This is a genomic window from Salinisphaera sp. RV14, from assembly GCF_052044135.1.
GTDB lineage: Bacteria > Pseudomonadota > Gammaproteobacteria > Nevskiales > Salinisphaeraceae > Salinisphaera.
The window spans coordinates 57,055-113,691 of the sequence record NZ_JBQDYF010000001.1 but is presented as its reverse complement, the minus strand read 5'-3'; the positions used below and the strand labels follow the sequence as shown (position 1 = coordinate 113,691).

The following is a 56,637-nucleotide window of genomic DNA, read 5'->3' as shown; positions in this document are numbered from 1 at the left end:
GCGAACTGGAAACCCATTTTACCGGCACCTACACACTGGTCGAACGCGCCGGCAGCATCGAGGCCGCCATCGCCACACCCGGGCGCTGGCTGTTCCAGATCGGCGCGGACCTGGCCGACGTGATCGCCGAGCTCCCGGTGTGATCCGTCGATAGCGCGTCGGGCCGGGGCGACATCCGCCGGATGCTGCCCTATCATTGGCCGCGCTCGCTCGCCCCACAGACCGGAGACTGGCCATGCTGCGCAGCTTTGCCATCGACCACGGCCGTATCGTCGAGGACCGTTCGCAGGACACCCCGGTCGCCGAACGGCTCGCCCATGCCCACTGGATTGACGCGCTGGAGGCCGACGAAGCCGAACGCGCCGAACTGACTCGATTCCTCACCGATGAGTTGCCCGAGGACGAGGACGTCGAGGAAATCGAAGCCTCCGCGCGTTACTTCGTCGACCCCGACGGCATCCACGTACATTCGCTGTTCCTCGCGCAGAGCGAGGGCCGGCACGACACCGAAACCGTGGCGTTCATTCTGCAGCCCGAGCGCCTGATCACCCTGCGTGATGACGACCTGGCCGATTTTCGGCTACTGCGCCTGCGCGCCCGCGCCGGCCAGCTCGAGGTCGATTCGCCCGAATCGCTGCTGGTCACCATCTTCGATCAAAAGGTGGAGAACCTGGCCGACACCGTCGAGGACATCCACCTCGATCTGGAAAAAGTCAGCCATACCGTGCTTGAGGACGAGGATGCCGACTACGAGGCCGCCATCGATGCCCTGGCCAAGCTGGAGGACTCTTCGGGCAAGATCCGGCTGTGTCTGATGGACACCCAGCGCTCCATCTCGTTCATACTGCGCCATCTGCCGGCCCGTGCGCCCGAGCGCGAAACCGCCCGCGAAATCCTGTCGGACGTGGAAACACTGATGAGCCACATCGCGTTCCTGTTCGACAAGATCAACTTCCTGATGGACTCCACCGTGAGCTTCATCAACATCGAGCAGAACCAGATCATCAAGATCTTTTCGATCGCCGCGGTGGTGTTCCTGCCGCCCACGCTGGTGGCCAGCATCTACGGCATGAACTTCCAGCACATGCCCGAGCTATCCTGGCATTACGGCTATCCGATGGCGCTCGGGCTCATGGTCGCCGCCGGCATCGCGCCGTATCTGTACTTCAAGCACAAGAACTGGCTCTGACGGGATGGATGGGCGCCGGCGCCTGCCGGCATGCGGTCGACTTCGAGCGGCCCGTCTGATGGCAAACCTTCACAACGGCTACGGTCTCGACGTTGTTTGCGTCGAGCCACGCAATGCAGCGAAGTTCGGTTTCGTACCGTAGCGCGAGTCGCTTGCGTTGGCTTGCCCGAACGAAAGCCGGTGCATGCAGATCGTCCTCCGCATACCGGCTTTAAAACAATGCTTTGGCGGCAGATCGCATCAGCGCGGCACACCTGATCCGACGTGCAATCCGCAAATGCCGGGGCCCGGCTGTCGGATTACGGTGCAAGCACCTAATCCGGCCTACATAATTGCTCAACTTAATTGTAAATAACCCGAAAGCCTGAACGTGTTTCTCTCTCATGCCTTCACGCCGGCGGGTCGTCCTCAGGCAGCAATCATTCGATTTTGCCATGGCATAGCCTTGACCATTTCGTGAAATACCAATCTGACGAGAGTGATATCGTCGGTGTCGATCGTTGGACTAGCAATCAAGATACGGAGCGAGGATGCGTTCGACCCATTCCGTAAAAGCCCGGACGCGCGGCGACAGGTGCCTTCGGTGCGCCACGACGAGCGATGCCGCAAGAGGCTGTGGTCTCAGATCGGGAAGAATTTCAATGATGGCACCGCGTGCGATCTGCGGCGCAAGCGCTGAATAGCCAGCTTGAATCAAACCCAGCCCGGCCAAACCCGCTGCGTGGTAGGCCTGCACGTTATTAACGTGCACCGTGCCGGGCATGGCAAAAGCGGCGTACTCACCGTTGTTTGGATATTCCCAGCCGAAACGGCGGCCGCCGAGCGTAGGCGTGTAATGGATCATGCGATGGGATTGCCCATGCAAGTCGTCCAACGTGTGCGGCGTTCCGAAACGCGCCAGGTAATCGGGACTGGCCGCATTGATCATTCGCAGGCTGCCAAGAGGGCGGGCGACGAGCATGTCGTCGACGATCGGCCCCAAACGAATGACGCAGTCAAAGCCTTCCGCCACGAGATCAACTTGACGGTCGGTGCTCGACAGTTCCAGCTCAAGTTCCGGATGCGCTTGCGTCAGCTCGGGTAACGCAGGTATGACAACGCTTTGTGCCAGCTCGGTCGGCATGTCCACACGCAGCCGGCCGCGCAGCGGCGTACCCTCGGCCGTGAACATCGAGTTCAGGTCGTCGGCATCAGCCAGAAGATCGCGTGCGCGACTGTAAAAGGCGTGGCCATCCGCAGTGAGCTGCACTCGCCGGGTCGTGCGATGCAGCAGAGCTACCCCTATTTCCCGCTCGAGCCGTCGAACCAACGTCGACGCACGGCCTTTCTGTATGCCGAGATGTTGGGCGGCTTGAGTGAAGCTGCGCATTTCGGCCACGCGGACAAATACTGAGAGCGCGTCGAGGTCTTTCATTGTTCACCAAATAGAGAACAGTGCGTTCTGTTTGTGAGTATTTATACCCGCATTCGTGTGGCTTAGGTTGATTGGGCACGCGCTGGATAGCGCCCTACCGCGATCACCGGAATCACCATGACGCAACAAACCTCACCGACAGACATCGTCGTCGTTTACCACTCGGGATACGGCCATACAAAACGGATGGCCCAATCGGTCGCCCAAGGGGCCGGGGCCTTACTTGCGGCGATCGACGATGAAGGCCAGATCGCTGACGCCGACTGGGAAACGCTCGACCATGCCAAGGCTATTCTTTTTGGCTCACCGACCTACATGGGCGGTCCAAGCTGGCAGTTCAAGAAATTCGCAGACGCATCCTCGAAAGCCTGGTTCGAAGGTCGATGGCAAAACAAGATCTTCGGTGGTTTTACCAACAGCGCCAGCATCAACGGCGACAAGCTCAATACGCTCGAATACTTCTTTCTGCTGGCCGGGCAGCACGGCGGAATCTGGGTGAGTATGGATATTAAACCGGCCAACGCTAAGGATTCCAAGCGCGACGACCCCAATCGCATGGGCTCTTACATCGGCGCCATGGCGCAGTCGCCGGCTGATGCAGCCCCCGACGAGATGTCGCCCGGCGATCTTGACACGGCCCGCCGCTATGGCGATCGCGTGGCATCGATTGCAGGACAGTTCCGCCGCTAGCACCGTTCTGTCTCGCATCGTTTCGGCGGACGCAGAGATCAAGCGCCCGCCTCACTTACACCATGCGTATTCGAGGTTTTTTGTGAAATACAACCAATTGGGTCGCACGGGTTTATACGTCTCCGAACTTTGCCTGGGAACCATGACGCTGGGCGGCAACTCTGACGCTGGGCATTGGGCATCGATTGGCACGCTGGGTCGAGAAGAAGCCAATGGCCTGATTGCCTGCGCGCTCGATGCCGGCATCAACTTCATCGACACCGCCGATATCTACTCCTTCGGCGAGTCCGAGCGTCTCGTGGGCCGGGCATTGAAAGATCTCGACGTGCCGCGCAGCAAGATCGTGCTCGCGACAAAAACCGGCGGGGTCATGGGGAGCCAGCCCAATGATCAAGGTGCATCGCGCGGGCATATCATGGATTCGGTGCAGCGCAGCCTGGAGCGGCTGCAGGTGGACCACATCGACCTGTACCAGATTCACGCGAGTGATCCGATCACGCCGATCGAGGAGACGATGCGCGCACTCGACGATCTGACACGCCAAGGGCTGATTCGATATGTCGGCGTATCGAACTGGCATGCCGGCCGGATCGGCAAGGCGCTCGGGCTGAGCGCGGCGCAACACGCCGCCCGCTTTGAAAGCTTGCAAGCCTATTATTCCATCGCCGGACGTGACATCGAGCGCGAGTTGGTGCCGCTGATCACCGAGGAGCAGATGGGACTTCTCGTCTGGTCGCCCTTGGCCGGCGGCTTGCTTTCCGGCAAGTTCGGGCGCGGCGAATCGACCGGAGACAACGCGCGTCGCAACCACTTCGACTTTCCGCCCGTGGATCAAGACAGAGCCTGGGCATGCGTCGAGCAGATGCGGCCCATGGCCGACCAGCGCGGAGTTTCCGTCGCCCGCATCGCGCTCGCCTGGCTGCTTTCACAGCGTCATGTCACAAGCGTCCTTGTCGGTGCGAAACGCTTAGAACAGCTAGAGGACAACATTAGCGCTGTCGATATTCGCCTGACCGCAGACGAGCTCGCTTGTCTTGAAGAGATCAGCCGGCTGCCGCCCCACTATCCGGGCTGGATGGTCGCCCACCAGGACGCCATGAGGAGACCGGGGTGATCCGATTCATGAGTTCGCTTTGGGTCGTAGTCGGCCCAAAGCCGACTGTTCCCATTCCGGGGCTACTTCCCACGGATCTAGTGCGCGACCTGCAACGCCCGATAGTTCATGTAAACCAGCCGTACCAGCGTGTACTCGAAGGGTGAGCCAGTCTGGTAGTAGCGGAAGTTGGTCTGGTCGCGCTTGTTGATCACGTACATCAGGTTGTAGGCCACACTGGCCGGCACGTTGCCGCTGGTCTGCGTCGGATCGAGCACGTACAACAAGCCCTGGTCAGCGGCCAGCCCGGTCGCGTCGCGCACATCGGAGGGGCCGAAGAACGGCAGCACGAGATAGGGCCCGGTACCCACGCCGTAATGGCCGAGGGTCTGGCCGAAATCCTCGTCGCGCTGTTTGAGTCCAAAATGCGTGGCCGGATCGAACAGCCCGCCGATACCGATCGTGGAATTGATCACGAAACGCGATGCGGTCACGGCCGAACTCTTCGGCTTGAGCTGCAGTACGCTGTTGGTGAAGGTCGTGATCTCGCCGATATTGGAAAAGAAATTGGCCACGCCGGTACGCATGAACCCGGGCGTGTAGCGATCGTAGACGTGCACCACCGGCAGAAGGACGTACTCATCGGTCAGCGCGTTGAAGCGATAGACACGACGATTGAATCCCTGCACCGGGTCCGAGATCGCCAGCGGGTTGGCCGTGGTCTGGCTCACCGGCGTGCTGGCGGGCGTCGAATTGTCGATGGTTTTGGGCGGCGGTGTCGAGGCACAGGCCCCCAGAAACAGGCAGAGGGCCATCACCAGGGGCAACGGCCGGCGGAATCGGGCGTGTTGCAAGGCATTCATTGGGTAAAGTAATCCTGCAGCGCGTGAATCGTCTTCTTGTAGCTCAGGTTACCGAGGTGGCCCCCATGTGGCCTGATCCGCGCACGGCCCTTGAAGGTATGGCGCAGGAACTGGACCTCGTCGGCATTCAGGATCGGATCGTCCGCGTTCGTGAACACTTCAATGTGGTCATCGTTGGCCAGAAACGGCGCGATGCGATGCATATCGCCCTCGGCTATCAACTGCGCCTTGCTCACATGCCGGCCGTCGCGATTCCAGTACGGCACCAACAGCTGGTTGATGTAATTGGAAAACGACATCCGGAAGGAACGACGGAAATAGACCCCGAGCGAAGCATAGGGCCCGAGGTTGACGTTCTTCGGCACGATCACGTCGGAATGCGTCAGCACATCGGCGGCGAACGCCATGTTGGCCAGCGACAGCCGGAATGCCAGGCCCACGATGGCGCCGATATCCTTCTTGTCGAAGGCCCCTTTCTCGTAGGCCTGATAAAGCGCATCTTCATTGAAGCGCAAGGGTTTACCGTGGCCTTCGCTCTGCTGGATGTTGCCCAGGACCTGCGCCAGGAACCGGGGCAGCGCATCGAAGCCACCGGGCAGATTCCGTTGCAACAGGTTGTCCATCCGACCGACCGAGGCCCACAGGCTGACCGCGGGGTTGAGCAGCAATACGTGCTGGAAATGAAAAACCTGGCGCTTCTGATCCAGATGGGCGACGAACGCCGCCTCGGTCGCGCCCAGACTCCAGCCTGTCAACGAATATCCGGTAATATCGATATCCCCGGACACATCGTCGCGCACGGCCTGCATCATCCGATACAGATCGGCCACGTCGGTCTTCATGCGCCCCGGCACCGGGTATTTGGCGGCGCCCAGCATGAATGTCACGCTGGTGGGCGACGGCAGGCAGGCCACGCTGTAACCCACCTGATAGAGGGCGCGCGAGAGCAGCACGCATTTGCTCGACAGCGCCGAATCGCCGGTCCCGGCAATCACGAACGCCAGCGGCGCCGGGTGATTCTGGGCGGCCAGCATATACTTCAGCGGGCGGGCATAGCGCAGCGTGGGCGGCGTTTTACGATCGACCAGCGGCTTGAGCCTGCGAATCGACAAATTCGCTTTCTTCGGCAGCTCGGCTTTCAGCCGGTCCGGCGTACCGAGCACCGTGGCCGTCAGCGGGTTCTTGAACGGATAGGGTTTGACATGGGAACCCTGGGCGGCGGCACGATGCGTGCTCGATGATGCCTCCGCTTTAGCCGTCGCGGGCGGGGGGCCGCCCTGTGTGGCGCACCCGGCCAGGGCGGACAAAAGCAGCAGACCGGCCATGAATCGCCGGCATGAGACTGAAAACACGGGCCTACCTGAACGACCTCAAAATTTGCTTCATCATACCGACAACCGGTTCGCCGGGGGGGATGTTATTTCCGAGTATTGCCCATGACCCAGATTCTGATCGTTGGCGCCGGCGTGGCCGGCATGGCCGCCGCCGAGCACCTGACCGCTGCCGGCTATGCGCCGAAGCTGGTCGACAAGGCGGCACGGCCGGGCGGCCGCTGCGCCACACGGCGGATTGCCGCGGAGCTGGACGCCGACTGGTTCGACTACGGCGCGCAGTATTTCACCGTTCGCGATGAGGGATTTCGCGCGCTGGTCGATGCCGACCTCCAGGCCGGGCGTCTCGCGCACTGGTCGCCGGCCATCGCCAGCGCCGAGCGGGTGGCCGGCACCTGGCTGCTGACGCCCTCGCCCGATGATCGCGAACGCCTGATCGGACCGCGCGGACTCAATGCCTGGGTTCGCCAGCGACTGCAGGCCGCCCGCCTCGAGGTCGCAACCGAGCGCCAGGTTCAGCGGATTATCGCCGAGCGCGGGCGCTGGCGCATCGACTACGCCGACGGCAGCGCCGAGTGGGCCGACGTCGTCGTCTGCACCCCGCCAGCGGTACAAACCGCTGCGCTGCTCGGGCCGCGCGCCGTGGGTATCGATGCGCTGGCGCACCCGGAGGCCGCCCTCGCGGCCTGTCATTCCGTGGTGGTACGTGCGCCGGCCCTGCCCGAACGCCAGGCGATCTTCTTCAAATCGGGCCTGCTGTCCTGGGTGGCCGACAATACACACAAGGCCGGGCGCAGCGGCGAGCGCCATCTCTGGACGCTGCACGCGGATGCACAATTCAGCGAATCCCACATCGAAACACCCACCGCGGAACTGGCAGACGCGCTGATCTCGGAATTCGCGGCCGCGACCGCGCAGCGCGCCAGCGACATGGAAATCGTGCGCACCCATCGCTGGCGTTACGCCCGGCCGGGCCCGGGCGCCCCGGATGCCGACGACCTGTGCTGGACCGATACCGCGGCCGGGCTGGCGATCGCCGGCGACTGGCTCGCCGGCGGCCGCATCGAAGGCGCCTGGCTGTCGGGCCGCGAAGCCGCCCGGCGCTTGATCGCGGCCTACGCGCTCGGCAACTCGCCGGGCCGCGACAAGCCGGGCCCGAATCGGCCCGGATAAACCCACACCGGGTCTCGCTAATGCAGCTTCAGACGAGGTCGAAGCACACTGTTGAGGCCATCCACGACCGCCTTGAGCGTGGTCTTGAAGATGCCGTGGATGGCCCGCTGGTGCATCCGGTACAGCGACACATAGAACATCTTGGCCAGCTTGCCTTCGATGAACAGGCTGCGCCCGGCGGCACGTCCGCGCATCAGGCTGCCCACGGCATCGAAATGCGCCAACGAGATCAACGAGCCGAAATCACGGTATTTGAACGGTTTCGGCGACTTGCCCTCGATCGTGGCCAGCAGATTGTGGTAGACGGTGCTTGCCATCTGATGCGCCGACTGGGCGCGCGGCGGCACCCATTTGTCCTCGCCCATCGGGCAGGCGGCGCAGTCGCCGATGGCAAAGATGCGTTCATCGTCGATACTCACCAGCGTATCGCGCACCCGGATCTGATTATTGGGTCGCGTGGTCAGCCCCAGCTCCGAGAGAACCGAGGCGCCGCGCACCCCGGCGGCCCAGACGGTCAGATCGGCATCGATACGCTCGCCGGCCTTGGTCAGGAAGCCGCTGTCATCGGCCTGGGTGATCATGGTCTCGGTGTGAATCGTCACCCCCAGATTGTCCAGCTGGCCGGCCACCGAGCGGCTGATCCGCTCCGGCAACGCCGGCAGGATCCGCGGCGCCGCCTCGATCAGGTGCACATCGAGTTGCTCGCGATCGATCTTCGAATAGCCGTAGGACGAGAGCATGTCGGTGGCAGACAACAGCTCGGCCGACAATTCCACGCCCGTGGCGCCGCCCCCCACGATCGCGATCGAAAGCTGGGACGCATGCCCGGGCCCGCCGTCGCTATGGCGCAGGAATGTATTGAGCAACGCGCGCCGGAAGGTTTCGGCCTGGCGCGTACTGTCGAGGAAATAACAATGATCGGCCACCCCCGGCGTGCCGAAATCGTTCGACACACTACCGATGGCCAGTACGAGATAATCGTAGGCCAGTTCGCGCTCGGCCAGGATCTGCGTGCCGTCCTCATCGTGAATCGGCGCCAGGCGAACCCGGCGTTCGGCGCGATCGATGCCAGTCATCGCGCCCAGCTGGTAACGGTAGCCGTGGGTGCGCGCATGCGCCGGATAGGACACTTCGTCCAGGCTCTGGTCCAGCGCGCCGGTCGCGACCTCATGCAACAACGGTTTCCAGATATGCGTCGGATTGGCATCGACCAGGGTCACGTCGGCCTTGCCGCGACGGCCGAGCTTGCGCCCCAGCCGCGTGACCAGTTCCAGGCCGCCGGCGCCGCCGCCGACGACAACAATGCGCGGTGTATCGGACATATCGCTGTCGTTCCTCCGGGCCGGCACGATCAAGCACCGACAGAACCAGGCCCGAGCCACTTTCCATGACGCGGTTACTCAAGCGCATCATACTTTAGCCTAATAACCGGCGCCGAACGCCGGTGCCGTCCCGGCAGAGACCCGATCAGTCGCGCACACGCCGCATGGTGGCCCGATACAGCGCAGCGGTGACGATAAAGAACACGACAGTGCCGAGCACCAGCGCGGTCGGCGCAAACCCGGGCCCAACCACGGCCAGCGGAGAATCGGTGCCGCTGCCCGCCACGATGCCGGCGAACACCACACCGAACAGGCTCTCGCCGACAATCATCCCGGTCGCGGTCAGCACGCCCAGCCGCTTGGCGAATTCCGCGTTCTGCCGACGCGCGGCCCAGCGATCGTAGAACCGCCCGATCACCGCGCCGACTACCACCGGCAGCGTCACACTCATCGGCAGATACACGCCGATGCCGATCGCCAGCGGGGGCAAGCGCATACGGCCGGTGCGTTCGAGCACCTCGTCGACCGCCACCGCGAGCACACCGATGCCGGCGCCCAGCCCGATCATGCCCCAGTTGAGATTGCCGCCCAGCACGCCCTTGGCCAGCGATGAAATCAGCGCGGCCTGGGGCGCCGGCAGGGCATTGGCCGTCGCATTCGCCGCCCCGGCGAACCCGAAGGCCGTATTGAGCAGCTCCATCACCGGCGGGATCACGAGCGAACCGAAGGCCACGCCGAACACCAGCGCCACCTGCTGTTTCCACGGCGTCGCCCCGACCAGTTGGCCGGTCTTGAGATCCTGCATATTGTCGTTGGAAATGGTGGCCACGCCGAACACCACGCCGGTCACGATCAGCCCGTAGGCCACCAGCGCCTGCGTGGTCGCCGGCGCGTGATCACGCCCGAACAGACCCACCAGCAACAACGAGGCCGCCACGATCGAGAGAATGCCGATGCCCGAAATCGGGCTGTTCGACGAGCCGATCAGCCCGGCCATATAGCCCGAAACGGCGGCGATGATCAGCCCGGCCACCACCACGAACACGAGCGAGCCCGCGATCAACGGCACGGCGGCCGGGGCCAGCGCGCCGCCGGCGATCAGCACCCAGAACAGCACGCCGATCGGCACCAGCGTGGCCAGCGCGACGGCGCCGACGATGCCGATGGGTATGTCGCGTTCCTCGACCGGGCGTTCGCCGCCGGCACGCACCGCGGACGAGGCCGCCAGGGCCGAACGGATGCCGGCCAGCACCGGGCCGATGATGCGCAGCAGCGTCCAGATCGCAGCCACTCCGATCACCCCGGCGCCGAGGAAACGCACGTCGGCGGAAAATACGGTGTGTGCGATGTGTGCCGGCGAACCGGTAACGGCACTCATGGCGGTGAGCAGCGGCAGCGCCACCCACCAGCCGATGACCAGGCCGACCAGCATGGCCATGCCCACCGACAGCCCCACCAGATGGCCGGCACCGAGCAGCGCGAACGAGAGACTGCCGGAAATGCCGGTGGCGCCGCCGGCGCCGGTGCGGAACCACAGCGACGCCTCGCCGGCCACGAGTTTCATCTGGGCGGCCAGCGCGAACGCCGCCGAGGCCAGGCCGTTGACCGCGATTACCGCCAGCCCGGCCGTGCTCTCGGCCGCGCCTTCGCGCGAGCCGGCGCCGACCCTGAGCACCTCGGCCGCCGCCCGGCCTTCCGGATAGGGCAGATCGGTATCGACCACCAGCGCTCGCCGCAGCGGTACCGAGAACATCACGCCGAGCAGCCCGCCCGTGGCGCAGATCACGGCCGTGGTGACGAAATCGAAGCCCTGCCACCAGCCGATCATCACCAGCCCGGGCAGCACGAAGATGATCGCCGACAGGGTGCCGGCGGCCGAGGCCACCGTCTGGACGATGTTGTTTTCCAGAATCGTCGAATCCGAAAACACCCGCAGCACCGCCATCGAGATCACGGCGGCGGGAATCGAGGTGGCGAACGTCAGACCGACCTTCAAGCCGAGATAGACGTTGGCCGCGGTGAAGAACAAGGTAATCAAGCCGCCCAGGAGAATACCCCGGACGGTCAGCTCGGCCATGCCCGAGCGCTGGCTGGTCGTACGACGCACGCTGCCCCCAAGAGACGTTGTTTCCCTACGCCACGCGGGCGTGATTCGCCCAGTGTAGCGCGTCACGACACCGGTACGATCCGGCTATTCAATCGGGCCAACCGCACCCGCCGGCCGATGCCGGCGCACCTGAAACACGCCAGCCGATACGCGATGGTCACACAGCGCCGGCGTCAGGGCGCCCGTCAGCCCACGGCTAGTCCGACGGCTCCGCCAGATCCATGCCATGCAGGGCCCGGGCGCCACGATCATTACCGGCCGCGCGTTGCTGAGTCTGCAGCGAATAGACCAGCGCGCAGCATTGCGCGAGCGTCAGGCAGACAAGCAACGCAATCCCGACCCGTGTCTGTCGCGACGCATCCCGGCTGGCCTCCTCGTCGGGCAAATCCTGATACGCTTTGGCGTGAAGCACGCGACGCGCCGGCACGATCAGGTTAAGCAGCACAACAGCGACCAGCGGCAAATAAGCGATGGTCGATAACAGCAGCAAGCCCAAAACGCCTCCCCAGCCGATGTGATCCGGGCAAGTAACTAATCAGACTTCGCCGTGCGGGACAACGATCCATCGTTGCAATGGCTGAATCTCCGATCGCGGTATGCTTCAATAAGCGGTCGCCGCCGCGATTTCGGGTAGTCGCCGGCAGGGCCTGGGTGGATTTCTTCTTTTTTTAAAAACCGGAACTTGCGATGCGCCTGATCTGTATTCTCTCGATCGCGCTGGCCGCGATGCTGGGCTCCACGGCCGCGCTGGCCAAAACCTATATCGCCGGCGTGGAACCGTCCTTCCCGCCGTGGGCCGCGGTCGATCACGGTCAGGTGGTCGGCATTGCGCCGGACGCCGTACGGGCCATCGCCAAGCAACAGGGTTTCGACGTCAAGTTTCGCTCGATGTCGTTCTCGTCGCTGATCCCGGCACTCAAGGCCGGCAAGATCGACATGCTGGTCACGGGGCTGACCGTCACGCCCCGGCGCGCGCAGCAGATCGACTTCACCGTGCCCTGGTGGCAGATCAAGCTCGATGTGCTGGTGCCGGCCGACTCCAGACTCACCGCCCAAACGGCGCTGTCGGGCGGCCACACGGTGGGTGTGCAGACCGGCACCACCAACTACGACTATCTGAAGAATCAGATCGTGGACAAGGGCGGCGACATCCATATCAAGACCTATGAACAGGGCACCACCGCCCTGCAGGACTTGCTGATCGGGCGTATCGACGCCCAGTTCCTGGACGACGATACCGCCCGGAAGTTCGTCGCCGACAACCCGGGCAAGGTCAAGATCGCCGGCGAGATCAGCCCCAAGCCGCCGCAGGTGTATGCCATTGGCGTGAAGAAGGGCAACACGGCGCTGTTGAAGAAGCTCAATGCCGGCGAAGTGGCGATCTACAAGTCCGGCGAATGGGCCCGGATCGTCCACAAGTACATGCCGAGCGCGAAGATCACGCCGGTGCCGGGCCCGATGCCGGCCAGCATCCCCTCTTATCACAAGCCGATTCCCGGTTTGTCGCAGTAAGCCTCCAGCCATGAACGGGCCGGCGGTCGCCCACCGCGATCGCCGGCTTTTTTGATTCGATTGCGCGCGCCGTCACGCCGATGATCTATCAGGCCCTCTGGCAAAATCTGCCCTACCTCGCCGAAGGCGCGGCGGTCACGGTTGCCCTGGCCGTGGCGCTGCTCGCGATCGGCGTGGTGGTGGGCACGGCCCTCGGGCTGGCGCAGAGCTATAGCCACTGGACGTTGCGTGTCGGCGCCACGCTCGTCGAGCGCCTGTTCCGCGCGATACCGGCGGTCGTGTTGCTGTTCCTGTTCTACTACGGCATTTCCGGGTTCTACGATATTTCGTCGTTCGCGGCCGCCGCGCTTGCGCTGGGCCTGCGTTCGGCCGCCTATCAATCGCAGATCGTGCGCGGCGCGATCGCCTCGGTGCCATCCGGGCAGATGGCCGCGGCCCGTGCCATAGGGCTGACCCGGCGCGCGGCCATCGTACACATCGTGCTGCCACAGGCGATGCGCCAGGCGCTCGGCCCCTGGACCAACGAGGCGCTGTCGGAACTCAAGGACACCTCGCTGGCCTACACCATCGGCGTGGTCGAGTTGATGCGTCAGGCCGACTACATCGTATCCGCCAACTACGGCCATACACTGGCGGTCTACTCGGCCGCCGCCGCCGTTTATCTCGTGCTCTCGCTCACCGCGACCTGGGGCCTGTCGCGGCTCGATCGCCGTCTGCGCGTGCCCGGTTTCGCCCACTAGCCGTCCGCCATGACTGTATCCGCCACGCACCTGATGCGGGTTTCGCATCTGACCAAACGCTTCGGCGAGCATACCGTGCTCGACGACGTGTCGCTCGACGTCACCGCCGGCGAGGTCAAGGGCGTCATCGGCCCGTCCGGGGCCGGCAAATCGACGCTGATCCGTTGCCTGAACGGCCTGGAACCGATCGATGCGGGCGAGATCTGGCTCGATGACACCGAGCTCACGGCGAGAAAAGCCGACCTGGACGCCCTGCGTTCGCGCATCGGCTTCGTGTTCCAGGACTTCAACCTGTTCACCCACCTGACCGTGGCCGACAATCTCATGCTCGGGCTGCGCCGGGTGCGCGGCTTCAAGCGCGCCGAGGCCGAGACCATCGCCCGGCGCGAGCTCGAGCGCGTCGGCCTGGCCCCGAAATGGCAGGCCTTTCCGGCGGAGCTGTCCGGCGGTCAGCAGCAGCGTGTTTCGATCGCGCGGGCACTGGCCATGCAGCCGGAACTGATGCTGTTCGACGAACCCACCTCCGCACTCGACCCGGAATCGGTGGGCAGCGTGCTGCGGGTGATGCGCGAACTCGTGGCCGAAGGCATGACCATGATCATCGTCTCGCACGAGATGGCCTTCATCGAGGCCGTGGCCGACGACGTGCTGTTCATGGCCGAGGGCCGCGTGGTGGAAGAAGGCCCGGCCCGCCAGATCTTCCACGAAGCGCGCGAACAACGCACCCGCGACTTCATCGACGGCATCGCCGCCGCGCTGGTCGGCGAGGCCGACGACACCGGGCGGGCGCGATGAGTGGCTGGTTCGCCTTCGCCTGGGCGAATCTGCCGGCCTTGCTGCACGGCACCGGCTACACGCTGGCGATCTGGGCGGTGGCGATGATCGGCGGGTTTATCGCCGGCTGGATTCTGGCCGTGGCCCGGGTCTACGGCGACCCGGTCTCGCGCGCGCTGGCCACGGGCTATATCGAACTCATCCGCGGCACGCCGCTGCTGGTGCAGATGTTCATCGTCTATCAGGGGCTGCCGCAGGTGGGGATCGTGTTCGCGCCGCTCACCGCGGCGATGGTCGCGATCGGCATCAACACCGCCGCCTACCAGGCCGAGTATTTCCGCGCCGGCATTCGCGCGGTACGCCCGGGCCAGCTCGCCGCCGGACGCGCGATCGGGCTGACCCGGATGCAAACCATCGGTCACATCGTGTTGCCGCAGGCCTGGCGCATCGCCCTGCCGCAGTGGTCCAACGAAGTCATCATCGAACTGAAATACACTTCGGTGGCATTCGCCATCAGCGTGCCCGAACTCATGGGCCAGGCGAAGATGATCGGGGCCGACAGCTTCAAGTATTTCCAGATCTTTCTGGTCGCCGCGCTGATCTATCTGGTACTGGTCAGCGCGATCACGCTGGTACTCGATCAGGTCGAGCGGCGCTACGCGCTGCGGCAATGAACCGACCGTGAATACAGACGCCGGTCGCTTCGGCGACCGGCGTTCGCCAGGTCACATGGTCGCGAAGATGGTCAGCACACCGCGCTCACGACTGGCCGAGCCATTGCTTCACTGTATCGGCATGCTGCGCGATGAAGCGCTTGGCCGCCGCCTCGTAGGACGTCTTGTTGGCATCGGCCAGCAAGGCATTGGTGGTGTCCAGATCAAAATGCATCCGCGACAGGAAGGCCGCGATCTGCGGCTTGTTCTTCTTGATCGACGGATTGGCGATGGTCACGACGTGCTCCTCGCCGCCCAGCGCTTTTTTCGGATCCTTGAGATAGCGCAGGTGGAAGCGTTCCCATATCCAGTGCGGGCTCCAGGCCGTCACCACGATCCAACGGTGATTGTCGATCGCACGCTTGAGCGCCGCGGTCATGGCCGGGCTGCTGGCCGTGATCAGGCGCATGTTGTCCAGCCCGTATGTCTTCAGGGCCTGGTGCGATAGCCGCATTTCCCCGGCGCCCGCCGAAATACCCTGGATTCGGCCACCCAACTTCTTGGCGACTGCCGGCTTCTTGAGATCGTTAATGCTGTTCAGCTGATCTTTGGGCACATAGCTCGGCACCGCCCAGCCGAGACGAGCCCCATTGTAGAGAACGCCGAGCGTATCGACCCGGTCCTTGACGCGCTTCATGTAGGCGGCGTGCGTCTTGGGCAGCCAGGCGGCGAGGAACACGCTGTTCTTGTTGCGCGCGGTCCCCAGAAACGACACCCCAACCGACACCTGCTTCAGCTCGACCGTGGTGTTGTAATGCTCCTGGATCAGATCACGCGCGATACGGCTCATCGCCTCGTCGGCAGCGTAATTGTCGGTATAGATCGTGATCGGCGCATGGGCCGCCAGCGCGGTGCCACTGGCCGTCAAGGTCACGAGCAAAGCCACGGCGAGGCCGCGGAGGCGGCGCATTTTAACGTGCATTCGTTGGTACTCCCCTTATCAAACGAGCTTCAAGCATGGCCAGAACACGCGCCGCCTGCAACGCGGCCGGGTCGCCCCCTTCCGCGTTGCGGACCGACAGCGCAATTCGCGGCGGATTCGGCGAAACCCCCGGTCCGCGTTAAACTGATGCACTAAACGACTCAACCCGACGACGATCGAGGTAATACAATGTTGAAAGTCGGTTTCGTGGGCTGGCGCGGCATGGTGGGCTCGGTCCTCATGCAACGCATGCTGGCCGACAACGACTACGAGGGGCTGGAACCAGTCTTCTTTTCCACCTCTCAGGCCGGCCAGCCCGGCCCGGATATCGGCCGCGACGTACCGGCCCTGGCCGACGCCAAAGACATCGCTGCCTTGGCCGAGATGGACGTGATCGTGACCTGCCAGGGCGGCGATTACACCGGCGAGGTGTACGGCCCGCTGCGCGATTCCGGTTGGAACGGCTACTGGATCGATGCCGCCAGCAAGCTGCGCATGGCCGACGATTCGACCATCGTGCTCGATCCGGTCAACCGCGACGTGATCGATGCCGAGCTGGAAAAAGGCACCAAAACCTTCTGCGGTGGCAATTGCACGGTCAGCCTGATGCTCATGAGCCTGGGCGGGCTGTTCGAGCGCGACCTGATCGAGTGGATGTCAGCGATGACCTATCAGGCCGCCTCCGGCTCGGGGGCGACCCACATGCGCGAGCTGCTCAACCAGATGGGCGCGCTGCACGACGCGGTCAAGCCCCAGCTCGACACGCCGTCCTCCGCGATTCTCGACATCGACCGCGACGTCACCGCCACCATGCGCGGCGCAGATTTCCCGGTCGAACAGTTTGGATATCCGCTGGCCGGCTCGGCCCTGCCCTGGATCGACGCGCCGATGGAATCCGGCCAGTCCAAAGAGGAATGGAAGGCCGGGGCCGAATCCAACAAGATTCTCGGTCGCCAGGATCAGCCGATCCCGATGGACGGCCTGTGCGTGCGCATCGGCTCCATGCGCTGCCATGCCCAGGCGTTCACCATCAAGCTCAAGCGCGACATCCCCACGGCCGAGATCGAGCAGATGCTGGCCGACCACAACGAATGGGTGAAGGTCGTGCCCAACGACAAGGACGCCACGCTCGAGCATCTCACCGCGGCGGCCGTGTCCGGCACACTGACCGTACCGGTCGGACGCATCCGCAAACTGGCCATGGGCGGCGAATATCTCACCGCCTACACCGTGGGCGACCAACTGCTCTGGGGCGCAGCCGAGCCGCTCAAGCGCATGCTGGCCATCATTCGCGGCCAGATCTGATCGCGACGACGCCATCGCCGATGCCGGGCACAGCCGGCATCGCACCGTCATGCAACGCCGCCCGCGAGGCGGCGTTTTTGCATGGTTTTCCCGGGGGCAGTGATCGTGGCATAGGCACACGCGGCCACGGCGTCAGTGACGCTGCACGGCACACGGCAACGCAGGGCCGGCCGCAGGCACGCAACAAACCTCGGCGCGCCCCAGAGTAATGCGGGTGTAAGATGCGCAACACAGTCTGAACGCGCGGCCCTGCCATCGCCGTCACAGTCGCACGATGCCTGCTTGCCATCGAAGACAACGGCCGGCACGGACGCCTCACGAAGCAACCGTGCCGTCTTGCGATACGCGGCTGAAGCGCCCAGGAACCGAGGTTTGCGCATGTCCACAACCAAGACCGCTACAACGTTGGCCGAAGACGACGCCGGCATGCCCCGTTTTCTGGCCAGCGACAACACATCCGGGATCTGTCCCGAGGCGATGGATTATCTGCATCGTGCCAATGCGGCCGACGATCTGGCCTATGGCAACGACCGCTGGACCGCCGAAGCCAGCGATGCATTTCGCGATCTGTTCGAGACCGATTGCGAAGTGTTCTTCGTGTTCAACGGCACGGCGGCGAATTCGCTGGTGCTGGCGTCGCTGTGCCAGTCGTATCACAGCGTGATCTGTCACCAGCTGGCGCATATCGAGACCGATGAATGCGGCGGCCCCGAGTTCTTCTCCAACGGTTCCAAGCTGCTGACCGTACCGGGCGACTCCGGTCGCATCACGCCCGGCGGCATCGAAACCACCGTGACCAGGCGCGGCGACATTCACTACCCGCGCCCGCGGGTGGTCTCGCTGACGCAGGCCACTGAGGTCGGCACCGTCTACGACCTGGAACAACTGCGCGCGATCCGCGAGGTCGCCGACCACCACGACCTGCGCGTGCACATGGATGGCGCCCGGTTTGCCAACGCCTGCGCCGGGCTGGATGTCTCGCCGGCCGAGCTGACCTGGCGCGCCGGTGTCGATGTCTTGTGCTTCTCCGGCACCAAGAACGGCCTGGCCTTCGGCGAGGCCGTGATCTTCTTCGACAAGCGCCTCGCGCTGGATTTCGAATACCGCTGCAAGCAGGCCGGCCAGCTGGCCTCGAAGATGCGTTACCTGGCCGCCCCCTGGCTTGGCCTGCTGGAAACCGGCGCCTGGCTGTCCAACGCGCGCCACGCCAACGCCATGGCCCGGCGCCTGGCCGACGGCGTGGCCGATCTGGCGGACGTGAAGCTGATGTTCGATGTCCAGGCCAACAGCGTGTTCCTGGAGATGCCGGCGGCCTTGCAGAACGCGCTGCGGGCCCGCCACTGGACGTTCTATACCTTCATCGGCGAGGGCGGCGTGCGTTTCGTCTGCAGCTGGAATACCACGCCCGAGCTGATCGATTCGCTGGTCGACGATATCCATCAGGCCGTCGCGGCGGCCTGATGCGCACCCGAGCCCGGGGGCTATTGCCGCCCCTCGATGGCGGCCAGCAGCACGGCCATGGCGATCGTCAGACGCCGGTCGACCGCGCCGCTCTCGCCCGGCGACAGGTCGATGTCGAGCTTGTAGATGAACGGATTGAAGTGCTGGCGAAAATGCGCGACGGGCCGGTCGTGCCGGGTCAGCGCGTAGTGCTGCGGAAAGAAGTAGCCGAGCAGCCCCACCAGTGGTATTTCGCCGGCGAACTCGATCAGCCGGCGCAACAGCGACTTGCCGAGCGAATCCTCGGTCAGCTCCGCCAGGGGCTGGCCGGCGGCATCCAGCATCTGCCAATGATCGCGCACGAAGGTCGAGCGCAGACCCGAGCGGCGCAGGGTGCCGATACGCGCCTGCGCGCGGCTGTCCTCGATGTCGTAGGCGCCGGAGAAATCAAAGATGCTATCGATCCGGATACGCAGGACTTCGTCGCGCCGGCCGGCATCGGCATAGACCCGAATATCCTCCTTCAACCGGAAGCGCTTCATCTCGGCGTACAGGCACAGGTGGCCCCGGCTGTCTTGCAGTTCGTAAGCGCCGCCGAACAACCGGAAGAAGCGGCTTCGCAGAACATAGCGCGTGGCCTGCAGGGGATCGGCCGTGGCGACGGCTGAACGGGGCTCGGCATGGCGCATACAGGCTCCGGAACGAGTCGGGCCTGCAATTGTGCCCGAACCCGGGCGGTCGCCGGTGCGCCTGGTGCGCTGCGCGGCGTTGCGGGAAACAGGGTTAACTTTTATTTGACGCCAAGGCACTACCATGGCGATCAGATTACTGCTGAGGTTGAGACGTGGGGCCAGATTTCGATTCGGACTTCCTCCCGTTCTCCCGCCCTTCGATCGGCGAGCGGGAGATCGAGGCCGCGAGTACCGTACTGCGCTCGGGCTGGATTACCACCGGGGCCAGGAATCAGGAACTGGAAGCGCTTTTCTGCCAGCGATTCGGCAGCCGCCATGCGGTCGCGGTGTCGTCGGCGACCGCCGGCATGCACGTCACACTGGCGGCGTTGAACATCGGCCCGGGCGATGAAGTCATCACCCCGTCGCAGACCTGGGTATCGACGATCAATCTCATCTGCCTGCTGGGCGCGCGCCCGGTTTTCGTGGACGTCGATCGCGATACGTTGATGCTCGATGCCGAGCGTGTGGAAGCCGCGATCACCCCGCGCACCAAGGCCGTGGTGCCGGTCCATTACGCCGGCGCGGCGGTCGATATCGATCCGATTCGCCAACGGGCCGAACGCCACGGCATCGCCGTGATCGAGGACGCGGCACACGCGCTGGGCACCCGCTATGCCGGCCGCTGGATCGGCGAGACCGGAACGGCCATCTTTTCCCTGCATGCGATCAAGAACGCGACCTGCGCCGAGGGCGGGGTCGTCGTGACCGACGACGCCACACTCGCCGACCGGGTGCGCAGCCTGAAATTTCATGGCCTGGGCGTGGATGCCTACGACAGGCAGAGCCACGGCCGCAAAGCGCAGGCGGAAGTCATCGAGCCCGGCTACAAGTACAATCTGGCGGACATCAACGCGGCCATCGCCATCGTGCAGCTCGATCGGCTTGCCGATATGAATGCGCGCCGCGCCGCGCTCGCCGCACATTACGCGGCGTGGTTGGCGCGAACGCCGCTGCAGCCGCTGGCCGTGCCCGCCCATACCGAAACGCACGCCTGGCACCTGTTGATCGTGCGTGTGGACGAAAACAGCTGCGGCATCGATCGCGCCGGCTTGATGGGGCAACTGCAGGAACAGGGCATCGGCACCGGCATCCACTTCAAGGCCGTGCACCGACAGAAATATTACCGGGAACGCTTCAGCGGCCTGAGCCTGCCGAATACGGAATGGAATTCGGAACGCCTGGTGAGCCTGCCCCTGTTCCCGGACATGACCCACACCGACGTCGACCGCGTGGGCGCGGCGTTGCACCACATTCTGGATATCGATCGTGCGTAGCCGTCATCCCATCGCCTGTGTTTCGGTCGTCATTCCGGTGTTCAACGAGCGCCCGGGGCTGGAAGAACTCCTGCGCCGTACCCTGGCGGCCTGCGAGGCGCTGGGCCGGTGCTACGAGATCATCCTGGTGGACGATGGCAGTCGCGACGGTTCGCCCGGCGTGCTGGCCGAAGCCGCCCGCGAGCATGCCCAAGTCATCGCGGTGATACTCAACCGCAACTACGGCCAGCATGCCGCGATCATGGCCGGATTCGAACAGGCCCGGGGCGATCTCGTGGTCACGCTCGATGCCGACCTGCAGAATCCGCCCGAGGAGATCGGCCGACTGGTCGAGGCCGCCGATCGCGGCTACGACGTCGTCGGCACAGTACGCGTGGATCGCCAGGACTCCCGGGCGCGGCGCTGGGCTTCCCGGCTGATCAACTACGCGGCCAAACGTTCGACCGGCGTGGACATGCACGATTACGGCTGCATGCTGCGCGCATACCGTCGGCATATCGTCGAAGCCATGCTGGGTTGCCACGAGCGCAGCACCTTCATCCCGATCCTGGCCAACAGCTTCGCGCGCGATACCACGGAAATCGAGGTCAACCACGAAGAACGCGGCTACGGCGAGTCCAAGTACACGCCGCTGCGCTTGATCCATCTCATGTTCGATCTGGTCACCTCCATGACCACGGCGCCGCTTCGTTTGCTGAGCATCCTGGGCGGTGTGATCGCCTTCTGTGGTTTTCTGCTCGCCGCATTACTGATCGTGACCCGTATTCTGTTCGGCGCCGCCTGGTCCGGGAATGGTGTTTTCACCTTGTTCGCCATTCTGTTCGGCTTCGTCGGTGCCCAGTTCATCGCCATGGGCCTGCTCGGCGAGTACATCGGACGCATGTACCACGACGTCCGGGCCCGGCCCCGTTATTTCGTCCAGGAAGTCGTGCGTAGCAACGCGCCGGCCAGCCCGTCAGAGGGAGAAGAATCGTGAAGGTCGTCGTATTCGCTTATCACGATATCGGTTGTACCGGTATTCGCGCGCTGGTCGAGGCGGGCTTCGATATCGCGGCCGTGTTCACCCATGCCGACGCCCCCGGCGAGGTGCCGTTCTTCGAATCCGTGGCACGCCTGTGTGCGCGGCTCGACATTCCGGTGCATGCGCCGGAAGACGTCAACGGCCCGTTCTGGGTCGAGCATATTCGCGCGCTCGCGCCGGACTACATTTTTTCCTTCTACTACCGAAACCTGCTCAGCGCCGATATTCTGGCGATTCCGGGCGAGGGCGCCTACAACCTGCACGGTTCATTGCTGCCGGCCTATCGCGGCCGGGCCCCGGCCAACTGGGTCCTGGTCAACGGCGAGCCGCGCACCGGGGTAACGCTGCACCAGATGATCAAGCGCCCGGATGCCGGCCCGATCGCCGCCCAGCGCGAGGTCGCCATCGATGCCGACGAAACCGCGCTGTCGCTGCACCGCAAGCTCAACGCCGCGGCCCAGGCACTCCTCGCGGACTGCCTTGCCGATTTTCGCGCCGGCCGCGTGACGCTCGCGCCGCAGGACGAGACCACGGCCAGTTATTTCGGCCGCCGCACACCCGCCGACGGCGAACTCGACTGGCAGCTGCCCGCCGATCGGCTCGAGCGACTCGTACGCGCGGTGACCGCACCCTACCCGGGGGCGTTTTCCTTTGCCGGCGATCGCAAGCTGTGGGTCTGGGAGGCGGCGGTTGTCGAGACCACGGACCAGCAAGCCCCGGCCCCGGGAACGGTCGTATCGGCGAGCCCGCTGCGTATCGCCTGCGGCGAAAACCTGCTGGAAATCCGGTCCGGCCAGGCCAGTGGCGGGCTGCCGGTCGGCGGCGCCCAGCTCGCGCGTGAAATGGGGCTGGTCGCCGGCATGCAGCTCGGTCCGCGCGACAGAACCGTCGTACGGCAAAAGCCACGCACCAAGGTATTGATTCTCGGCGTCAACGGCTTCATCGGCAATCATCTGGTGGAAAGACTGCTCGCCGATGGCGGCTATGAAGTCTATGGCATGGATATCGGCAGCCATACCATCGCCCGTTTCCTGGACCGGCCGCATTTTCATTTCGTCGAAGGCGACATCGGCATTCATCATGAGTGGATCGAATATCACATCAAGAAGTGCGATGTGATTCTGCCGCTGGTCGCCATCGCCACGCCGATCGAGTACGTGCGCAACCCGCTGCGGGTGTTCGAGCTGGATTTCGAGGAAAACCTCCGGATCGTGCGTTACTGCGTGAAATACGGCAAACGCATCGTTTTCCCCTCCACGTCCGAAGTCTACGGCATGTGCGAGGACGACAAATTCGATGAGGAAACATCCAGGCTCGTGGTGGGCCCGATCAACAAGCAGCGCTGGATCTATTCGACCTCCAAACAGCTGCTCGACCGCATCATCTGGGCCTACGGGGAGAAAGAGGGGCTGGCGTTCACGCTGTTCCGCCCGTTCAACTGGATGGGGCCACGGCTGGACAGCCTGGATTCGGCCCGCATCGGCAGTTCGCGCGCGATCACGCAGCTCATCCTCAACCTGGTCAGCGGAACGCCGATTCAGTTGATCGACGGCGGCGCGCAGCAGCGCTGCTTCACCGATATCGAGGACGGCATCGAGGCCCTGTTTCGTATCGTCGAGAACAAGGGCGGGCGCTGCGATGGCCGCATCATCAATATCGGCAACCCCGACAATGAAGCGAGCATCCGCGAACTGGCCGAGCTGCTGGTCGACCGCTTCGACCGGCATCCCCTGCGCGATCGATTTCCGCCGTTCGCCGGCCTTCACGTGACCGAGAGCCAGGCGTACTACGGCAAAGGCTACCAGGACGTCTCGCACCGGCGGCCCAGCATCGACAACGCCCGGCGCCTGCTGGACTGGACGCCCACCATCGCGCTGGAGGAGACCGTCGAGAAAACGCTGGACTTTTTCCTGACCGGGGTCTTCGAAGACCCGAACACGGATGATTGACGCCGGCCTGCGCATCGATGTCGACACCTTTCGCGGCACGCGCGACGGCGTGCCGCAGCTTTTGCGGACGCTGGACAAACACCACCTGCGCGCGACATTTTTCTTCTCGGTCGGGCCCGACAACATGGGCCGTCATGTCTGGCGTCTGTTCAAGCCGGCGTTCCTGCGCAAGATGCTGCGTTCGGATGCGGCCGCGCTGTATGGCTGGCCCATCCTGCTGGCGGGCACGGCCTGGCCGGGGCGCCGGATCGGGCACGGCCTGGCCGACGTCATTCGCAGCGCCGACCGGGCCGGCCACGAGATCGGCCTGCATGCCTGGGATCATCACGGCTGGCAAGTCAACGTGGATCGCCGGCCGGCACGCTGGCTGGACCGGGAAATCGAACGCGGGACACAGGCGCTGGCCGATATCCTCGGCCGGGACGTCGACTGTTCCGCCACCGCCGGCTGGCGGACCACGCCGGCCGTGATCGAAGCCAAGCAGCGCTTCGGTTTTCGCTACAACAGCGATTGCCGGGGCCACTCGATCTTCCGGCCACGACTGACCGACCACAGCCTCGGCGCACCGCAGATCCCGGTGGATCTGCCGACCTACGACGAACGCGCCGGAGGCGATGTGGATGCCGCGGCCTTCAACGACCTCTTACTGGACCGGATCCGCCCGAACCGGCTGAACGTGTATACCGTGCATGCCGAGGTCGAAGGCGGTGTGCTGGCCGATGCGTTCGACCGCTTGCTGGCACGCGCGCACGAACGCGGCATTCGATTCCGCCCGCTCGGCGAGCTGCTCCCGACGGATATGGCGGGCATACCGCCGGGCCGGATCACCCCGGGGCCTATCGAAGGCCGGGAAGGATGGTTGGCACACCAGGCGCCCGAGGACGCAAACAACGATGCGGCTGAATAAATGGAGCGTGGCCCTGTTCTTCGGGCTGTTCTATCTGTTTCCGAGCGCCACCCGTGGGCTCTGGATCCCCGACGAGGCCCGCTATGCGGAAATCAGCCGGGAAATGCTGGCCACCGGTCACTGGATCGTGCCCCACCTGCTGGGTCTGCGTTATTTCGAAAAGCCCGTCCTCGGGTACTGGCTGAATAATCTGTCGCAGCTGATCTTCGGCCACGACAACTTCGCCGTTCGTTTTGCGTCGGTGGCGGCGACCGCGGCAAGCGCGGCCCTGGTGGCCTGGCTGGCGCGCCGTTTCTGGCACTCGGCGCAAACCGCCGTCGCCGCGTCGCTGATCTACCTATCGATGCTGCTGGTCTACGGCGTCGGCACCATGAGCGTGCTCGATGCCATGTTTTCGTTCTGGATGACCGCCGCCATGGCGACGTTCTGCCTGTGCCTGGACGCGCGGACCCCCAGAGCCCGCATCGCGCGCTATATCGTGTTCGGCCTGGCCTGCGGCGCCGGTTTTCTGACCAAGGGGTTCATCGCGCTGGCCCTGCCGGTGGTGGCGATCCTGCCGTACATGATCTATCGGCGACGCTTCGCCGAATTGGTCGTATACGGCCCGGTGGCCGTCATCGCGGCCGCCGTGATCAGCGCGCCATGGGCGATCTGGATTCAACTGCTGGCGCCGGATTACTGGCGCTACTTCTTCTGGGTGCAGCACATCAAGCGCTTCGCCGGCGCCCATGCCCAGCACGCGGGGCCGGTCTGGTATTACCTGCCCCTGCTGCTGGCAGGGAGCCTGCCCTGGCTGGGGGTCGCCCCCGTCACCTGGTGGCACGCCTGGCGCGAACGGCGCGAAGCGCCCGAATTCATTTATCTGCTGTGCTGGCTGCTGTTCCCGCTGCTGTTTTTCAGCGCGGCCAAGGGCAAGCTGCCGACCTATATCCTGCCCTGCTTCGCGCCCCTGGCCCTGCTTGCCGGCCACGGCGTGATGGCGGCGGTGGACCGCGCCGCGACCCGGGTGCTGCGGGTCAACGGTGCCATCAATATCGTTTTCGGCCTCATCGGTGTGGGCGCGGTGTACTGGCTATCGCGGCCCGATCAACATATCTACGGCGCCGGCGACACCGGGGCGCTCGCGCTCGGCCTGGTCAGCTTCGCCGGCTGGAGCCTGTTCGGCCTCGTGCAGCTGCGCTGGCCGTTGCGCGGATGGGCGGCAGCCGCACTCTGCCCGGGCGTGCTCGCGCTTTTGCTGGCCTGGGCCCTGCCGCAGTCGGTTATCGATGCCAAGCAGCCAGGCTGGTTCATCAACGCGCACGCGCCGGCGTTCACGCAGGCGGTCGATGTGCTCACCAACGACGACGGGGTCGCCTACAGTCTGGCCTGGGCGCTGGATCGCAGCGACATCAAGCTGCTGGATAATCGCGGCGAACTGGCCTACGGCCTGGATTACCCGGATGTCCCCACCGACAAGAACATCGCCCGCGATGCCTTCCCCGGCTGGCTGAGAAAGACGCGCCATAAAGGCAAGGTCGTCCTCCTGCTCAAGTTTCATCGCCGGAGGACAACGCCGGCGCAATATACCCGCGACTTCCCGCCCGGCTATAAACTCACCGCCGCGGGCGATTTCATTCTGCTCGTCTACCCGCCGACGACGACCTGAATCATGACCTATGTCCTGATCGTGAGCGTGCTGGTATGCGCCGGCCAGCTTTGTCAGAAGCAGGCGGTGGAAGGCTGGCGGGACCGGGCGATCCCGCTGTCGATCAAGCTCCGTTCACCATGGCTGTGGGCCGCACTGGTCTTTCTGGGCCTGGGCATGATGATATGGCTGCTCGCGCTCCGAGTCCTGCCGGTGGGCGTGGCCTATCCCATGCTCAGCCTTAATTTCGTCTGGGTCACGCTGGCCGCGCGTTTCCTGTTCAACGAACCGGTGGGTTGGCAGCATGGGGCCGGCATCGCGTTGATCATCGCAGGTATCTCATGTCTCGCGCCGGCGTTGTAACAGGCTTCCAGTTGGCCGGCGCCAGCATCGCCCTGGTCACCTATGCCCAACTGGCGCAGAAATGGGGCATGGCGCACCTGCCGCCGCTGCACTATGCCGCCTGGGTCGGGGCGGACGGCGCGGCATGGGCCGAGGCGCTGTTTTTCGTGGCGTCCGGCCTGCTGGCCTACCTGCTGTCCATGGCCTGCTGGATGGGGGCGCTGGCGTACCTGCCCCTCAATCGGGCCTATCCGCTGCTGGGCCTGAGTTATGCACTGGTTTATCTGGCCAGTACAGCGCTGCCCTGGTACCCGGATTCGATCTCGGCGCGGGGCATACTCGGCGTGGGGCTGATCGGCGCGGGGGTCGTGTTGATCAATCTGCGTCGCTCGCCGCGTGATATGCCTTGAGAAATCGGCGGGCCGCCCACTCGAAACAGAACCCGTGATTTCAACGACGCACCGCGGCCAACAGGCTCGGATCCGCGCCCGGGCGACGCATGCCCGCCAGTTGCATGGCTTCGACCAGTTCCTCGCCGAGGGCATTCAGCTCGCACACCACCCGCTCGCGCCCGCCGGCCGCCAGCGCCCATAACGGCGGGCGCCCCAGGAACACGGCGCGCGCCCCCATGGCCAGCGCTGTCAGCACATGGCGCCCGGAGCGGATCCCGCCGTCGACATAGACCTCGGCGCGCTCGCCGACCGCCGCGACCACATCGGGCAGGCAATCCGCGGTGGCCGCCGCGCCGTCGAGCTGACGCCCGCCATGATTGGAGACCCAGATCGCCGCCGCCCCGGCCGCGATACAACGCTCGGCGTCATCCGTGCGCAGAATGCCCTTGACCACCACCGGCAGCCCGGTGCGCTCACGTAACCAGGCGATATCCGCCGGGCCGAGATCACGCGCCTTGGCGTGCCCCGGCCGGCTGCCGTAACCGGGCTCGAAATTGACCTGCAGCCAATCGTCGGCGGCGATCTCCCAGATCGTCTCGGCGCCGTCGTCGTCCTTGTGCGCCACCACCGGCGTATCCGCGGTCAGCACGATCGCGCCGGCGCCAGCGGCCACCGCCCGTTCCAGCAGCGGCAGCGCGGCCTGCCGATCGGCCGGCAGATACGCCTGCAGCCACCAGGCGACCCCGGTTTCGGCGATTGCTTCGAAGCGGGTGCCGGCGTTGCTCGAGACCGTCAGCAGACTGCCGACATCGGCGACCGCCGCGGCCATGGCCCGTTCGCCATCGGGATCCGCCGCCCGCTGGAAGGTGCTCGGGGCCACGGCGATCGGCGTGCGAACGGGGGTGCCCAGCAAGGTCGTGCCGGTGTCGATCCGCGACACATCGGTCAGCGCGCGCGGCAGCAGACGCCGGGCCTCCCAGGCGGTCACTGCCTCGGCCGCGGACACCGATGCACCGGAGCCCTGACGGAAGTAGCGGGCAACGGCAACCGGCAGCCGGGCTTCGGCTTCTTCGGCCAGCGCCTGTATGCGACGAATACTGATCACGGCCTCCGGCATGACATGGACGGCGAACTCGATAATCCATGCCCGCCACGAGACGTGCAATATGGAAGCGCCACGGCGCGGGCTGCGCCGCGCCGTGGCGCGATCCCTCTACTGATAGAGATTCTTCTGAATCTTAGGCTGATCCATATTGGATTTGTCGTACCAGTAGAAACCGGTATCGATGGTCTTGGGCACGCTCTTGCCGTGGATGACCTTGAGTGCGGTGTCGACCATGTCGCGGCCCATGCCGACCGGGTTCTGGGTGATCGAACCGGTCAACACGCCGTTCTTGATCGCATCGATCTGGGCCTTGCCCGAGTCGAAACCGATCGCGACGATGTTTTTGCGGCCGCTTTCCTTGAGCCCGAGCGCCATGCCTTCGGCCGAGGCCTCGTTGGACGCGAACATGCCATCGAGATGCGGGTGCGACGAAAGGATCGCCTTGGTGATGTCCGCGGCCTTGGACATGTCGCTGTTGCTGTATTGCGGGCGCAGCATCTTGATGTTCGGCGCGTTCTTCTTCATCCAGTTCATGAAGCCGTCGCGTCGATCCGTGCCCGACACGCTGGTCTGGTCGTGGATGATCAGCCCCACCGTGCCCTTGTCGTGCAGCAGCTTCGCCATGTGCCTGGCGGCTTCCGCACCGGCGGCCTTGTTGTTCGTGGCCACGGTGGATACCGGCACATTGCTCTTCACGCCGGAGTCGAAGGCGATCACGGGAATGCCCTGGCTCTTGGCCTGCATCATCATCGGCGCGGCCGCCTGGCTGTCGAGCGCGGCGAAGCCGATGGCATCCGGATGCTTGTTGAGCACGGCGCTGAGCTGATTCATCTGGATAGCGACATCCGACTCGGTCGGCGGGCCTTCGAAAGTGATGCGCGCGCCTTTTTTCTGCGCCTCTTGCTCGGCCCCGTGCTTCACGGCCTGCCAGTACTGCTGCGAAAAGCCTTTCGAGACGATCGCGATATAAGGTTTGCCGCTGTCGGCGAGCGCCGGCGCCGCGGCACCGACCGACAGGGCAAGCCCGGCGGCTGCGGCGAGCAGCGCGGATCGAATAGGGGTCATGATCTCCTCCGTTTCGTTCTTGTGGACGTTCTGGTCTGGCGCGGACGCGGCTCAGGCCGCGGCGTTGCGCCGGAAATTATCGAGATAGACAGCCGCCAGAATGACGACACCGAGGATCACCGTCTGCCATTCCTGCGGCACCGAGATGATCTGCAGACCATTGGTGAGCACGGACATGATCAGCGCGCCGATGACCGTGCCGAGGATCGAGCCCACACCGCCAAACAGCGAGGTGCCGCCGATCACCACCGCGGCGATGGCTTTCAGCTCGTAGCCCATGCCGAGCGCCGGCTGGGCCGAATTCAGCCGGGCCGAGATCAACACCCCGGCCAGGCCGATGAACAGCCCGCCGAAGCTGTAGATCAGGATCTTCCAGCGCCGCGTGTTGATGCCCGATAGCGCGGTGGCGTCCTCGTTGCTGCCGATGGCATAGGTATAGCGCCCGAACACGCTCTTGTTGAGGATGATCGCCGCGATAATCGCGACCGCCGCCCACAACAGTACGGCGTTGGGGATGGCCAGACCCGGGATGATGCTGCCGTTGGACAGCATGTAATAGCTCGGCGTGTTGCTGAAGTAGATCGGCGCGCTGCCCGAGATCACCAGCGCCAGCCCTTCGGCGACCAGCATCATGGCCAGCGTGGCGATGAACGGCGGGATCTTGAGCACGGTCACGTTGAAGCCGTTGACGAAGCCGATCAGGCCGCCGAAGAGTACCGTCAGTACCACCCCGAGCGGCATGGGCAGGCCCCAGTGGGTGATGAACACACCGGACATGACCGCGCACAGCGACATGCCGGTGCCCAGCGACAGATCGATACCGGCCGAGATGATCACGAACGTGGTGCCGATCGCCAGCGTCCCGATGACCACGGTGGCCAACAGGATCGACATCACGTTGGCGAAGGTCAGGAAATTCGGGCTGGCAAAGGAAAAGAAGGCAAAGATCAGGATCAGCCCGGCAAAAGCCAGAAACTGCTGGAACTTGCCGCGCAGCCCGGGCGGCAATCGCCCGGCACCCGCCGGTGTGTCCTTTTCTGCCATAGACGTGTTTCCCCTGGCGGTACTCATCATCCCTCCTCAGGCGGTCTCGGCCGCAGGCGACGACGACAACGTGGCGTAGTGCATGACTTTTTCCTGATCGGCATCGTCGGCATCGAGCACCGCGGTCAGCCGGCCTTCGCACATCACGGCGATCCGGTGCGACATGCGCAGCACCTCCGGCAGCTCCGACGAGATCATGATGATCGACTTGCCGTCGGCCACCAGATCGTTCATCAGCCGGTAGATCTCTTCCTTGGCGCCGACATCGATGCCGCGGGTCGGCTCGTCGAAGATCAGAATGTCGCAGCCCTTGAGCAGCCACTTGGCGATGACGACCTTCTGCTGGTTACCGCCCGACAGATTCTTCACCGGCTGGCGGATCGACGGGGTCTTGATGCGCAGCGATTCCACCAGTTGCCGCGAACGCTCGGCCATCGGCCGGTCGCGCACCATGCCGCCGGCGGAAAACAGGTCGGTCACGGTGCCGAGCGTGATATTGAATTTCACATCCTGCTCGAGCAGCAGGCCGAGCCGCTTGCGATCCTCCGACAGATAGCCGATCCGATGCTTGGCCGCCTCTGCCGGACTGCCGATACGAATGCTTTGCCCACGCAGGAAAATCGTGCCGGACTCGATCCGGTCGGCGCCGATCAACGCGCGCGCCACTTCGGTACGCCCGGCGCCCATCAGGCCGGCAAAGCCGAGAATCTCGCCCTCGCGCAGGTCGAAGGATACGTCCCGCAGCAAGCCGCGCGTCGACAGCCCTTGCACCCGCAGCAATTCGGCGCGGTCCGGCCGCACATGCTCCGGCCGGTGTTCGCCTGAAACCGAGCGCCCCACCATCATGGCGATGATCTCGTCCATGTCAGTGGTCGCCACCGCGCGCACCCCAACGTTCGCGCCGTCGCGGATCACCGAAACCCGGTTGGCGATCACCTTCAGTTCTTCCATGCGGTGCGAGATATAGATCACGCCCATGTCCGGCGTCATGAAATGCCGGATCAGCGCGTGCAGCAGCGAGACCTCGTTGTCGTTCAGGGCGGCCGTCGGCTCGTCCATGATCAGGACTTTGGGTTTTTGCATCAGCGCCTTGGCGATCTCGACCATCTGTTGATGCGCGACCGTCAAGTCACCCACGATCTGGCGCGCCCCCAGCGGCAGCTGCAGTTCGTCGAGATGGGCCTGGGCGCGGCGATTCAGCGCGCGGTGATCGAGCCAGCCCCAGCGCCGCGGCTCGCGGCCGATGAACAGGTTCTGGGCCACGGTCAGATGCGGAATCAGGTTGAATTCCTGATGGATGATGCCGATACCGCGCGCCTGGGCATCGGCCGGGCCGGTGAGATGCAGCGTCTCGCCTTCGAGCACGATCTCGCCGGCATCCGCGGTGTGGATACCGCTGAGCAGCTTCATCAGCGTCGACTTGCCGGCCCCGTTCTCGCCGGCCAGCGCCAGGACCTCGCCCGGATAGAGCTCGAGATCGACGCCGGACAAGGCCTGCACGCCGGGGAAACCCTTGCTGACACCGCGCATCGACAGCAGCGGCATGGCACCCGCCGTATGCGCTGCATTCGATGACGTCATGTCTACTCCCTGTCTAGCGCGGCTTGTCTGGAACGGCGTATCCGGCCCTGGCGACTTCCGTGTCGATGACATTGCGGGCCGGCCGACGCGTCTGTGCGTCAGTTGCCGTGCGGAACGCCCCTGTCTTCGATTGAAGCAAACGTCCAATGGCCTGACCTTTATACGTTAGTGGCACGTCCCGTCCTCGACTCGCGGTTTTGCCGCGCACGGGGCAGCCGCCGTGCTTGTCCCCGGACAAGCCGGCACCGGCGGCGCCTCATTCGGAAAAGAACACCCCGAGCACGTGATCCAGATGTTTCTCCATCGCCTGGCGGGCGCCGGCTTCGTCGCCCGCCGCGATGGCCGACACGATCCGCTCGTGATCCGTCTGCGAGCGGTTCCACATCCGGTTTTCCATGTAGTAGGCCTGCAGCCGGCGGAACATCACGCCGTATTGATGGCCCAGCAGATGCTTGATGAGCAGGGCATAGGCGGCGTTGTTCGAGGCCTCGGCGATGCGGATATGCAACAGCCGGTCGCCGACGAAGCGATTGCCGCCGGGTTCGCGGTTGTCCTCGATGTTGCGATCCAGCGCGTCGCGCAAGGCCGCCAGATCGTCGGCATCGGCGTTCACGGCCGCGAGCGCGGCGGTTTCCGGTTCGATGTGGCGCCGCGCCCGAAGCAACGCGAACGGCGGGATCTCCTCGTCGAGGTTGAGCTCGACCTCGCTGGCGAATTCCGGATCGATCCGCCACGGCTCGCTCCGGGCCGCCGCCCGCATCACCGGCTCGGCCGAGGCATGGCTCGAATCCAGCACCACCACGCCGTGGCCGACACGAACCTCCACGTCGCCGACCACTTCCAGCGCGATCAGCGCCTCGCGTACCGAAGCCCGGCTCACGCCGAGCTGCTGCGACAGCTCACGCTCCGGCGGCAATCGGGTGCCGGGCGGGAACTCGCCGTCGCGGATCAGTCGCTGCAGCTGATCGGCGATCTGGCGGTACAGACGGGTTGAACGGACAGCGGCGATGGGCACGTGACGGCTCCGGACACGGAATCAGACAAAAGTTCGAGCCCAAACCGGCATCGCGAAGATTGCCAGCGGGCCACGGTCACTCTACGCTTGGCTCATTGGCCTGACCAATAGGCCGTTGGATGTAGAGCAACTGCCGGGAGAGGTGCAATGCAGCGACTGGAAAACAAGACGGCGCTCATTACCGCCGCCGCCCAGGGTATCGGCCGGGCCACGGTAGAGCGCTTTCGCGCCGAGGGCGCGCGGGTGATCGCCACCGATATCGACATCGGCCCGCTGGCCGGCGAAACCGACATCGAGACCTACCCGCTCGATGTCACCGACCCGGAGGCGATCACCGACCTGGCCTCGGTGCTGCCGCCGCTGGACGTGCTGTTCAACTGTGCCGGCATGGTGCCGAGCGGCGACATCCTGCATTGCGGGCGCTCCACCTGGCAGCGCACCTTCGATCTGAACGTCACCTCGATGTTCGACATGATCCGCGCCTTCATCGGTTACATGCCACCCGGCAGCAGCATCATCAACATGGCCTCGCTGGCCTCCAGCGTGAAAGGGGTACGCGAGCGCTGCGCCTACGGCGCCAGCAAGGCCGCGGTGATCGGTCTGACCAAGTCGGTGGCCGCCGATTTCATGACCGCCGAGATCCGCTGCAACGCCATCTGCCCGGGCACAGTCGATTCGCCGTCGCTGCGCGAACGCATCGCCGCCCAGGCCGCCGCCGAAGGCCGCAGCGAGGCTCTGGTGCGCAATGAGTTCATTGCCCGTCAGCCCATGGCCCGGCTCGGCACCCCGGACGAAATCGCCGCGCTGGCCGCATTTCTGGCTTCCGACGAATCCGCCTTCATCACCGGCACCGCCCAGCTCATCGACGGGGGCTGGGCGAACTAGCCGGACCTTTTCTCTGATTCAAGGAGCGCTTTGTGAAACTGCTCAGATACGGCCCACCGGGCCAGGAAAAACCCGGTGTGATCGATGCCGCCGGCACGATCCGCGATATTTCCTCGCTGGTGGACGATATCGCCGGTGACATGCTCGCCCCGGACTCGCTCGACCGGCTGCGCCGGCACGATCTGACGAGCCTGCCGGCCGTCGACCCGGACACCCGCCTCGGCCCCTGTGTGGGGCGGGTCGGAAAATTCATCTGCATCGGCCTGAACTATTCCGACCATGCCGCCGAAACCGGCGCCGAGGTACCGCCCGAGCCGGTGATTTTCAATAAATGGACCAGCGCGATCTGCGGACCCAACGACGATATCGAGATCCCGCGCAATTCGCACAAGACCGACTGGGAAGTCGAACTCGGCGTGATCATCGGCCGCGGCGGGCGTTATATCGAACCCGAGGCGGCGATGGATCACGTCGCCGGCTATTGCGTGGTCAACGATGTCTCCGAGCGTGAATTCCAGCTCGAACGCAGCGGCACCTGGGACAAGGGCAAGGGTTGCGACACTTTTGGCCCGATCGGCCCCTGGCTGGTCACGCGCGACGAGATCGCCGATCCACAGCAGCTCGACATGTGGCTGTCGGTGGACGGCAAGACCTACCAGAACGGCAGTACCTCTACGATGGTTTATGAGGTCGCCTACCTGGTGTCCTACCTGTCCCGCTTCATGAGCCTGCAGCCCGGCGACATCATCTCGACCGGCACCCCGCCAGGCGTCGGCGCCGGCCAATCGCCGCAGGTCTTCCTGCGCGCCGGCCAGCAACTCCGGCTCGGCATCGAAGGCCTGGGCGAGCAATCCCAGCATACGGTGGACGCATGACCCGAATCGTCGACATGCGCGTGATCGACGTGCGCTTTCCCACCTCCGAGCAACTCGACGGCTCGGATGCCATGAACCCGGACCCGGACTATTCCGCGGCTTATTGCATCCTGGAAACCGATACCGCAGGTCTGGAAGGCCATGGACTGACCTTCACTATCGGCCGCGGCAACGAGCTGGCCTGTGCCGCGATCGAATCGATGCGGCATCTGGTGATCGGCCTCGATCTGGCGGATATCGCCGCCGACATGGGCGCGTTCTGGCGCCGTGTGACCGGCGATAGCCAGCTGCGCTGGATCGGCCCGGAGAAAGGCGCGATCCATCTGGCGACCGCCGGGGTGGTCAATGCGGTCTGGGATCTCTGGGCCAAGTCCGAAGGCAAGCCGGTGTGGCGGCTGGTGGCCGAGATGTCGCCGGAAGAGATCGTGCGTTGCATCGATTTCCGCTACATGACCGACTGCATTACACGCGACGAAGCGCTCAAGCTGCTGTGCGAACGCGAACAGGGCAAGGCCGAGCGCATCGCCGCGCTCGAAGCCCATGGCTACCCCTGCTACACCACCTCCGCCGGCTGGCTCGGCTACAGCGAGGACAAACTGCGCCGGTTGTGCCAGGAAGCGGTCGACGAAGGCTACAACCACGTCAAACTCAAGTGCGGCGGCAATCTCGAGGACGACAAGCGCCGGGTGACCATCGCCCGCGAAGTGATCGGCGAGGATCGCGCGCTGATGATCGATGCCAACCAGATGTGGGAAGTCGACGAGGCCATCGACTGGGTCAACGCACTGGCCTTTGCCCGCCCGTGGTTCATCGAGGAACCGACCAGCCCGGACGACGTCGAGGCCCATCGCGCGATCAGGCGAGGCGTGGCCCCGGTCAAGGTCGCCACCGGCGAGATGTGCCAGAACCGTGTGCTCTTCAAGCAGTTCATGATGCGCGAGGCGATCGACGTGGTGCAGCTCGATGCCTGCCGTCTCGGCGGCGTCAACGAAGTGCTGGCGGTGCTGCTGATGGCCGCCAAATACGAATTGCCGGTCTGCCCGCATGCCGGCGGCGTCGGCCTGTGCGAATATGTCCAGCATCTGTCGATGATCGATTATCTGTGTTTCTCCGGCACCACCGAAGGCCGCGTGACCGAATACGTCGATCATCTGCACGAGCATTTCGTCGACCCCTGCGTGGTGCGCAATGCGGCCTATAGGCCACCCAGCGCGCCCGGCTATTCCGGCGAGATGAAAGCGGAGTCGCTCGAGCAGTATCGCTTCAAGGGCCACTGAGCACCCCTCATGATCATCGACGCGCATCAGCACTTCTGGCGTTACGACCCGATCCGGCTGGACTGGATCGGCCCCGGCATGGAAGAGCTGATGCACGACTGGTTGCCGGTCGATCTGGCCAGTCCGATGGCCGAAACCGGGATTGATCGCACAGTCGCCGTACAGGCCACGGGCGACGAAGCGGAAACCGCCTTCCTGATGGAACAGGCCGAGGCCGAGGACTGGATCGCCGGCGTGGTCGGCTGGGTCGATCTCGCGACGGCGGACGCCGACGAACGCATCGCCGACTGGCAACAGGCCGGCCCGCTGGTCGGCCTGCGCCACCAGATCGAAGGCGACCCGGCGCGCCTGGACGACCGGGCCTTCGATGCCGGCGTGGACGCCGTGCAGCGCCGCGGGCTGGTCTATGACGTGCTGGTCAATCACCGCCAGCTCGGTGATGCCGTCACCTTCTGTGCCCACCACGATCGACACACGCTGGTACTCGATCATCTGGCCAAACCGGCGATCCCCGGGGCAGAAGCCGACTTTGCCGCCTGGCGGCGCGCAATGGCCGAACTGGCTGCGATGCCCCATGTCGCGGTCAAGATCTCGGGGCTGGCGACCGAGGCCCAGGCCGCGCCGGGCGAACCGCCGGATATCGACGGCATTCATCGGCATCTGGATACGGCGCTGGCACTTTTCGGCGAGGATCGGCTCATCTTTGGCTCCGACTGGCCGGTCTGCCAGTTGGCGATGACCTACGGCGACTGGTTCGCGCTGATCGATGCCTGGGCCCGCGCCCAGGGCGCCGATTGCCACGCCAGGCTGTTCGGCACCAATGCTGCGTCGATCTATTCGCTGAAGCTATAGGAAGGCCCCGTGGATCTGGAACTCACCGACAAGGTCGTGATCGTCACCGGCGGGCTGGCCGGCATCGGCGGCGCCATCAGCCGGCGGCTGGCCGCCGAGGGCGCGATTCCGGTGATCGTCGATCGCGGTGAAGATGCCGCCTTCGTCGAGGCACTCCAGGCGACCCAGCCCCGCACCCGGCATATCGCGGCGGATCTGACCGATGAAACCGCCTGTCGCGAGGCCGTCTCGGCGGCCGCCGAAACCGGCCCCGTTTACGGCCTGGTCAACAACGCCGGGGCCAACGACGGCGTCGGCCTGGGCGCCGGTCTGGCCGCATTCCGGCAGTCGCTGGATCGCAACCTGCTGCACTACTACCTGATGGCACATCTGTGCGAGGGCGATCTCAAGGCCAGTCGTGGCGCGATCGTGAACATTGCCTCCAAGACCGCGCTGACCGGCCAGGGCGGCACCAGCGGTTATTGCGCGGCCAAGGGCGCGGCCCTCGCGCTGACCCGCGAATGGGCCGTCTCGCTGGCCGAACACGGCGTGCGCGTGAACGCGGTGGTGCCGGCCGAGGTCGCCACGCCCATGTACGAACGCTGGCTGGAAACCTTCGACGACCCGGCCGCCGCCCGCGAACGCATCACCGCGCGTATCCCGCTCGGCCGCCGCATGACCCGGCCCGAGGAGATCGCCGACAACGCGGTGTTCCTGCTCTCGCCGCGCGCTGCACATACCACCGGGCAATGGGTGGTGGTCGACGGCGGCTATACCCATCTCGATCGGGCGGCCACGTAACCCGGCGAACCGGCCACTCTTATCGAAGCCAGCCGATAGCGATATCTTGAAGGCACAAGCCACGACCGACGGCCCCTTTCGAATATCGCCCCCTCCATGAGCATCACCCACTTTCTTTTTCCGGACCCGGGCGGCCAGGGCTGGCTGCAGATCGGCGAGCTGGCGCTGGCCTTCGTGCTCTCCTCGCTGATCGGTCTGGAGCGCGAATTCCGCATGAAAAGCGCCGGCCTGCGCACGCATACCCTGGTGGGCGTCGGCGCGGCGCTGATCATGCTGGTGTCGAAATACGGTTTCGGCGATGTGACGGGCGGCGCCCATGTCTCGTTCGACCCGTCACGCGTGGCCGCCCAGATCGTCTCGGGCATCGGCTTCATCGGCGGCGGGCTGATCTTCGTGCGCGGCGATGCGGTGCGCGGGCTGACCACCGCCGCGGTGGTCTGGCTGACCGCGGCCATCGGCATGGCCTGTGCGGCGGGCCTGCCGGTGCTGGCCATCATCGCCACAGCCGCGCATTTCACCGCCGTTTATGTCTATACGCCCTTCAACCGCCGCGTGCTCTATCGCGGCTTCGTGGTCCAGTTGACCTACCGGGCAGGCGAAGATGTAATGCACCGGGTGTTCAAGCGCTGCGCGGAACAGAAATTCACTATCGACGACATTTCCATGCCCGATCCCTCCAACGAGGGCGGCACAGCCCGCGCCACCCTGCACGTCATCGGCCGCCCGGCGACCCAGCAACTGCACATCGCGCTCGGCGAGATCGCCGGGGTGACCTCGGTGCGCATCGAAAACGACGACGACTGATCGCCCGAGCACCTGTCTTGCCGGAGAACCCAGACCATGGAAACCAAGCCGCCGCTCCCTCCCTTCACGGCCGAAACCGCAGCCAAAAAAGCGCGCCTGGCCGAAGACGCCTGGAACACGCGCGATCCGGACAGGGTGGTGCTCGCCTATACGCCGGATAGCCGGTGGCGCAATCGGGCGGAATTCATCGACGGCCGCGCCGAGATTCATGCGTTTCTCACCCGCAAATGGCAGCGCGAGCTGGAATATCGCCTGATCAAGGAACTCTGGGCCTTCGATAACAACCGCATCGCCGTGCGTTTTGCCTATGAATTCCGCGACGGCTCCGGCCAGTGGTACCGCGCCTACGGCAACGAGAACTGGGAATTCGACGCCAACGGCCTGATGGCCGTGCGGCTGGCCAGCATCAACGATCTTCCGATCACCGAATCCGGGCGGCTGTTTTTCTGGCCCCAGGGCCGGCGCCCGGACGACCACCCGGGGTTGAGCGAACTCGGGCTCTGATTTCTATTTTCCCAAGGCATTTATCCGCAGATCGACGCAGATTAACGCAGATACCATGTGCGCCTTGTGACCGGCGTCGATCCGCCTTCCTTTGTGCATATCTTCCAGCACGCCATGGGTCGGGAAAAGCGGGAAATGCTCTGGAGCACCGCGCCCAAGTCATTGACGTGTCACCTGACACGCGCAGGATGAATGGCCATGGCGCAACCCGCCCCCGGGGTCATCTTGTCGTTTCATGTCATCGCCGGCATGTTTCATATTCAGGGCTATTCGCCGGACGGCGATTCGATCCGTTTTGCCGCGGACCGCGAGCAGGCCTGGGACGTGCTTTCCGGGCGCCCGGCGACGCCCAACGCACGCGGCCACGTCCAGCTCCGACTGGAAGCCATCGACACGCTGGAAACCCATTACCGCGGCCACCATCAGCCGCTGAAATACGCCGAAAAAGCCGCGCATGAACTGTTCGCGGCGCTCGGTATCCACGACGTGAATGGGACGCCAATCACTACAAAGTCACGAGCGCCGACGATAACGTGCCCGGTTTCATTCTGGCACGGACCACCGGCACCTATGGCCGGCCCGTCTCGTTCGCCTTATCCGCCGACGCCGGCAAACAACTCGGGCTCACAGACGGCGGCGAGCACTTCGTCACGTCCGACGACCTCTCGGCCACGGCCAATGCGGCGCTGCTCAACCAGGGCCTGACCTACCCGACGTTGTATACCAGCCTGTTCCACGATCTGCGCACCCGTTTCGCCGAGCAGACACGTGCTGCCCGCAACGCCGAACGCGGCCTGTGGCCGGCCGATCGCACCAACGCCGGTGTGACTTCTGGCCGCGATCACCGAAGACGCCGTGATCCTGCCCAAGCTGTTCCGTCGCCTGATCGAATATCTCGGCACCGGCGGTACGGTGAAGGGGTTCAAGGCGTATCTGGCGCGCAATCCGGATCGGGTGATGGTGCTGCCCCAGGCGCATTCCACGCATCTGGACAACCTGATCGAACAGAATGGCAGCACCGTGCGCCTGACCGAGCCGCCGGAGCAACTCGTCTTCGCCGAGTAGTGCCGCGCACGGCCGGCAGGCTCCGGATTAGTGCAAAAGCTGATCCAGCTCGCTCGGCAGATCCAGCGCCACGGCTTCGGCCTCGCCGTCGCTGAGCGCTTTATCCAACGTCCGGATTACACTGGCGACGAGTTGCCGCGTATCCCGGCTGGGCAACTCGGTCCGGAATTCGACCTTGCCATGGAAATCGTCGAGCGAAATCGGAACGTAGGACGTATCCGACCGCGCGCCGCCGGCGCGGATCGCGTCCGCGATCTCGTCGGGCAGTTGCTCGGCCATACGCGCGGTCTGGTCCTTGGGCAGCTGCTCGCACAGCGAATCCAGCGTGATCAGCGTGCACTGATGCACCACGTCCGGCGCCAGTTGCGGGCAATCTTCGTAAACATGGGCGATGAATCGATCGGTCTGCATAAGCTCCCTCGACTCCGCTTGGTAACAAGTGTTGCCCTCAGCATGGGGGCAACGACGCCGCTCGAATATGGTGGCAAACCCTGAGTTCGCGCGCCGGTGGCGTTAGAATGCCGCATGTCCTTGCCCCGCGACGACGCTCGAAACCGGCGCTGGCCGCTCGCCCTGACGGTCTTGATGGGCACCATCGCCGTGGTCCTGAACGCGACCGTGATCAACGTAGCGATCCCGCCGATCATGGCCCACTTCGGCCTGAGCCAAGCCGGCGCGCAATGGATTTCGACCGGTTTTCTGGCCGCCATGACCGCGGCCATGCTTGCCAGCGCCCGGGTGATCGAACGCCTCGGGCAACGACGCACGTTCACCCTGGCCCTGTCGGTCTTCCTGGTGGCATGCCTGGTGGCAGCCGCGAGCCCGAGTGCCGGGGTGCTGATCGCCGCCCGCGTGGTGCAGGGGGCCACCGCCGGCATCATCCAGCCGCTGGCGCTGGTGGTGATCTTCGACAGCTTCGACGACGCCGAACGCGGCCGGGCGCTCGGGCTCTACGGCATGGGCGTGGTGCTGGCACCGGCGCTGGGACCGACCATCGGCGGCGTGCTGATCGACTGGCTGTCTTGGCGGGCCGTGTTTCTGCCGTCGATTCCGTTCTGCCTGCTGGGGCTGGCGGGCGGCTGGCGCATCCTGCCGCGCGAACGCAGCAGCCAGCGCGAACCCTTCGACTGGCTGGGCTTCGGGCTGCTCGGCGCCGCACTCGTACTGCTGCTCACGGGTCTGACCGAGCTTTCGGAATACGCCACGCTGCGCGGTAGCCTGGTGACCGGGGCCGGTGTCGTGTTCGGCGCCGGCTTCGTACTCCGGCTGGTCACCTCGCCCCACCCGCTGATCCGGCTCACCGTGTTCGCCTACCCGCGCTTCGTGCTCGCCAGCGGCATCGCCGCGCTCTACGGTGCCGGCTTGTACGCCTCGACCTATCTGGTGCCACTACTGGCCCAGAGCGTGCAACGCCTTTCGCCGAGTGCAACCGGACTGGTGATGATGCCGGCCGGGCTGACACTGCTCGCGATCTTTCCGATCGGCGGCCGCCTGGCCGATCGATTCGCCGCCCACTGGCTCAATATCGTCGGCTGCGGCGGTTTCGCCCTCGGCACACTGGGCCTGGCGCTGACTGATCCGTCGACCCCGTTCTGGCTGCTGGCGGCACTGGTCGCCGTTGGCCGCATGGCGCTCGGCATCATGATGCCGGCGCTCAATATCGGCGGGCTGCGCGGACTGCCGACCGACCTCACCCAGCAGGGATCGAGCGTGATCAGCTTCGCCCGCCAGCTCGGCGGCACGCTGGGGGTGAACCTGTTCGCCCTGCTGCTGGAAATCCGCGCCGCGCATCATCTGGGCGGCCGGGTCGACCTGCGTTCGCTCTACCAGGGTCAGGCGCCGTCGGCACGGACGCTGGCCGATATCACCCAAGCCTTTCACGACACCTTCGTCGTATTCAGCATGCTGTTCTGCGTCGGCGTCGGGTTGGCGATCGCCATGGGCATACTGCATCGGCAAGAGCGCCGCCAGCACGCGCACGCACCGGCACGCGGCGAGTCGGCCTCGAACGCCGGGCGCGACAACGAGGCCTGAGTCGATGGGCCGGTCATGCGCTCGGCTGGGCGTCAGGCGGCCCTCGGCTGGTGGCTTGGCGCGATGGCGAAAACCGTGGCTACGCAGAGACCCTGGGACCGATCGCATTTGGTCTAAGATGGGACGACACACCCGCCTATCGTTCGGATAACGCTGTTTCATGGCCAAGAACCGCCGCGTGACCATCGCCGACGTCGCCGCCCGCGTCGGCCTGACCAACATCACGGTCTCGCGCGCGCTCAACCGTCCGGAAATGGTGAAGGCGGAAACACGCTCGAAGATCGAGGCCGCGGCCAGCGAGCTCGGCTATGTACCCAATGCTTTCGCGCGCGGTCTCAAACACAGCGAAAGCCGGCTGATCGGCTTCGTCACCGCCAGCGTGGACAACCCGTTCTACGCCGAGATGATCAAGGCCGTTTCGCGCCACGCCAAGCGTCACAACTACGCGATTATGTTGTTCGACACCGATGGCGAAGCCTGGCTCGAAGCCAACGCCATCGAGACGCTGCTGAGCTATCAGGCCGCGGGCATCATTCTCTCGCCAATATCCGACGAACCCGACTATCGACCGGACTATATCGAACGCCTGCACAACAGCGACGTGGCCGTGGTGCAGCTCGACCGCACGCTCTACAACGCCGATTTCAGCTCGGTGGTACTGGATAACGTCTGGGCCGGCCAGTGCGTGGCCGACCATCTGCTCAAGCGCGTGTTCGCCGAGGCGACGGAACCGGCGACGGACGAGCCCTCGCGCCTGCTCGTGGCCGCCGGCCCGGAGCACTCCATCATCTCCCGCGAGCGATTGGCCGGTGTACAGACCACGCTGGCCGAAAACGAGCCCGGGGTCGAGGTCGACGTGCTCTGGGGCGACTACACGCTGGAGCCGGCGCGCGAGGCGGTGGGCGCCTATATCGCGGCCCATGGCATGCCGGGTGCGATCTTCGGCATGAACCAGCTGATCACGCTCGGCGCGCTGCAGGCGATGAAAGCCCACGGCATCGCACCGGATACGCTGAGCGTGATCAGCATCGACCGTCTGCCCTATCTGGATATCTTCGATATCCGCGTGCCCTGCGTAGTGCACGACGGCTTCCATGCCGGTCAGCGCGCGCTGGAACTGTTGCTCGAACGCATCGCCGATCCGGAGCTGCCACCGCAGACTGTCACGGTGCGCGGCACGCTGGTCGAATAGCCGCAGGCATGCTGCGGCGGCGGCATCCCGCTACATATCGAAATTACTCGGCAGCACCACGACGTCACGAATGGTCACGTTACGCGGCCGAGTCAACATGAACATGATGACCTCGGCGACGTCCCGGGGCTCTATGAGGCTGCCGGATTCCTTGGCCTGGCGCAGATTCTCCTCGGGCCAGTCCTTGAGCAGCGCGCTGCTGACCGGGCCGGGCGCGACTTCGCCAACCCGGATGCCGTGCTTGATCATCTGCCGCCGGAGCGTCTGCACGAAGCAGTTGATAGCCCATTTGGATGAGGCATAAACCGGCTCCCACCACACCGGATGATGCCCGGCTACCGAACAGGTGACGAGGATATCGCCGGTGCCGCGTTCGATCAGGTGCGGCAGGATATTGCGCACATTCTTCATGACCACGTTCACGTTCAGATTCAGCATGCGGTCGATTGTGGCTTCGTCGGTTGCCATGAAGTCGCCGCCGATATACGTCCCGGCATTGGCGTGAAAAATATCGAGATGATCGACTCTTTCGAGAATGCCCGAGAGCAGGGTGGCGCACTGCGCCGGGTCGAGCAGATCGATGACCAGCGGTATCGCACGCTCGCCATAGCCCTGCCGCACGTCGTTCAGAGCGGCCTCGTCGCGATCGATCAGCACCACCGTGGCGCCGGCATCGAGCATGGCCTGCGCACTCGCCCAGCCGATACCGGAGGCGGCCCCGGTGACCGCGGCGATCTTGCCCTGTAGCTCGTTTGTCATATCTGGTTTCTCCCAAGTGGTATTCGTTGTTTCAATCGTCACGTATCCGACGGACAACATCAGTTCGCGAACAGCCACGCACTCGCACTCGAACAAAGCCCGGCTTGTCCGGTTTTGCGATTGACGATCCGCGTTCAGCCGCCTGCCGTTGCCACATCTTTTTTAGAAAAATCGGCGGGCATCTCCACCAGCGATCAGCCCGCCGATGCCGCATGGCGGCTTTGCCTGGATGGCGGTTGTGCTAGCCCTCGCGACCGCGGCCGATATAGACCGCGAGCAGGATGATGCCGCCCTTGATGACGTCCTGGAGATAGGACGACACGCCCATCAGGTTCAGGCCGTTGTTGAGGATCGCCAGCAGCATGGCGCCGACCAGCGTACCCAGCACCACGCCGCGGCCGCCGGAGATCGCCGCGCCGCCGAGTACGACGGCCGCGATCGCATCCAGCTCGAAGCCCTCGCCGATACTCGGCTGGCCGCTCATCAGGCGCGAGGTGATCACCAGCCCGGCAATCGCCGCGGTCAGGCCACTGATGGTGTAGACGAACATCTTGGTGCGCGGCACGCGGATGCCGGTCAGACGCGTGGCTTCCTCGTTGCCGCCCACGGCATAGACATAGCGCCCGAACGGCGTGTGATGCAGCACCAGATAGCCGGCCGCATAGACGAGCAGCATGATCACGATCGGCACCTGCAGGCCGGCCAGATTGCCGCGACCGAACCACGAGAACCACGACGGCAGCCCGGAGATCGGATAGCCGCCGGTATACAGCAGCGCCAGACCGTGGGCCGCGCCCATGGTCGCGAGTGTGACGATGATCGGCGGCATGCGGCCGAAGGCCACGCAGAAGCCGTTGAAGGCGCCGAACAGGCTGCCGACGCACATCCCGGCGACGATCGCGATCGGCGCCGGCCAGCCGGCCGCCATCAATCCCGCCATGATGGTGCCGGACAGCGCCATCACCGGGCCCACCGACAGATCGATACCGCCGGTGAAGATGGCAAAGCTCATGCCCACCGCGATGATGCCGATCACCGAGCCCTGACGGGCCACGTTCTCGATGTTCGACACATCCAGAAAGCGGTCGTTGACCAGACTCATGATGATGAACACGGCGATGAAGCCCAGCAGCGGGAAGAACATCGGCGAATGCAGCATGCGCTGCCAGCGCGACCGGCGCTGGCGACGCGGGGCCGCGACCCCGGCGGATTGGGTTGAATCGCTCATCGGGCGTCCTCGGTCACAGGTTGGGAAACAGCCTCGGCATCGCGGCGTGGTTCAGTCACCGCGTGGCGCATGATGGTGTCGGCCTCGATTGCGTCATCGGCCAGCTCGGCCACGATGCGGCCGTGGCTGAACACCAGCACGCGATCGCACAGCCCGGTGATTTCAGGCAACTCGGAAGAAATCATGATGATGGCGATGCCCTGGTGGGCCAGCCGCTTCATCAGGACGTAGATTTCGGATTTGGCACCGACGTCGATACCGCGCGTCGGCTCGTCGAAGATCAGAATACGACAACCGCGATCCAGCCAGCGGGCGATTACCACTTTCTGCTGGTTGCCGCCCGACAACGACTGCACCGGGGTCTCCGGGCTCGGCGCCTTCACTCGCACCTGGTCCATCGCCGCCTCGACCATGGCCGCCTCGCGGGATCGGCTGATGAACGGGGCTGGGCGATAGAACTGGGCCAGGTGATTCAACGTAATGTTGTCGGCACAGGAAAACGGCAGCACCAGTCCCTGGCGCTTGCGATCCTCCGGCAACAGGCCGATGCCGGCGGCCAGCGCATCGGCCGGCGAGCCAAACTTCATCTCGCGACCGTCCAGCCGGATCCGCGCGACCCGCGATGGATAAGCGCCGATCAGCGCCATCGCCATCTCGCTGCGCCCGGAGCCAACCAGGCCGGCAAAACCGAGGATCTCGCCTTTCGCCAGCGTGAGCGAATCGGTATGCGTGGTGTGCTTCATGCCGATCTCGGCTTCGAGCAGGATCGGCGCGTCGGCGTTGCGGGGCTCGCGCGGCGGGAAGATGTTGTCGACCCTGCGGCCGATCATCATCTCCACGAGTGCATCATGGTCGGTCTCGGTGACCGGACAGCTGGCGACATAGGCGCCGTCACGCAGCACGGTGATCCGGTCGCAGACCTGAAAGATCTCGTCGAGATGATGGGAGATGAACACCATCGCCACACCATCGCTACGCAGCTTGTGCATGATCCTGAACAGACGCTCGACCTCGGTCGGCGTGAGCGGCGCGGTCGGCTCGTCGAGCACCAGTACGCGGGCGTTGAGGGACAGCGCCTTGGCGATCTCGACGAACTGCTGATCGGCCACGCTCAAGCGATGCACCGGGATCTCGGGGTCGATGTCGATATCGAGCCGGTCGAACAGCTCGTGCGCCTCGGCGAGCATCGCCGAGCGCCGGATCAGGCCAAGCCGGTTGCGCGGCTCGCGGCCGAGAAAGATGTTGTCGACCACAGACAGCCAGGGCACGAGGCTGAATTCCTGGAACACGATACCCACGCCGGCGGCACAGGCATCGCGATAACTGGAAAAATGCCGGGCCTCGCCGTCGAGGCGAATGGTGCCTTCGTCGGGCTGATAGATGCCGCAGAGAATCTTCATCAGCGTCGACTTGCCGGCGCCGTTCTCGCCCAGCAGCGCGTGGATCTCGCCGCCCTCGACGGTCAGGCTGACATCGTCGAGCGCCTTGACGCCCGGAAAGCCCTTGCTCACACGTTCCAGCGACAGCACGGCGGTCATGGCTCAACTCCTCCAACAGGCGAAGCGCGCCGGCCTGTCACCGGCGCGCGCTCGCAATACGACGCCCGCGCCTAGCTGCCCCAGTGGAAGCTGGCGGCGGTCTTCGGCGTCACCGGGGTGACGTCGACCGGGATCGTGTCCGGGCTCTTCTCGCCGCGATACTTCTTCAGCGCCAGATGCAACGCTTTCACCACCTCGACGTCCGGATGCTGGGCCACATCGACCACGATCGGCGTGTTCGCCTTCTGCATGGCCTTGATCACCTCGGGATTGCCGTCGATGGTGGCCAGCTTCACGTGATTATCGGAGGAATTAAGCGCCACCAGCGCGCCGAGCGTACCGCCGTCATTGACGCTGAACAGGCCGTCCAGATCCGGATGCGACTGCAGCATGTTCTCGGTCACATTCATGGCCTTGTCACGTTCCTCATGACCGTTCTGCTCGTCGACGATCCGGATGCCCTTGGCTTTGCCCAAGGCCTTCTTGCAGCCTTTCACGCGCTGCAGGATCGGCGTCACCGGAATACCGTTGAGGATTGCGACCTTGCCCTTGCCATTCAGGCTCTTGGCCAGATACTGGCAAGACAGATAGCCCGCTTTGAAATTCTTCGAACCGACGAAGCCGGAGACCGGCCCATCGGCCTGGGCATCGACCGCCACCACCGGAATACCCGCGTTATGCGCCGACACCACGGCCGACTGCACACCCACGGTATCGGTCGGGTTGAGCAGCAGAATATCCACGCCGCGCTGGATCATGTCCTCGACGTCGCTGGTCTGTTTCGAAATATCGTGATGCGCGTCGGTCACGATGAGCTTGGCACCCATCTTGTCGACCTGCTTCTGCAGCGCTTTCTGCATGGTCACGAAATAGGGATTATTCAATTCCTGGAACGACATGCCAATCACGAGCTTGTCGTTTGGCTTTTTATGATCACTGGCCGCTGCGGCAGGCAGCGCAAAAGCTGCAATGGGCAATAGGGCAAGCGCCAGACCGCGGCGCAAGCAACGCAGATTGATACTCGGCATCGTCATTTCTCCTCCGTGGATGCGTTGCCGGCGCTGCACTTGATTGAATGATGCAACGATCCAGAACGCTGATTTAATGTTAACGTTGTCATTTCACGCTAGCCTGTCTTGCCGGAACGAAACAATTAGCCTTTTGGCTATAGCGACTAAAGTCGGAAACCGATCACGAGCAAGGCGGGCTGGAACGCGGCACAGTAGTCGCCCGACCGCATCCCGGGCCCGCAAGACCCGGCCACTCTCGACTGAGGAGACCCATGAGCGCGCACTATCTCGGCATCGACGTTGGTTCCGGCAGCGTCCGGGCCGGCGTTTTCGACGGCTACGGCCGCTGTCTGGCCCAGACCGCCCATCCGATCTCTCAGTTCCGGCCGGAGGCAAACTTCGTCGAACAATCCAGCGACGAGATCTGGGCGGCCTGCGTTGCCGCCGTGCGCGATTCGATCGAAGCCGCGGCAACCCCGACCGACAGCGTGCGGGCTATCGGTTTCGATGCTACCTGCTCGCTGGTCGCGCTCGGCGCCGACGGCCGGCCGGTGTCGGTTTCGCCAACCAATGACGACGCCCGGAACATCGTGATGTGGATGGATCATCGCGCCACGGCCGAGGCAGCGGAAATCACGGCCACCGGGCACGAGGCACTGCGTTACATCGGCGGTCAGGTCAGCCCGGAGCTGGAGCTGCCCAAACTGCTCTGGCTGGCCCGAAATCGGCCCGATCAGTACGAACGTGCCGCGATCTATCTTGATCTCGCCGATTACATGGTGGCCCGTGCGGTCGGCGAACTCGGCAGCAACGGCACGCCGGGCAAGAGCACCTGCACGCAGGTCTGCAAGTGGCTGTACCTCGCCCACGAGGGCCGCTGGCCGACCGATCTCCTGGCCGGGCTCGGATTGGAGTGTCTGCTCGACAAGCCCCGCATGGCCGGCCCGATCCGCGAACCGGGGGCCCCGGCCGGGCGACTGGCCCCGGACGTGGCCGAAGCATTCGGCCTGAGCGGCGAGATCACCGTCGCCACTGGCCTGATCGATGCCCACGCCGGCGCGCTCGGTATGCTCGGCGACGATCCAGAGGCCAGCCTGGCCGTGATCGCCGGCACGTCGACCTGTCATATCGCCTTTTCGCGCGAGCCCTGCTTCGCGCCTGGCGTCTGGGGTCCGTACTGGGGTGCTGTGCTGCCCGACGGCTGGGTCAACGAAGGCGGTCAGAGCGCGGTCGGCGCGCTGATCGACCACATGATTCGCGACAGCGCGGCTTATGGCGATCTCATGGCCGAGGCCAAAGCCCGGGGCGTGAGTCATTTCGACGTGCTCAACGCCCGCCTGGACGCGATGGAAGCCGAGCACGGCGCCGCGACGCTGGCCCTCGATGTCCACGTGCTCGACTACCACCACGGCAACCGCTCGCCGCTGGCCGATGCCTCGCTCACCGGCATCGTCACCGGGCTGACGCTGGATACCAGCATCGACGATCTCGCCGTGCGTTATCTGGCCACGCTGCAGGCCGTGTCCTACGGCACACGGCACATCGTCGAGGCCCTCAACGCCAACGGCCACCAGGTCACACGGCTGCGCCTGTGCGGCGGGATTCTCAAGAACGAACGCTGGCTGACCGAGATGGCCGATGCCACCGATCTGCCCATCGAGCTACCAAGCGAGCCCGAGACCGTGCTCCTCGGCAGCGCCATGCTCGCCGTCGCCGCCTGTGGCGATCAGCCGGATCTGCGCAGCGCGGCCGCTGCCATGAGTGGCACCGATCGCGTGATCGAGCCCCGTACCGGGCGCCGCGCCTTTCATGACGCCAAATACCAAGTCTATCGCGCGATGCACGCACATCAGATGGCGTATCGCGAGATCATGGCCGGCGCCGATAGCGTACGGAACTGAGCTCGCGATCAGACTTCGACAAGCCATGTGCGGGGGCAGTCAGCCGCTGCCGCTCGACCCAATATCGGCTGCGATCGGGCTAACTCGAACCGCGGCGCAGGTTTCGGTTGTAGAGCGTGTGTGACGCGGCCCGCTATTTCGCGCGCTCATCGAACCACATCGGGGCCGCTCGGCGCCGTTCAGGTCTAGCGGCGCCAGAATTCAGGCGTGAATATGATCAGTAGCGTGAAAATCTCCAGCCGTCCGCCAATCATGGCCACGATAAGAAACCATTTAGCCGGGCTCGGTAGTGGACTGAAGTTGGCGGCCGCCACACCCAGCGCGGGCCCCATGTTGTTGATACAGGCGGCGACCGCCGAGAACGCGGTCAACCCGTCGAGCCCGAGCGCCATGAGAATCAGCACCATGACGGCAAAGCCCGCGACGTAAAGAAAGAAGAAGGCCCAAACGCCCCGCAGAATCGACTCCGACAGAACGCGATTTTCGAGCTTTACCGAAAACGCGGCGTTCGGATGCACGAGCGACTTCAGTTCTCGCCAGGCCTGTTTCAGCAATAGCACCAGCCGAACAATCTTGATGCCGCCCGAGGTCGACCCGGCACAGCCGCCCAGGCAGGCGAGCAGCATCAGCAATATCGGGATGAAACTCGGCCACTGCGAAAAATTGGCACTGCCAAAGCCCGTGTCGGTCATCAGGGATACGACCTGAAATGTGCCCTGAATTACCGCGTCCTTGATGGATGCGTAGGTCCCATGTGCATACAACGTGACCGCCACGAGGGTGCTCGCGCCGACAATGATCAGCGTATAGGTGCGCAATTCGATATTGCGCAGGTACGGCATGAAACTCCCGTTGCGCCAGCAAATGAAATGAAGTGAGAAGCTCGCGCCGGAAACGAACATGAACGCAGTGGCGGCAATCAATATCGCGTTGCTGTGGAAATACGCCATGCTGGCGTCGTAGTTCGAAAACCCGCCCGTGGCGAGCGTGCCGAAGGCATGAGTAATCGCATCGAACGGGCTCATGCCAAGCAGCCAGTAAGTGCCCGCGCAGGCCATTGTGATCGTGGTATAGGTCCACCACAGTGCGGACGCGGTCTTCTTGATTCGCGGCGCCAGCTTGTCGTCCTTGATCGGGCCGGGTGTCTCGGCCTTGACCAGCTGCATGCCGCCGGTGCCGAGCATCGGCAGAATTGCCACGGCGAGCACAATGATGCCCATGCCGCCGATCCAGTGAAGCCATTCACGCCAGAACAGGATCGCGTGCGGCAGGGTGTCGAGACCGACGATGACGGTCGCCCCGGTCGTGGTCAGACCCGATACCGCTTCGAATGCCGCATCCGTGAAACTCAGACCCGGACGATCCGCCAGTAACAACGGGAGCGCCCCGACCAGCCCCAGTACCGTCCAGAACAGGCTAACGATCAAAAAACCATCACGAATCTTCATGTCCCGGGATACACGACGCACCGGGAACCAGAGCGCCACCCCGGTTGAAAACGCAATGAGGAACGAGGTCCCGAACGCTGCCACGGCGCCGTCGCGGTAAATCAGGCCGATGAGCACCGGCAGGAGCATCGTGGCCGAAAAGAAGATAAGCAAAACGCCCAGAACACGCTGCACGACCGCCCAGGGGTGATCGACGATCAACAAACGCTGACTGCTCAAAACGGTGTTCGGCAAATGGAAAAGGGGGACGAAATTCTCGCCCGCGGCGCCGTTTAAATGCCGTAGTCAAAATGACGCCTCGCTGTAAACAAACCGTAAATAGCCACCCAGCACGCGCCCTACCACCCGCGAACCGGCTGCCCAAGCGCTCGTCTGCGTGGCATAAATTATTCGTTTATAGATTGTTTTCGCGATCGTTAAAAATTGGCCATCCGTTTTAAACAGATTCTTAGTCAAGCATTGCGCCATCGAATCCCCCGCAGGGAGCGGTCGATGATTATTGTGATGCTCGGCATCGGGCTGGCCTGTTCCGGACTGTTGTTTGCCGTAGTTGCGGCCTGCGAGCGCTGGACGGTGCCGCGTGGCGGCACGCGGGTGGTCAATGTGCTCGCTCTGAATATGGGGATCGATGGCACCGGCGCCGCTCGCGCGACGCGCTAGACTGCCTCCCATGCCCGCCTCGACTTCCGATCAACGCCCCAATCCCGATGCGCTGCTCGAAGCCGCGCGTGCAGCGGACGGGCGACCGGGTCGCGGGCGGCTCAAGGTTTTTCTCGGCGCAGCACCCGGCGTGGGCAAGACCTACGAAATGCTCACCGAAGCGGCCGCCCTGGCACGCTCGGGCGTGCGGGTCCTCGCCGGTCTGGTCGAAACCCACGGTCGGCGTGAAACCGAGGCGCTGTTACGCGGGATTGCTCTCGTACCGCGCCGGCGGCTTCGTTCTCGCGGCCGGCAGTTTGAAGAACTCGATCTCGATGCCGTATTGCGTGCGGCCCCCGACCTGGCGCTGATCGACGAGCTGGCGCACAGCAATATCCCGGGCAGTCGCCACGAAAAACGCTGGCAGGACATCGAGGAACTGCTGAATGCCGGGATCGATGTCTTCACGACGCTCAATATCCAGCATCTCGCCTCCCTGAACGACGTGATCGCGCAGATCAGCCGGGTTCGTGTGCGCGAGACCGTGCCCGATAGTGTGATCGAGGCCGCCGACAGCATCGAACTGGTGGATCTACCCCCCGATGAGCTGATCCAGCGCCTGCATGAAGGCAAGGTTTATGTGCCCGACCAGGCGGCCCGCGCGGTGGAGCATTTCTTCTCCCGCGGCAATCTGGCGGCGCTGCGTGAAATCGCGTTGCGCGCGGCAGCCGAACGGGTGGACGCCGACGTACGCAATCATCTTCGCGCCCGGGCGGAAGCGGGGATATGGCCGACCCACGAGCGCCTGCTCGTCGTGGTGGGTGAAGGGCCGGCCGCGGAATCCATGGTGCGGCTGGGCAAACGGCTGGCCGAACGCCGGCAGGCGTCCTGGATCGTCGCGCATGTCCGGCGTGACGCGACCGCCGCCGAGCAGGCGCCGGAGATCGGCAATGCACTGCGACTGGCCGAAAGCCTGGGCGGCGAAGTCGCCACCCTGTCGGGTATCGATCTGGTGGCCGAAATCAAGGCCTTCGCCCGCAATCAGAACGTGACCGAGATCCTCGTCGGGCGGTCACAGCGACGGCTGCGCTGGCTCGCGTTCCGTCGATCGCTGGCCGGCACGCTGATTCGAGAGGCCGGCGAGTTCACGGTGACGCTGGCGCCGCGCTCCGATGACGCAACCGTCAAGCCAGGCTCGCGCACATGCCGAGCCCCCCGCGTGCGCTGGCTCGACACCACGAACATCGGCTGGGTGGCTGCGACCACCGCCGCCTCGGCCGCGCTCGCCTGGCCACTTTCGCTGGTCGTGGATACCGGTTCGTTATCGCTGATCTTCGTGTGTGCCGTATTGATGGTCGCGGTCCGTCGGGGCATTGGCGCGGCGGTCACGGCGAGTCTGGCCTGTTTTCTGGTCTTCAATTTCCTGTTCACTGACCCGCGGCTGACGCTGACCGTCTACAGCACCCACGACATCCTGACGCTGGTATTTTTCCTGATCGTATCGTTGATCGCCGGTGGCCAGGCGGCGCGCATACGCACGCAGATGCGCTTGATTCGTACCGCGAGCGAACGGCATGCCCGACTCTACGATTTCTCGCGCCGGATCGCCGGCGCCGTGGGGCCGGTCGATCTGGCCTGGACCATCACCGAATATCTGGAGGCCGCGCTCGGACTGCAGAGTCTGGTGCTTTATCCCGATGCCGATGCCGATGGCGGACTGGCGCTGGCCGCGGGCGACAGCGGTAGCGAAGGGCTGATCGACCTGGATTACGTCGCCGCCCGCTGGGTGTACGAGCACAATATGCCGGCCGGCCGTGGCACCGGCACCCTGCCGCGATCCCGTTGGTTTTTCGTGCCGTTGCGCGGCACGGATGACATGCTGGCGGTCATCGGCGTGGCTTGGCCGGATCGCAAGCGGCATCTCGATGTCGAGGAACAACGGCTGCTGTTCGCAGTACGCGACCAGGCCGCGGTCGCGCTCGGTCGTTCCCGGCTCGCCGCCGAGATCGAATCGGCTCAGTTCGCCCAGGAAACCGCGCGTCTGCGCGCGGCGCTATTGTCCTCGGTATCGCATGATCTGCGCACCCCACTCTCCTCGATCATCGGCAGCACGGCGCTGCTGCGCGATCGATTCGATCAGCTGGATGCCGGCGAACGACTGGAACTGCTGGAGGGCACGATCGACGAAGCCAGCCGGCTCGACCGTTTCGTACAAAACCTGCTCGACATGACCCGGGTCGGCTACGGCGCGCTCATGCCCGAGCTCAAGCCGTGCCCGATCCGTCCGGAAGTCGAGGCCGCATGGCTGTCGCTGGGCGCTTCAGCAAGCCAGACGCTCGCGTTCCATATCGCCTATGATGCGCGTGTGGTGCTGGCCGACGCCACGCTGCTGCGGCGCGTACTGGCCAACCTGCTCGACAACGCCGCCAAATATTCGCCGGCAGCCAGCGAGATCCTGATTGAAGCAAGGTCGGGAGACGGCGACGTCACGATCGCGATTTGCGATACCGGCCCCGGCATTCCCGCCGCCGAACAATCGCGTGTGTTTGATATGTTCTATCGCGTGGAACAGGGGGACCGCAACGCACCCGGGACCGGGCTGGGGCTGGCGATCTGCAAGGAGTTGACCGAAATCATGGGCGGACACATCCGTGCCGTTTCGCCGGCCGTTGGCTCCGGTACACGCATCGAGGTCAGCTTGCCATCGCCATGAAAGCCCTGATTGTCGACGACGACCCCGGCATTCGCCGGTTCCTGCGCATCGGACTGAAGACCGAGGGTTACGAAGTCCTCGAAGCGGCGTCCGGCCGCGAGGCGCTGCGCGCGGTCTCGGCCCGCCGCCCGGACGTCGTCGTACTGGACCTCGGGCTGCCCGATATGGACGGCCAGGACCTGGTACCCGCCATTCGCGGCGTGAGCGACGCCGTACTGATCGTGCTGTCGGTGCGGGATGCGCAACGCGATAAAATCGCCGCGCTGGACGCAGGCGCCGACGACTATCTGACCAAGCCGTTCGATTTCGCGGAGCTGGCGGCGCGGCTGCGCGCCAATCGACGCAAAGCACTCGGAACATCGAACCCGGCCGTTTTAAAATGCGGCGACCTGGCGCTCGACGACGCGGCCCATACAGTCACGTGGGCAGACGTGAACGTACGTCTGACGCCTAAAGAGTTCGATCTGTTGAAAGAACTCATGCGCCACCCGGACAAGGTCGTCTCCCACGCCCACCTCATGGAGCACATATGGGGGAACGTCCATAGCGACGACACGGCATATATACGCGTCTACATACAGAGACTGCGTCGCAAGCTGATCGATGCGGGCGCCGACCCGGAGTTGATCGGTAGCGAGCCCGGCGTCGGGTATCGACTGCGAACATCAGCCGATCGATAGCCGCGAAATTCGCCAGACGCCACGCCTTGGATTGTGGCGAGACCGTATCTTTGCGGCGAACTGCCGGCCAGCATGCATCGCTAGGCGTGCCTGTCGAGTCATCCCCTCGGATCGGCGTCGCGTCGTAACGGGCTGAGCAATCCGCGCAGATCGTTGTGGTCGATCTGATACATCAACGCGAGCAGCCGGCCCAGTTCGCCGGACGGGAAACCGGTGCGCGAGAACCAGGCCAGATACCCGCCGGGCAGATCGGCGATCACGCGCCCTTCGTATTTACCGAACGGCATGGTGCGCGTGACCAGTTTTTCCAGATCCTGGGGGTTCACAACAACCTCGATGCACAAAGCTCGAGCGTGGCTCGGGCACCGTCCATCTTAAACGAAGTCGGCGCCCGCGCCTCATCAACTGGTCTCGCGCTCGGCCAGAGCCCGGTCGGAGGCCTCGATCGCGCGCCGCTCGGCAACAGTGTCGATCCCGGAAGCGAGCCATCCATACAATCCGCCCGCGACGAGCAGACCGACGAGAAACGAGATATCCGCCCCGCCCAGCCAGTGCGTCACGGTGCCGGTGTAAAACGAAATATCGAAGAACGGGATCATGGCGACAAAGCCCACCGCGTAGGCCAGCATGCCGCGCCAGGACCATTGCCCGTAGATGCCGTTCGGATTGAAGATCTCGGTGATCGCGTAACGGCCGTGGCGCACGATATAGAAATCGATCAGATTCACGGCGGTCCAGGGGACCAGGAAATACAGCATCAGGATGACGAAGTTGTTGAAGCTGCCGAGATAACTGTCCGGAATCGTGAGTGCAACCGCGGTCGCGATCGCGCCGAACAACACGATGCCGACCACGCGTATCGAGATCGTGGGTCGGACCGGCCGGTAGGCGTCGATGGTGCTGATACCGGTGAGCATGGCACCGTACATGTTCACGGCCATCACGCTGATCAGCGCCGGCACCGAGGCCAGCACGGCGAAGGTACCGAAGCCGGGCAGTATTTCGTTGCCCACCGACTGTAGGCTGCCGATCGCTTCCGGGTGCGGCAGCGCCGCCGCCAGAAATGCGCCCAGCGACATCAGCCAGATCGCCGAACCGCCCGCGCCGAGATAGGTCCAGGAAATCACGCCGCGCGACGACACGTTGCTCGGCAGATAACGTGAATAATCGGACACATACACGGCATAACTGATCTGGTAACCGGCCGCGGCCGAGAACTGCACCAGAAAAACGGCCCAGCCCGCGCCGGACTGATGCGCCGCAGCGTGCCCGTGCAGCACCACCGCGCCAATCGTAAGCACCGCGAATACGGCAATCAGGATCGGCGTGAGCCAGCGCTGCACGAAATGCAGCAGATCGTGGCCAATGACGGCAATGCCGATGGCCAGCAGCACCAGCAACGGATACCAGAACAGCGGCCCGCCGGGCAGCACCAGCCGCAGTGCTTCGGTGGCCAGAATGACGTTGAACACGTTGAAGCCGCAGTAGACGAAGATGGTGGCAGCAAACGGCAGAATCGCCCCGCGCGAGCCGAACTGGGCGCGCGACTGGATCATCTGCGGCAGCCCGAGGCGCGGCCCCTGATTGGCATGGAACGCCATGAAGAACGTGCCGAAAGCCGCGCCCAGCACCACCGCGAGCACGCTCCACCACACACCCAGCCCCATCGACGGGCCGACGAAGCCGGTGACCATGGTCGTGAGCACGAAGTTGCCCGTGAACCAGAACGGCCCCTGGTGCCAGACCTTGCCGTGGCGCTCGGACTTGGGCACGTAATCGATCGAGCGGACCTCGACCACGCCGGCCCGG

The 56,637-nt window shown here is 64.6% G+C and carries 54 protein-coding genes (2 of these 54 cut by a window edge); 32 read left to right on the top strand and 22 right to left on the bottom strand.

Going from position 1 to position 56,637, the window contains the following annotated elements:
- Both ACS8Y6_RS00535 and corA read left to right on the top strand, forming a co-directional pair.
- On the top strand, positions 1-143 hold the end of the coding sequence (locus ACS8Y6_RS00535; RefSeq protein WP_440854803.1) for a glycerate kinase. It extends 988 nt beyond the left edge of the window; only the last 143 of its 1,131 coding nucleotides appear in the window; its start codon lies beyond the left edge, outside the window; the stop codon is at positions 141-143.
- 92 nt (positions 144-235) lie between these two features.
- Positions 236-1,189, top strand: a complete 954-nt coding sequence (gene corA / locus ACS8Y6_RS00530) for a magnesium/cobalt transporter CorA (RefSeq protein WP_440849577.1) — start codon at positions 236-238, stop codon at positions 1,187-1,189.
- Positions 1,190-1,694: 505 nt separating this feature from the next.
- Here corA and ACS8Y6_RS00525 read toward each other — a convergent pair.
- Positions 1,695-2,603 (bottom strand): LysR family transcriptional regulator, encoded by a 909-nt coding sequence (locus ACS8Y6_RS00525; protein ID WP_440849578.1) that lies wholly within the window; start codon positions 2,601-2,603, stop codon positions 1,695-1,697.
- A 117-nt stretch (positions 2,604-2,720) separates the two neighbouring features.
- Between ACS8Y6_RS00525 and ACS8Y6_RS00520 the strand changes: the two genes are divergently transcribed.
- Both ACS8Y6_RS00520 and ACS8Y6_RS00515 read left to right on the top strand, forming a co-directional pair.
- Positions 2,721-3,293 (top strand): flavodoxin family protein, encoded by a 573-nt coding sequence (locus ACS8Y6_RS00520; RefSeq protein ID WP_440849579.1) that lies wholly within the window; start codon positions 2,721-2,723, stop codon positions 3,291-3,293.
- A gap of 82 nt (positions 3,294-3,375) precedes the next feature.
- A complete protein-coding gene (locus ACS8Y6_RS00515) occupies positions 3,376-4,407 on the top strand; it encodes an aldo/keto reductase (RefSeq protein ID WP_440854802.1) in 1,032 nt (343 codons plus the stop codon).
- A gap of 77 nt (positions 4,408-4,484) precedes the next feature.
- Here ACS8Y6_RS00515 and ACS8Y6_RS00510 read toward each other — a convergent pair whose 3' ends face one another.
- Positions 4,485-5,201 carry an MlaA family lipoprotein gene (locus ACS8Y6_RS00510; protein ID WP_440854932.1) on the bottom strand — a complete coding sequence of 239 codons (717 nt, stop codon included), beginning with the start codon at positions 5,199-5,201 and terminating at the stop codon, positions 4,485-4,487.
- 44 nt (positions 5,202-5,245) lie between these two features.
- The gene (locus tag ACS8Y6_RS00505) at positions 5,246-6,574 is read right to left on the bottom strand and encodes an alpha/beta hydrolase (RefSeq protein WP_440849582.1); all 1,329 of its coding nucleotides are present in this window, start codon (positions 6,572-6,574) and stop codon (positions 5,246-5,248) included.
- A 111-nt stretch (positions 6,575-6,685) separates the two neighbouring features.
- On the opposite strand from ACS8Y6_RS00505, the gene ACS8Y6_RS00500 reads away from it, so the two are divergent.
- Complete coding sequence (locus tag ACS8Y6_RS00500; RefSeq protein WP_440849583.1) at positions 6,686-7,753, top strand: NAD(P)/FAD-dependent oxidoreductase; 1,068 nt, start codon at positions 6,686-6,688, stop codon at positions 7,751-7,753.
- Positions 7,754-7,770: 17 nt separating this feature from the next.
- Here the strand turns inward: ACS8Y6_RS00500 and ACS8Y6_RS00495 are convergent, their stop codons facing one another.
- The 3 genes from ACS8Y6_RS00495 to ACS8Y6_RS00485 form a co-directional block, all read right to left on the bottom strand.
- Complete coding sequence (locus ACS8Y6_RS00495; RefSeq protein WP_440849584.1) at positions 7,771-9,075, bottom strand: NAD(P)/FAD-dependent oxidoreductase; 1,305 nt, start codon at positions 9,073-9,075, stop codon at positions 7,771-7,773.
- Between the two features lie 145 nt (positions 9,076-9,220).
- Positions 9,221-11,152, bottom strand: a complete 1,932-nt coding sequence (locus tag ACS8Y6_RS00490; protein ID WP_440849630.1) for an OPT family oligopeptide transporter — start codon at positions 11,150-11,152, stop codon at positions 9,221-9,223.
- Between the two features lie 226 nt (positions 11,153-11,378).
- Positions 11,379-11,678, bottom strand: coding sequence for a hypothetical protein (locus tag ACS8Y6_RS00485; protein WP_440849585.1), 300 nt, complete (start codon positions 11,676-11,678; stop codon positions 11,379-11,381).
- Between the two features lie 191 nt (positions 11,679-11,869).
- Here ACS8Y6_RS00485 and ACS8Y6_RS00480 point away from each other — a divergent pair, with 191 nt between their 5' ends.
- The 4 genes from ACS8Y6_RS00480 (at position 11,870) to ACS8Y6_RS00465 (ending at position 14,882) form a co-directional block, all read left to right on the top strand.
- Positions 11,870-12,694: a transporter substrate-binding domain-containing protein gene (locus ACS8Y6_RS00480; protein ID WP_440849586.1), complete on the top strand. Its 825-nt coding sequence runs from the start codon at positions 11,870-11,872 to the stop codon at positions 12,692-12,694.
- Between the two features lie 80 nt (positions 12,695-12,774).
- Positions 12,775-13,434 carry an amino acid ABC transporter permease gene (locus tag ACS8Y6_RS00475; protein ID WP_440849587.1) on the top strand — a complete coding sequence of 220 codons (660 nt, stop codon included), beginning with the start codon at positions 12,775-12,777 and terminating at the stop codon, positions 13,432-13,434.
- Positions 13,435-13,443: 9 nt separating this feature from the next.
- Positions 13,444-14,229, top strand: a complete 786-nt coding sequence (locus ACS8Y6_RS00470) for an amino acid ABC transporter ATP-binding protein (protein ID WP_440849588.1) — start codon at positions 13,444-13,446, stop codon at positions 14,227-14,229.
- Entirely contained in the window at positions 14,226-14,882 is a 657-nt protein-coding gene (locus ACS8Y6_RS00465; RefSeq protein ID WP_109992848.1) for an amino acid ABC transporter permease, read from the top strand. Before ACS8Y6_RS00470 ends, ACS8Y6_RS00465 begins: the two co-directional genes overlap by 4 nt.
- Positions 14,883-14,967: 85 nt before the next feature.
- Here the strand turns inward: ACS8Y6_RS00465 and ACS8Y6_RS00460 are convergent, their stop codons facing one another.
- Positions 14,968-15,831 carry a glycine betaine ABC transporter substrate-binding protein gene (locus ACS8Y6_RS00460; RefSeq protein WP_440849589.1) on the bottom strand — a complete coding sequence of 288 codons (864 nt, stop codon included), beginning with the start codon at positions 15,829-15,831 and terminating at the stop codon, positions 14,968-14,970.
- Positions 15,832-16,032: 201 nt separating this feature from the next.
- On the opposite strand from ACS8Y6_RS00460, the gene asd reads away from it, so the two are divergent.
- Both asd and ACS8Y6_RS00450 read left to right on the top strand, forming a co-directional pair.
- Positions 16,033-17,148, top strand: coding sequence for an aspartate-semialdehyde dehydrogenase (gene asd, locus ACS8Y6_RS00455; protein ID WP_109992854.1), 1,116 nt, complete (start codon positions 16,033-16,035; stop codon positions 17,146-17,148).
- A 378-nt stretch (positions 17,149-17,526) separates the two neighbouring features.
- Positions 17,527-18,609, top strand: coding sequence for a threonine aldolase family protein (locus ACS8Y6_RS00450; protein WP_440854801.1), 1,083 nt, complete (start codon positions 17,527-17,529; stop codon positions 18,607-18,609).
- 20 nt (positions 18,610-18,629) lie between these two features.
- Here the strand turns inward: ACS8Y6_RS00450 and ACS8Y6_RS00445 are convergent, their stop codons facing one another.
- Positions 18,630-19,277 carry a hypothetical protein gene (locus ACS8Y6_RS00445; RefSeq protein ID WP_440854800.1) on the bottom strand — a complete coding sequence of 216 codons (648 nt, stop codon included), beginning with the start codon at positions 19,275-19,277 and terminating at the stop codon, positions 18,630-18,632.
- Positions 19,278-19,432: 155 nt separating this feature from the next.
- On the opposite strand from ACS8Y6_RS00445, the gene arnB reads away from it, so the two are divergent.
- The 7 genes from arnB to arnF are packed head-to-tail and all read left to right on the top strand — an operon-like array spanning position 19,433 to position 26,852.
- Positions 19,433-20,596, top strand: coding sequence for a UDP-4-amino-4-deoxy-L-arabinose aminotransferase (gene arnB / locus ACS8Y6_RS00440; protein ID WP_440854799.1), 1,164 nt, complete (start codon positions 19,433-19,435; stop codon positions 20,594-20,596).
- Entirely contained in the window at positions 20,589-21,572 is a 984-nt protein-coding gene (locus ACS8Y6_RS00435) for a glycosyltransferase (RefSeq protein WP_440849601.1), read from the top strand. Before arnB ends, ACS8Y6_RS00435 begins: the two co-directional genes overlap by 8 nt.
- Positions 21,569-23,566, top strand: coding sequence for a bifunctional UDP-4-amino-4-deoxy-L-arabinose formyltransferase/UDP-glucuronic acid oxidase ArnA (arnA, locus tag ACS8Y6_RS00430; protein ID WP_440854798.1), 1,998 nt, complete (start codon positions 21,569-21,571; stop codon positions 23,564-23,566). Before ACS8Y6_RS00435 ends, arnA begins: the two co-directional genes overlap by 4 nt.
- Entirely contained in the window at positions 23,562-24,473 is a 912-nt protein-coding gene (gene arnD / locus ACS8Y6_RS00425) for a 4-deoxy-4-formamido-L-arabinose-phosphoundecaprenol deformylase (protein ID WP_440849632.1), read from the top strand. Before arnA ends, arnD begins: the two co-directional genes overlap by 5 nt.
- Entirely contained in the window at positions 24,460-26,121 is a 1,662-nt protein-coding gene (arnT, locus tag ACS8Y6_RS00420; RefSeq protein WP_440854797.1) for a lipid IV(A) 4-amino-4-deoxy-L-arabinosyltransferase, read from the top strand. Before arnD ends, arnT begins: the two co-directional genes overlap by 14 nt.
- Positions 26,122-26,124: 3 nt before the next feature.
- The gene (arnE, locus tag ACS8Y6_RS00415; RefSeq protein WP_440849604.1) at positions 26,125-26,463 is read left to right on the top strand and encodes a 4-amino-4-deoxy-L-arabinose-phosphoundecaprenol flippase subunit ArnE; all 339 of its coding nucleotides are present in this window, start codon (positions 26,125-26,127) and stop codon (positions 26,461-26,463) included.
- Positions 26,442-26,852 carry a 4-amino-4-deoxy-L-arabinose-phosphoundecaprenol flippase subunit ArnF gene (gene arnF / locus ACS8Y6_RS00410; protein ID WP_440849605.1) on the top strand — a complete coding sequence of 137 codons (411 nt, stop codon included), beginning with the start codon at positions 26,442-26,444 and terminating at the stop codon, positions 26,850-26,852. Before arnE ends, arnF begins: the two co-directional genes overlap by 22 nt.
- Before the next feature lie 40 nt (positions 26,853-26,892).
- Here arnF and ACS8Y6_RS00405 read toward each other — a convergent pair whose 3' ends face one another.
- The 5 genes from ACS8Y6_RS00405 to ACS8Y6_RS00385 form a co-directional block, all read right to left on the bottom strand.
- Positions 26,893-27,951, bottom strand: coding sequence for an alpha-hydroxy acid oxidase (locus ACS8Y6_RS00405; protein WP_440854796.1), 1,059 nt, complete (start codon positions 27,949-27,951; stop codon positions 26,893-26,895).
- 96 nt (positions 27,952-28,047) lie between these two features.
- Positions 28,048-29,004 carry an ABC transporter substrate-binding protein gene (locus ACS8Y6_RS00400; protein ID WP_440849607.1) on the bottom strand — a complete coding sequence of 319 codons (957 nt, stop codon included), beginning with the start codon at positions 29,002-29,004 and terminating at the stop codon, positions 28,048-28,050.
- 51 nt (positions 29,005-29,055) lie between these two features.
- Positions 29,056-30,048, bottom strand: a complete 993-nt coding sequence (locus tag ACS8Y6_RS00395; protein ID WP_440849608.1) for an ABC transporter permease — start codon at positions 30,046-30,048, stop codon at positions 29,056-29,058.
- A gap of 36 nt (positions 30,049-30,084) precedes the next feature.
- A complete protein-coding gene (locus tag ACS8Y6_RS00390) occupies positions 30,085-31,629 on the bottom strand; it encodes a sugar ABC transporter ATP-binding protein (RefSeq protein WP_440849609.1) in 1,545 nt (514 codons plus the stop codon).
- A 256-nt stretch (positions 31,630-31,885) separates the two neighbouring features.
- Positions 31,886-32,644 carry a FadR/GntR family transcriptional regulator gene (locus ACS8Y6_RS00385; RefSeq protein ID WP_440849610.1) on the bottom strand — a complete coding sequence of 253 codons (759 nt, stop codon included), beginning with the start codon at positions 32,642-32,644 and terminating at the stop codon, positions 31,886-31,888.
- Positions 32,645-32,791: 147 nt separating this feature from the next.
- Between ACS8Y6_RS00385 and ACS8Y6_RS00380 the strand changes: the two genes are divergently transcribed.
- The 7 genes from ACS8Y6_RS00380 (at position 32,792) to ACS8Y6_RS00350 (ending at position 38,621) form a co-directional block, all read left to right on the top strand.
- Positions 32,792-33,529 (top strand): SDR family oxidoreductase, encoded by a 738-nt coding sequence (locus ACS8Y6_RS00380; protein ID WP_440849611.1) that lies wholly within the window; start codon positions 32,792-32,794, stop codon positions 33,527-33,529.
- A 32-nt stretch (positions 33,530-33,561) separates the two neighbouring features.
- Positions 33,562-34,404 (top strand): fumarylacetoacetate hydrolase family protein, encoded by an 843-nt coding sequence (locus tag ACS8Y6_RS00375; RefSeq protein ID WP_440849612.1) that lies wholly within the window; start codon positions 33,562-33,564, stop codon positions 34,402-34,404.
- On the top strand, positions 34,401-35,681 hold the full coding sequence (locus ACS8Y6_RS00370) for an L-fuconate dehydratase (protein WP_440854795.1): 1,281 nt from the start codon (positions 34,401-34,403) through the stop codon (positions 35,679-35,681). The genes ACS8Y6_RS00375 and ACS8Y6_RS00370 overlap by 4 nt, the downstream gene beginning before the upstream one ends.
- A gap of 9 nt (positions 35,682-35,690) precedes the next feature.
- Entirely contained in the window at positions 35,691-36,533 is an 843-nt protein-coding gene (locus ACS8Y6_RS00365; RefSeq protein WP_440854794.1) for an amidohydrolase family protein, read from the top strand.
- A gap of 9 nt (positions 36,534-36,542) precedes the next feature.
- Positions 36,543-37,313 carry an SDR family oxidoreductase gene (locus ACS8Y6_RS00360; protein ID WP_440849615.1) on the top strand — a complete coding sequence of 257 codons (771 nt, stop codon included), beginning with the start codon at positions 36,543-36,545 and terminating at the stop codon, positions 37,311-37,313.
- 96 nt (positions 37,314-37,409) lie between these two features.
- Complete coding sequence (locus tag ACS8Y6_RS00355) at positions 37,410-38,117, top strand: MgtC/SapB family protein (RefSeq protein ID WP_440849616.1); 708 nt, start codon at positions 37,410-37,412, stop codon at positions 38,115-38,117.
- A gap of 36 nt (positions 38,118-38,153) precedes the next feature.
- Complete coding sequence (locus tag ACS8Y6_RS00350; protein ID WP_440854793.1) at positions 38,154-38,621, top strand: nuclear transport factor 2 family protein; 468 nt, start codon at positions 38,154-38,156, stop codon at positions 38,619-38,621.
- Positions 38,622-38,780: 159 nt separating this feature from the next.
- On the opposite strand, the gene ACS8Y6_RS00345 is transcribed toward ACS8Y6_RS00350, so the two are convergent.
- Positions 38,781-39,104 carry a hypothetical protein gene (locus ACS8Y6_RS00345; RefSeq protein ID WP_440854792.1) on the bottom strand — a complete coding sequence of 108 codons (324 nt, stop codon included), beginning with the start codon at positions 39,102-39,104 and terminating at the stop codon, positions 38,781-38,783.
- A gap of 372 nt (positions 39,105-39,476) precedes the next feature.
- Here ACS8Y6_RS00345 and ACS8Y6_RS00340 point away from each other — a divergent pair, with 372 nt between their 5' ends.
- The gene (locus ACS8Y6_RS00340; protein WP_440854791.1) at positions 39,477-39,686 is read left to right on the top strand and encodes a hypothetical protein; all 210 of its coding nucleotides are present in this window, start codon (positions 39,477-39,479) and stop codon (positions 39,684-39,686) included.
- A 27-nt stretch (positions 39,687-39,713) separates the two neighbouring features.
- Here the strand turns inward: ACS8Y6_RS00340 and ACS8Y6_RS00335 are convergent, their stop codons facing one another.
- Positions 39,714-40,097: a DUF2267 domain-containing protein gene (locus tag ACS8Y6_RS00335; RefSeq protein ID WP_440854790.1), complete on the bottom strand. Its 384-nt coding sequence runs from the start codon at positions 40,095-40,097 to the stop codon at positions 39,714-39,716.
- 114 nt (positions 40,098-40,211) lie between these two features.
- Here ACS8Y6_RS00335 and ACS8Y6_RS00330 point away from each other — a divergent pair, with 114 nt between their 5' ends.
- Positions 40,212-41,720, top strand: a complete 1,509-nt coding sequence (locus tag ACS8Y6_RS00330) for a DHA2 family efflux MFS transporter permease subunit (protein ID WP_440854789.1) — start codon at positions 40,212-40,214, stop codon at positions 41,718-41,720.
- A gap of 160 nt (positions 41,721-41,880) precedes the next feature.
- A complete protein-coding gene (locus ACS8Y6_RS00325; protein WP_440854788.1) occupies positions 41,881-42,912 on the top strand; it encodes a LacI family DNA-binding transcriptional regulator in 1,032 nt (343 codons plus the stop codon).
- A gap of 30 nt (positions 42,913-42,942) precedes the next feature.
- On the opposite strand, the gene ACS8Y6_RS00320 is transcribed toward ACS8Y6_RS00325, so the two are convergent.
- From ACS8Y6_RS00320 to ACS8Y6_RS00305, 4 genes are all read right to left on the bottom strand, one after another.
- Positions 42,943-43,671: an SDR family oxidoreductase gene (locus ACS8Y6_RS00320; RefSeq protein ID WP_440849623.1), complete on the bottom strand. Its 729-nt coding sequence runs from the start codon at positions 43,669-43,671 to the stop codon at positions 42,943-42,945.
- Positions 43,672-43,912: 241 nt separating this feature from the next.
- Positions 43,913-44,899 (bottom strand): ABC transporter permease, encoded by a 987-nt coding sequence (locus ACS8Y6_RS00315; protein ID WP_440854787.1) that lies wholly within the window; start codon positions 44,897-44,899, stop codon positions 43,913-43,915.
- On the bottom strand, positions 44,896-46,437 hold the full coding sequence (locus ACS8Y6_RS00310) for a sugar ABC transporter ATP-binding protein (RefSeq protein ID WP_440854786.1): 1,542 nt from the start codon (positions 46,435-46,437) through the stop codon (positions 44,896-44,898). Before ACS8Y6_RS00310 ends, ACS8Y6_RS00315 begins: the two co-directional genes overlap by 4 nt.
- Positions 46,438-46,508: 71 nt before the next feature.
- Positions 46,509-47,471 (bottom strand): ABC transporter substrate-binding protein, encoded by a 963-nt coding sequence (locus tag ACS8Y6_RS00305; RefSeq protein ID WP_440849626.1) that lies wholly within the window; start codon positions 47,469-47,471, stop codon positions 46,509-46,511.
- Positions 47,472-47,719: 248 nt separating this feature from the next.
- Between ACS8Y6_RS00305 and ACS8Y6_RS00300 the strand changes: the two genes are divergently transcribed.
- The gene (locus ACS8Y6_RS00300) at positions 47,720-49,348 is read left to right on the top strand and encodes an FGGY-family carbohydrate kinase (RefSeq protein ID WP_440849627.1); all 1,629 of its coding nucleotides are present in this window, start codon (positions 47,720-47,722) and stop codon (positions 49,346-49,348) included.
- A 185-nt stretch (positions 49,349-49,533) separates the two neighbouring features.
- On the opposite strand, the gene ACS8Y6_RS00295 is transcribed toward ACS8Y6_RS00300, so the two are convergent.
- Positions 49,534-51,015 (bottom strand): TrkH family potassium uptake protein, encoded by a 1,482-nt coding sequence (locus tag ACS8Y6_RS00295; RefSeq protein ID WP_440854785.1) that lies wholly within the window; start codon positions 51,013-51,015, stop codon positions 49,534-49,536.
- 273 nt (positions 51,016-51,288) lie between these two features.
- Between ACS8Y6_RS00295 and ACS8Y6_RS00290 the strand changes: the two genes are divergently transcribed.
- Genes ACS8Y6_RS00290 through ACS8Y6_RS00280 form a run of 3 tightly spaced genes read left to right on the top strand, consistent with a single transcriptional unit; the run spans position 51,289 to position 54,828 of the window.
- Entirely contained in the window at positions 51,289-51,456 is a 168-nt protein-coding gene (locus tag ACS8Y6_RS00290; RefSeq protein ID WP_440850668.1) for a hypothetical protein, read from the top strand.
- 10 nt (positions 51,457-51,466) lie between these two features.
- Complete coding sequence (locus ACS8Y6_RS00285; protein WP_440854784.1) at positions 51,467-54,148, top strand: ATP-binding protein; 2,682 nt, start codon at positions 51,467-51,469, stop codon at positions 54,146-54,148.
- Entirely contained in the window at positions 54,145-54,828 is a 684-nt protein-coding gene (locus ACS8Y6_RS00280; RefSeq protein WP_440850670.1) for a response regulator transcription factor, read from the top strand. Before ACS8Y6_RS00285 ends, ACS8Y6_RS00280 begins: the two co-directional genes overlap by 4 nt.
- Positions 54,829-54,926: 98 nt before the next feature.
- On the opposite strand, the gene ACS8Y6_RS00275 is transcribed toward ACS8Y6_RS00280, so the two are convergent.
- Positions 54,927-55,154 carry a DUF3820 family protein gene (locus tag ACS8Y6_RS00275; RefSeq protein ID WP_440850671.1) on the bottom strand — a complete coding sequence of 76 codons (228 nt, stop codon included), beginning with the start codon at positions 55,152-55,154 and terminating at the stop codon, positions 54,927-54,929.
- A 75-nt stretch (positions 55,155-55,229) separates the two neighbouring features.
- Positions 55,230-56,637, bottom strand: partial view of a purine-cytosine permease family protein gene (locus tag ACS8Y6_RS00270; protein WP_440850672.1) — the 3' portion only. It continues 38 nt past the right edge of the window; the window shows 1,408 of its 1,446 coding nt (coding positions 39-1,446); its start codon lies off the right edge, out of view — the gene reads right to left on this strand; its stop codon occupies positions 55,230-55,232.

Excerpts from the sequence above, each read along its gene's own strand:
- arnT (WP_440854797.1), top strand. The coding sequence starts at position 24,460 with ATGCGGCTGAATAAATGGAGCGTGGCCCTGTTCTTCGGGCTGTTCTAT.
- ACS8Y6_RS00525 (WP_440849578.1), bottom strand. The coding sequence starts at position 2,603 with ATGAAAGACCTCGACGCGCTCTCAGTATTTGTCCGCGTGGCCGAAATG.
- ACS8Y6_RS00450 (WP_440854801.1), top strand. The coding sequence starts at position 17,527 with ATGTCCACAACCAAGACCGCTACAACGTTGGCCGAAGACGACGCCGGC.
- ACS8Y6_RS00350 (WP_440854793.1), top strand. The coding sequence starts at position 38,154 with ATGGAAACCAAGCCGCCGCTCCCTCCCTTCACGGCCGAAACCGCAGCC.
- ACS8Y6_RS00475 (WP_440849587.1), top strand. The coding sequence starts at position 12,775 with ATGATCTATCAGGCCCTCTGGCAAAATCTGCCCTACCTCGCCGAAGGC.
- ACS8Y6_RS00405 (WP_440854796.1), bottom strand. The coding sequence starts at position 27,951 with ATGCCGGAGGCCGTGATCAGTATTCGTCGCATACAGGCGCTGGCCGAA.
- ACS8Y6_RS00335 (WP_440854790.1), bottom strand. The coding sequence starts at position 40,097 with ATGCAGACCGATCGATTCATCGCCCATGTTTACGAAGATTGCCCGCAA.
- ACS8Y6_RS00490 (WP_440849630.1), bottom strand. The coding sequence starts at position 11,152 with ATGGCCGAGCTGACCGTCCGGGGTATTCTCCTGGGCGGCTTGATTACC.
- ACS8Y6_RS00495 (WP_440849584.1), bottom strand. The coding sequence starts at position 9,075 with ATGTCCGATACACCGCGCATTGTTGTCGTCGGCGGCGGCGCCGGCGGC.
- ACS8Y6_RS00300 (WP_440849627.1), top strand. The coding sequence starts at position 47,720 with ATGAGCGCGCACTATCTCGGCATCGACGTTGGTTCCGGCAGCGTCCGG.
- ACS8Y6_RS00280 (WP_440850670.1), top strand. The coding sequence starts at position 54,145 with ATGAAAGCCCTGATTGTCGACGACGACCCCGGCATTCGCCGGTTCCTG.
- ACS8Y6_RS00355 (WP_440849616.1), top strand. The coding sequence starts at position 37,410 with ATGAGCATCACCCACTTTCTTTTTCCGGACCCGGGCGGCCAGGGCTGG.
- arnF (WP_440849605.1), top strand. The coding sequence starts at position 26,442 with ATGTCTCGCGCCGGCGTTGTAACAGGCTTCCAGTTGGCCGGCGCCAGC.
- ACS8Y6_RS00330 (WP_440854789.1), top strand. The coding sequence starts at position 40,212 with ATGTCCTTGCCCCGCGACGACGCTCGAAACCGGCGCTGGCCGCTCGCC.
- corA (WP_440849577.1), top strand. The coding sequence starts at position 236 with ATGCTGCGCAGCTTTGCCATCGACCACGGCCGTATCGTCGAGGACCGT.
- ACS8Y6_RS00320 (WP_440849623.1), bottom strand. The coding sequence starts at position 43,671 with ATGACAAACGAGCTACAGGGCAAGATCGCCGCGGTCACCGGGGCCGCC.
- ACS8Y6_RS00365 (WP_440854794.1), top strand. The coding sequence starts at position 35,691 with ATGATCATCGACGCGCATCAGCACTTCTGGCGTTACGACCCGATCCGG.
- ACS8Y6_RS00370 (WP_440854795.1), top strand. The coding sequence starts at position 34,401 with ATGACCCGAATCGTCGACATGCGCGTGATCGACGTGCGCTTTCCCACC.
- asd (WP_109992854.1), top strand. The coding sequence starts at position 16,033 with ATGTTGAAAGTCGGTTTCGTGGGCTGGCGCGGCATGGTGGGCTCGGTC.
- ACS8Y6_RS00305 (WP_440849626.1), bottom strand. The coding sequence starts at position 47,471 with ATGACGATGCCGAGTATCAATCTGCGTTGCTTGCGCCGCGGTCTGGCG.
- ACS8Y6_RS00460 (WP_440849589.1), bottom strand. The coding sequence starts at position 15,831 with ATGCGCCGCCTCCGCGGCCTCGCCGTGGCTTTGCTCGTGACCTTGACG.
- ACS8Y6_RS00465 (WP_109992848.1), top strand. The coding sequence starts at position 14,226 with ATGAGTGGCTGGTTCGCCTTCGCCTGGGCGAATCTGCCGGCCTTGCTG.
- ACS8Y6_RS00290 (WP_440850668.1), top strand. The coding sequence starts at position 51,289 with ATGATTATTGTGATGCTCGGCATCGGGCTGGCCTGTTCCGGACTGTTG.
- ACS8Y6_RS00395 (WP_440849608.1), bottom strand. The coding sequence starts at position 30,048 with ATGGCAGAAAAGGACACACCGGCGGGTGCCGGGCGATTGCCGCCCGGG.
- ACS8Y6_RS00325 (WP_440854788.1), top strand. The coding sequence starts at position 41,881 with ATGGCCAAGAACCGCCGCGTGACCATCGCCGACGTCGCCGCCCGCGTC.
- ACS8Y6_RS00510 (WP_440854932.1), bottom strand. The coding sequence starts at position 5,201 with ATGGCCCTCTGCCTGTTTCTGGGGGCCTGTGCCTCGACACCGCCGCCC.
- ACS8Y6_RS00505 (WP_440849582.1), bottom strand. The coding sequence starts at position 6,574 with ATGGCCGGTCTGCTGCTTTTGTCCGCCCTGGCCGGGTGCGCCACACAG.
- ACS8Y6_RS00285 (WP_440854784.1), top strand. The coding sequence starts at position 51,467 with ATGCCCGCCTCGACTTCCGATCAACGCCCCAATCCCGATGCGCTGCTC.
- ACS8Y6_RS00390 (WP_440849609.1), bottom strand. The coding sequence starts at position 31,629 with ATGACGTCATCGAATGCAGCGCATACGGCGGGTGCCATGCCGCTGCTG.
- ACS8Y6_RS00480 (WP_440849586.1), top strand. The coding sequence starts at position 11,870 with ATGCGCCTGATCTGTATTCTCTCGATCGCGCTGGCCGCGATGCTGGGC.
- ACS8Y6_RS00500 (WP_440849583.1), top strand. The coding sequence starts at position 6,686 with ATGACCCAGATTCTGATCGTTGGCGCCGGCGTGGCCGGCATGGCCGCC.
- ACS8Y6_RS00380 (WP_440849611.1), top strand. The coding sequence starts at position 32,792 with ATGCAGCGACTGGAAAACAAGACGGCGCTCATTACCGCCGCCGCCCAG.
- ACS8Y6_RS00445 (WP_440854800.1), bottom strand. The coding sequence starts at position 19,277 with ATGCGCCATGCCGAGCCCCGTTCAGCCGTCGCCACGGCCGATCCCCTG.
- ACS8Y6_RS00315 (WP_440854787.1), bottom strand. The coding sequence starts at position 44,899 with ATGAGCGATTCAACCCAATCCGCCGGGGTCGCGGCCCCGCGTCGCCAG.
- ACS8Y6_RS00400 (WP_440849607.1), bottom strand. The coding sequence starts at position 29,004 with ATGACCCCTATTCGATCCGCGCTGCTCGCCGCAGCCGCCGGGCTTGCC.
- arnE (WP_440849604.1), top strand. The coding sequence starts at position 26,125 with ATGACCTATGTCCTGATCGTGAGCGTGCTGGTATGCGCCGGCCAGCTT.
- ACS8Y6_RS00310 (WP_440854786.1), bottom strand. The coding sequence starts at position 46,437 with ATGACCGCCGTGCTGTCGCTGGAACGTGTGAGCAAGGGCTTTCCGGGC.
- ACS8Y6_RS00520 (WP_440849579.1), top strand. The coding sequence starts at position 2,721 with ATGACGCAACAAACCTCACCGACAGACATCGTCGTCGTTTACCACTCG.
- ACS8Y6_RS00470 (WP_440849588.1), top strand. The coding sequence starts at position 13,444 with ATGACTGTATCCGCCACGCACCTGATGCGGGTTTCGCATCTGACCAAA.